Genomic DNA, 57,671 nt, shown 5'->3' on the forward strand with positions numbered 1-57,671 from the left:
TGGATAAGCCGGGTAAACTGACCCACCTTCGCCGGATGAAACTGACCATGGCAAATGGACTGCCCAGATTTGATCTATCCTTGGGTTAAACTTAGTTTTTATTTTTCAATTTTCTTCTCATTGATTCTCCTTTTATATCTATTCTGTGGGCTGTATGCACCAAACGGTCGAGGATGGCATCGGCCAGTGTTTTCTCCCCGATAATGTCGTGCCACTTTGATACGGGCAATTGTGATGCTATTATAGTGGATTTTTTGCCGTGCCTGTCCTCGATGATCTCCATAAGTGCATGCCTATTGATGTTGTCCAATGGTTTAAGGCCGAAGTCATCCAAGATGAGCAAGTCCTGTTTTTCAAGTTTGTTTATCTGTTTTGGATAGGAACCGTCTGCCTTTGATGTCTTGAGCAGGGTAAAGAGCTTCGCAGTATTGAAGTACATCGTTTTTGACCCCATGGAACAGGCCTGGTGGCCGATGGCCGATGCCAGGTAACTTTTGCCCACGCCGGTACTACCGGTAATAAGTATGTTCTCCCTTTTTTGGATGAACCCGCAGGAACCGAGCCGCCGGACCAGGTTCTTGTCCAGTTGGCGCGACGGTCGGTAGTCTATAGCTTCCATGACGGCCGTATACCTGAACCTTGCGGACTTGGTCAATCGCTCTATCCTACGGTTGTGACGGTCGTCCCATTCGCTCTGGACGAGATAGGCGATCAGTTCATCGTTGGTGTAACCGGTGGACGGACCGCCGGTTTCCATTGTTGTGGTGAAGGCCCTGTGCATTCCATAGAGCCTCATTTCTTTCATCGATTGCATTGTTTTTTCGTTCATATGTTCTGTTTTTAAGTATTGTTCCTATTCGTAGTATTTTCCTCCCCTTATGTTGTTGTGCTCGGGCATTTCCATGTCCCCGTCGATACCTTCATCGATCTGGTCCCACCCCTTTTTCAGGATGCGCTCGACCATATTGTAATTGTACGCACCATATTCCGCGGCACGCCTACAGGCACCGTCAAGACGTTCCCTTCCGTACTTTTTGGCAAGGTGGAGCACGCCCAGACAGGACTTATAGGATTGTTCCGGGTGTTGCTTCTTCTCCAGGATGGCAATGATGTACCCTTTACAGTGTCCGCCGATATCGCTTGCCCAATCGATGAACTTTTCACTGCTCCACTCGCTTATGAAACGATGGTGCGAGGGCATATGGTCGGCCAAGGTGGTATAGCCGTATTTCTTCCTGTTCCTTGTATGTACGGCGAACCTTTCGTGCTTATGGTAGATCTCGACGATACTGTCGGTATAGACCAGCTTGACCTGTTTGCCTATATGCCTGTAGGGCACGCTGTAATAATGCTTGTCCTTCCCAAAATAAACATGGCTGTTCTTGTGTACGGTGGCCTGGGCATAGCGTTTTACCTCATAGCGTTTCGCCGGTAACGGCATCAGTTCGTCCTTCTCGATCTCCATAAAAAGCGAACACCTGGAATATTCCCTTCCCCTGAACGACATTGCGTTGTGTTTTTCCAACAGTTCCCTTATCGCGATGTTGATATCGGTCATGCTATGGAAGACCTGGTTCCGTAAAGGGGCGAACACCCTGGTGTAGATTATCTTCACGGCGTTCTCCACTATGGCCTTGTCCCTTGGCCTATAGGTACGTGTGGGCAGTACTGCCGTTTCGTAGTGTTCGGCAAAGTCGGCGAACACCTCGTTGACCTTGGGCTCGTAACGGCTGCTCTTGGTAACCGCCGACTTAAGGTTGTCCGGCACCAAGGCCTTTGGTACGCCGCCGTAGAACCATAGTGCGTTCTCGGTGCAGCGGATGAAGTCCTCCAGTTTTTGGCTTGCACAGGCCTCTACATAAGTGTATTGGCTGCTACCGAGTATACACACGAACACCTCCAGTTCCTTCAGTTCACCGGTGTCCCTGTCAACAATATGGAGTTTCTTTCCCGTGAAGTCTATAAAGAGCTTGTCGCCGGCCTTGTGCTCCATGTGCATTACCGGAGAGGTCTCCTTGCGCCATTCGGCGTACCAATACTTGAACTGTGAGAGCTTGAAGCCATCGGGGTGCTTGGCATAATATTCTTCCCATAACAATTGTCTGGTCACCCCGGTCTTGCGAAGCTCTTTGTCAAAATAGGGAAAGTACTGCCTTAAGGTCAGCAAACGTTGGCTCTTGCGCTTTTGCCCGTCCTTAAAAAGGTTGTGGAGTTCCTCTAGGGTCATCTTCTCCACTTCGTAGGCGGTAAAACGGTACCGCCTGAAGAATTCGATGTACTTCCTGACCGTGACACGGGATATGCCCAATTGTTGGCTTATCCCACGCTTGCTCGTACCGGAGGTGTACAGTTTGTAAATCAGTTTTGTTTTTCGCATGTCTATCTGCTTGTTCGCCATGGTGCTTTTTAACAAAAAAAGCACTTAGACTTTTTACAGATAGATCTAATCTAAAGGTGGGTCACTTTGGCCCGGCGGGGGTGGGTCACTTTCGTCCGGCCAGCTATGGTCACTTTAACCCGGCGAGGGTGGTATACTATGTCCGGCGTTTCCAATAAAGAAAGACTTTAGCCCCAAACGATAACAGATAAATGTACCACTTGATACCTATTCAAAACTTACTTTAAGAAGATTAATTAATCCCTTTTTTGAACTTTTATGTAAGATGTTTCGGAAAATCCATTGGACCTCTTTAAACGCTAACTTTGGACATTTGATTCTCTATTAAATAATAAAAGATTACGTAGTAACATTTTATTTTTTATAACAACATATCTTCTACCAATTATTTAAGGAAAATGGTTTTTTTCGTTTCTGCACTTTTTTTAGCTGCATCTAGTATTTCCACAACTAGCATATTGTTTTCAAGCGAGTTTAGATCAAATTCATTCAGTGTAATTTCTTCTCTTATAACTGCTGCCAGTAGTGAAAAAGGGTCATCATAAGGCGCTTTTCTTTCTTCTAGTTTCATCACCTCTTCTTGGTAACCATCGTAACCTTCAGAAATTCTCAAGCGCAGGTCATGCCTATTATCTGCATATACCGCTCCAACCGTTCCATAAATCTCCATGTCTTTTCTTCCGATAGGCCAATTCCAAGAGCCTTGTATTACCGCTACCGCATCATCATACTGTAACAGTATAATAGATTCATCATTTACTTTGGGGTTATTTTCGGGTTGCAGTTGTTGAGAGATAGCGGTTACGCTATTAGGCCGTTTACCGTCCATAAACCACGATAAAATATTAACCCCATAACAACCAAAATCCACTTCTGCACCACCACCATTTTGAATGGGATCTGTTAACCAATCTAAAAATTCCTCGTTAACACCAATCTTTTTTGGTCCTTTATGACCGTCATGAACCATTATCTTTCTAATAGCACCAATTTTATTTTTGTTCTTAACTATTTCATATGCTTTATGAGTTGTAGGATACCAAGTTGTTTCATAATTGGTTAAAAGGTGAATTTTGTATTCTTCTGCCAAGGCCTTCATTTTTGTAGCGTGATCTACACTAACCGCTAGTGGTTTCTCTACCATTACATGGATGCCTCTTGGCGCAGCCGCCTCAACCACCTGTAAATGTTCGTAAATAGTACCAAATGCGGTTACCGCTTCTGGTTTTACTTTATCCAGCATTTCGTCTAAAGAAGTATACACCAAATCCATTGAAAAATTATGTTCATCCGCGTAACGTTGAGCAAGCTCCTTATTGGACTCTACTATACCGACAATTTCAATGTCGCCACGCGGCTCACTACCAAAAATCCAATGCACGTGGGTATGTGTTAAGCCTATGATGCCCACCCTTAAAGCTTGATCAGTATTTTGACCATAAAGGATTGTATTTAATAGAAATAAGCTTATTAAGAATACTATTTTTTTCCTCATTTATGTCTTTTTTATAGTTTCTGATGATGATAAGTTAGTGGTACCCAAACCGTGAAAAGATACAAGCCTTTAAGTTTGCCCTGAGTAGCACTGCTAGAATTTAAATCAAATTAAAACTTTCGGAAAAATAAATTTAAAGATTTAATGGACTATCTAAATACACTAACTAATATGATACTTTACCTTAAACCATTCATTCTACGCACTGATTATTATAACTGAATAAAAAATGAAAACAATAGTAATGGATAGTCCATAATAAGTTAGAATTGGCAGAAAATCCTTTTTATGAACTTTCAACGGTTAGTGTAAATGGCGTAGTGGCGTTTAGCCACTATGAACATTTTACACATTGTTCTCAGCTGTGTTCTTTTTGAATACCATATTTACTCGCTCTTTCTTTGATATGACTTAATTGATGTTTCGTGCATTCATTTATCAAAATCGGGTATATCTGTTCTAATTTATCTTTCATTCCCAATTCACCATACATCACAAATTTCACATAGGTTGAATTATAATTCTGATATTCAGTTTCTATGAATTTTATGAGGCTTTCATTACTTTTTATCTTCTCGAAATATGGTAAAATTTTGTTTTCAAGCGTTTCAGTCAACTCTGATTTAATGTTTCCAACATTTGCTCTTTCATCTAAATCCCACCATTTGTCTTTTCCATCTATAAACCTTCCAATTCGAGTCCTAATTATTGAAACTGGTTCAGTTGGGTATGCTGGAGGTTCAGGGTCTACTTTAAAATTATATTCGGAATCCCAATAGATTGGAGAGAATATACCAATATTAGCTGTAAATGAAATATTTTCTTTAGACCGAAACATACTCTTTTGAATGTTAATTATTTGTCCAATTTCGCCTAAGTCACGATAGAAGTTGTTTGCCTTTTTTTTGAACTTCAAAGGTTTTAATCTTTCGTGAAAACAAGATTTTACTATTTCATTAAATTTTATTTCTGCTTTGGTCTTCATTTTTCATTCATTGCTGAGAACAATTTGATATCCGTAATAACGAATATCTCTCTTGTATAAAACTACTAAATCTTAGACGGGCAGAAAATCCTTTTTTTGAACTTTCAACGGTTGGGCTATGATTTCGTTGCGGAAAAATCCGGCAGGATTTGTCCGGGAGAAATCGGGCCCTGTTAATGGTTATTGGGTTTAAATTTAGCGAAAATGCAGCAATGAATTATAGCCGGTATTGTAAGCAGTTTTTATTTAATTCGTTTTTTAATGAGTATTATTTGTCCGAGATGATAATATGAGTGTTCAATCATAGCGTCAATATTCCGGCAATAATTCCCATATTGTTTATCTACAAAGTCCGACAATATTTTTTCTTCTGACATATTTTCAACAAGTTCGATAAATTCATCTGCGTCAAGACAAAACTTACTCACTAAATTTTGCCAATCTTGTTCAGATTTTATGGGTGAGTAATCAAAACTATATTTGTCTCGTATATCGAGTGTTCCGCCTTTTAGAACTTTTTTCACGCCAGCTATATGGTAATCAATGTGAAAAGTCAAATCAGCAATAGTGTTAAAGTCATCTATTTTTTGAGTTGCTTGTTTCCAATCAAGGTCAATTATTTGTTCTTTGAAATTTGTACCTAAAACCCATTTTCCTTCAGTAAAAATTTCCTTTAGTCGGTTAGCTAAGTATTCGTTTAATTTCATTTTATCTTAACACCTTTATATTTTAGGCGGTTTTCTCAAATTGCTTACAACAATTGGATATCCGTAATAACGAATATCTCTCTTGTATAAAACTACTAAATCTTAGACGGGCAGAAAATCCTTTTTTTGAACTTTAATGATATGGCAAGGAATCAATCACACTTCCACAGGTTAACATAGCATCACCATAATAGGGATTACGGATTTCTTCTTCTAAACTTAGCCATACTGCACCCTCATTGTCATTGGCCATTGGACATTTTTGAACGTAAAGAGTATCATCCAAACCTTCGAGGTTCATTACTATTGCGACCAAGTTTTCATTGAGTATAACGAAATGACTACGTTGGTTTTCCAAATCGGAATTACTTGCTATGGCATCCAACATTTCTATACTTTTGGATAGATGGGATTTAAGCATCTTGTCTAGGTTTGTTTGAGTTATCGCCTTCATTTTTTCGGAAGTTGCTTTCGCGAAAGCGGAAACTTTTTCAGCATCACTGGCTACCAACGCATCTTTGAGTTCAAGGTATGAGGGCAAAGCTTTCACAAACTGTTCTTGAAAAGAAGTTGAAAGTGATAGTTCCATTGCCATCATTTTTTTATTTTCTTCAGCACTTTGATTCATCATTGATTTCTTACCCTGTAGTTGAGCGGCAGCGTCCACGGAAAACGTACCATTGGTAACAATCTCATCACCATTTTTCAAACCAGAGGTAACTGTAAACACATCACCATTTCGATTGCTCAGGGTTACTTCCCTCATTTCAAAAACAGGCTCGTTGGGATTGGTCTTGATGTACACCAAAGACCGTTCACCCGTCCACATTACTGCACTTGCGGGTATGGTCAGGTGTGATTTTATATTTGCCGTTTTTCCTTCAACTTTACCCGTAACAAACATTCCCGGTTTTAGCAAACCACTGCTATTTTTGAGATTGGCCCTCACCGTTACGGTTCGTGTTTGGGTATTTAACATAGGGGCTATGAATGAAATTATTGCGTCAAATTCCTTATTCGGATAGGCATTGGTCGTTACCTCTATTTTTTGTCCTTTTTTAAAATCTGAAATCTGGTTCTCGTAAGCATCAAATTCCGCCCATACCGAATTCAGGTTACTCACCTTTACAATAGGTTGCCCCTGTTTTACATAGTCGCCTTCGGCAGCCATCTTATCTGAAACCGTGCCCGATACAGTTGCGTAAATCGGAAAGTTCTCTTTGACTTTTCCTGATTCCTCAATACTATTAATTTGGGATTCCGAAAGTTTCCAAAGTTTCAGTTTGTTGCGTACGGCATTGTATAGCGAGGGTTGCGATTCTTTGAGCGATGCCGCTGTAATCAATTCTTGCTGTGCCGCGATAAGACTGGGCGCGTAGATGGTAGCGAGCAATTGCCCTTTTCGTACTTCCTGACCTTCAAAGTTGACGTTGAGGCGTTCAATCCTACCATCGAAATAACTGGCCTGGACTGCATTCTCTTCCTCGTTCATCTTGATTTTTCCCGAAAGGGAAATTATATTCTCATCTTCTATAGAAGCGGTTCTCACAATGGATGTTTGGATGTTAGCCAATGCCATTGCATTCTTGGTCATCTTAATCTCGTTCATTGCCAGTCCGTCAGCACCCGATTCCGCAGGAATTAAATCCATCCCGCAAATAGGGCAGTCGCCCGGTTCGGGTTGCATAATCTGAGGATGCATAGAGCAGGTCCACATCTGACCTTCCGCTTCTGTGGAATGGTCGTGTTTATCTGTCATAGATTCTTCTGACGAGCCACCGAAAATGAGCCAACCACCAAGCAGTCCGACAACGACAGCAATAGCGATATATATGATATTCTTATTCATCTGTTTATTTCTTATTGTTTTTCATAGGTCAGATGTAATTCGCCATTAATAATCTCAGTAAAAATCAAGATTTGTTATGGCTCATTTCATAGATTGTTATTTTTCGTTCTGTAATCGTTCAATCATTTCTTTCATTTCGGCAATTTCCCTACGCTGGGCACTAATGATTTCTTCGGCTAGTTTTTTAACCTCTGGATCTTTGATATTCGCACGTTCACTGGTCAAAATTGCTATAGAATGGTGGGGTATCATCGCTTTCATCCATAGAACATCGCCTACAGTAGATTTTTGGTCGCGAACCAAAAACAATGCTCCCAAAAATAGAATCAAACTACCCAATAAAATGGCCATGTTTTTTTTCTTGTCTGTATACATTTTGCGCATAAAGAACCACATAATCACAGCCATTGTAGAAATACCTAAACAAACCATATAAAAACGCGTTAAACTGAACCGTACGTGGTCGAATTCATAGGTGTTGAGATACATCGTGATGTACATTGCTACAAATGAGCAACCGAGCATAATGAAGAAGGTTTTGTAGTTTCCTTTGTTTTCGTGTTCTTTAGAATTTTCCATTTTTTTGAATTTTCAGTGTTATTTGATTCTCTTTTTTATTTTTCCGATTGTGGGTGAGCTGATGTACCATAGCGAAAATCCGCTCAATACGGTTATCAATCCCAGTAGGGAAAAGGCACGTAGAACAATAGTGTTGAAATCGTCCCGACTTTCATAGTCCATCGTATGGGTCATCCACAGAAAATCGAACCAGCGCCAATCCCGATGGCGTAGCGTTTGAAACGCCCCATCTTTTTCCGAAACATAGGCCTTGATATTTTCAGGCGTTTCATAACTTATGACATAGGCCGGAAGCGGTCTGCCACGATACTCACTATGGCTACCCACTTGCTCGATGCGTTCTATGCCTTTCACTTGAAGTTCTGGTAGCATATTCCGTTCAGCGATTTTAAGGGCTTCATTTTCTGAAATCGCTTTCTTTTCTTTGCCTATCTTGGCATCAAAAAGCTTTTTGTCATTAATCCAGTAGAACGGCTTACCATCAATTTCCCTAAGTTCTACTGAAACTATCGCTTCTTCAAGATTTACCTCGGATGGACTTATCAAACTTGTAAAAGCAGATGCCTCTATCGGGTCTTGCCGAAACTGGTCACCGTGTATTTCGTCAATGTCCGTCCAACTGAAATACATACCGCTTATCGTCCACATCAAGAACTGGATGCCCAAGAAGATGCCCAGGTAGCGGTGTGCCTTTCTAATTTTAATCGCTGTTTTCCTTTTTACCATATCATTTAATCAATGTTTGAACTTTTAAGCCTAAGGGAATTGGCTATGACCGAAACCGAACTGAAGCTCATCGCCAAGGCAGCTATCATTGGGGAAAGTAAAATCCCGAAAAATGGATATAGCAATCCCGCAGCAATGGGTATTCCCAAGGTGTTGTAAATCATCGCAAAAAATAGGTTCTGCTTAATGTTTCGCATTACCACATCGCTAAGGTTTCGCGCTTTAACGATACCGTGCAAATCGCCCTTTACCAAGGTAATGGATGCACTTTCTATGGCTACATCGGTACCCGTTCCCATTGCGATACCCACATCGCTTTTTGCCAAAGCCGGTGCATCGTTGATACCGTCACCCGCCATAGCAACGACTTTTCCGTTTTCTTGTAGTTTTTCAACTTCCTGCAGCTTGTTTTCGGGAAGCATTCCCGCCTGAAAGTCCGCAAGATTGAGTTCGTTCGCCACGGCCTTTGCCGTATCGTAGTTGTCGCCCGTGAGCATAATCACATCGATTCCCTTGTCCTGTAATTCCTTGATGGCCTTGGCACTCGTTTTCTTAATTTTATCACCAATTACTACATAACCGACAAGGTTTCCATCAATCGCGAGATAGGAAACGGTTTTGCCCTGCTTTTGGAAGAATTGGGCTTTTTCTTCCATTTCTTTGGAAAGCGTCGCCTTTGCATATTCCATCATTTTGGCATTTCCTAAAGCCACCTTTTTACCGTTTACATTACCTTCAACACCTTTACCGGTTACGGCATTGAACCCGTCGGCTTTTAAGAAATCAGCTTTTTGTTCTTTGCCGTATTTGATGGTGGCTTCCGCAAGGGGATGCTCACTTTGATTATTCAGGGAAACAATGTATTGCAGTACTTCGCTATCGCTGAAACCCTTATCAAAAGACCCCATTTTTTCCACCGTGGGTTTTCCTTCGGTAATCGTTCCCGTTTTATCCACGATAAGGGTATCTACCTTATCCATTTTTTCAAGTGCCTCTGCATTCTTGATGAGCACCCCATTTTGTGCACCCTTACCCACACCGACCATCACGGACATCGGTGTTGCCAATCCCAATGCACAGGGACAGGCGATAATCAAAACGGCAATGGCATTGACCAAGGCGTACACATAAGCTGGTTCTGGTCCCCAAATTGCCCAAATCCCAAAAGTGATTACGGCGATGATGACCACGATGGACACAAAGTAACCTGAAACGGTATCGGCCAGTTTTTGGATAGGCGCACGGCTACGACTGGCATCATTGACCATTTGGATGATTTGTGAAAGCAAAGTGTCGGAACCTACCTTTTCCGCTTTCATAAGGAAAGACTGGTTGCCGTTGATAGTTCCGCTACTGACTTTATCATCGGTTGACTTGTTGACTGGAATGGGTTCGCCCGTTATCATCGATTCATCGATGGATGTTTCGCCTTCGGTGATAACACCATCAACGGGAATTTTATCGCCCGGTTTTACCCGAAGAATATCGCCCAATTCAATTTGGTCGATGGCCACTTCCTGTTCCTCACCATCCACGACTTTAACTGCCTTATTTGGCGCCAGTTTTAAAAGTTCCTTGACCGCGGAATTTGTCTTGCTATGGGCTTGGGCTTCCAATAGTTGGCCAAGTAAAACTAACGTGAGAATGACCGTGGCCGCTTCAAAATACACGTGTACGGTGCCCGCTTCGGTCTTGAACTGGTCTGGGAAAAAGTCCGGCATCAGCATCCCGAATACACTAAACAACCAAGCTACACCAGCACCGATGCCAATGAGCGTGAACATATTGAGGTTCCACGTTTTTATGCTTCGATAAGCACGCTCGAAGAACATCCAAGTGGCATAGAACACCACGGGTAGGGAAAGTGCAAACTGAATCCAGTTCCAGTATTTCAGTTCCAAAATATCGTATAGCGGATTGTTGCTGACCATTTCGGACATCGCAATGATGAAAATAGGCAGTGTAAAGGCCGTGGCTATCCAGAACTTTTTGAGCAGTTTTTTATAGGTTTTTTCCTCTGCGGACAAATCTGGCTTCATCGGTACCAAGTCCATCCCACAAATGGGGCAGCTTCCCGGTTCATCCTTTACAATTTCAGGATGCATTGGGCACGTCCATTGTTCGCTGCGGGAACTGGCGGAAAAGCTTTGCTCTTCCACCAAATCCATTCCACAGACAGGGCAATCGCCTGGCTTGTCATAAGTTTTATCGCCTTCACAGTGCATCGGGCAGTAGAACGTTCCGGTTCCCTTGCCTTTTGGTTTTTGCTTTTTCGCTTTCGTACTTCGACTATGCTCAGTATTAACTTTAGCCGAATCATCCTTGTGATGATGTTTGCCCGGTTTGTGAATGCTATACGAACCACCATCTTGCTTTAGAGCTTCCTGAAATGATTCGATAGGAATATGCGATTCCATTTCAATGACCGCTTCAGATTTTTCCAAATCGACCAATACATCAATTACACCGTCCACTTTAGAGAGCGTTTTCTCGACGTGGGTTCTGCAACCGTTACAGGTCATTCCGTGTATGTGATAGGTGTGTTTCATTACTTTACTAATTTGTGTCTGTTACGGAAAGGGTTACTACGAACCATCATACTACCCTTCCCGCAGCAGGACTTTATTCCAAGCTATCTTTTAGTTTATTTATATAGTCAATTACTGCTGTTTTGTTCGCCTCAGAAAAAATTGCATCCCGATGAATTAGCGTGTAACTGTCCAAAGGCATTTCCCCATCCTCAATCTGGTTTATGATAGACCGTAATTTGCTATTTTTCCTTCGGTCGGAAAGGTTGCCCCATTCGTTGAAATTCAGCTCTGCCTTTCCTTCTTTGATATGATGTTCCAAGTACCAAGAAGAGGGTTGTACCTTGCTGTACCAAGGATAATCGGTATTATTGCTATGGCAATCATAGCAGGAAACCTGCAACGATTGTTCTACCGTTGCAGGTACATTGTTCACGAGCATAAAATCGGTTTGTGGTACGGTTTCACTCTGGTTATAGTCCACAGGAAAAAACTGGATGACCACAAAGGCAACCAATGCTATCCACGCTATGATTTTTACTATTTTCACTTAGTTGATTTCACGTTGCACCTTACCACATTTTAGCATTTGGGCACCGAAATAGGGGTTTCTGATTTCTTCATTCATACTTAGCCAAGCACCGCCTTTATTGTTATCGTACATTGGGCAGTACTGCTCATAAATGGTCATTGAAGTTCCCGTTATCGCCACCATATCGGTCATATCCTTGCTAAGCGTTTTAAAATGCTCGCGTTGGTGGGCTATATTGCTCTCGCCAATATGCTCGGCGTGTTCGGTGGCATCCTCAATGATATCGTTTAGTTCGTTCTGCTCGCTGTCCGAGTAGCTCGATGCATCAAAGGATTTTAGCGATTGTGCCAAGGTGTTGCCCAGTTCCTTTGCTTTGGAATTGTCATCGTTGACCAAAGCGTCCTTCAAGTTGAAATAGTCCTTCAATATCGCTTCTGCCTTGGCATCTTGGCTGTTATCCATAGCCATATCTTCCTTATCATCCATCTTTTCTTGATGTATTTCATTGCTCATTGGCTTGGCGGGTTCGTTCTTATTTCCGTCCTTGCAGGAAACTGTTACCATCACTACGGTAGCAAGTGCCATTGTACCTATCGTTCTCTTTACTGTTTTCATTTTGTGTTTGTTTTAAATTGTTACTTTGTTAAAATCGGGCTAAAAGACCGCCACCCCAGCCATATCGGTTATTGTAATTTGCTTGTATTGAAAAATTTCGGGATAGGATATAAGAGGTTCCCACCAACCATTGCGTTTCGCCCTGATAGGATGTATCGCCTATATCGTTCACCCAACCAAAGTCTGCCCGGTATTCGTATTCACCTTCCAGAAAAATTCTCGGAAAAATCAAGAATTCCCGGTCCAGACGAATTCTTGGCCTTAGTTGGTGGTCCATACTCACATCTACATTGAAGCGGTACGGAGTAAAGTATTTTAAACCCACCAAACCTACTGTATTAAAGGTGTCATACGAGTCGGGTGTAGAAGTTTCGGTATTTACTCCTACATAGAGGCGCACCCAATCATTGAGATACCTATTATAGTTTACTTCGGCTTCAAGGTTTTTGTTATAATCGAACTCTGCTCTTAAACCAAATTCATTCCGAATATTGCTTGACATCAGAAATAGTTCATTAAAGTTTGAGCCTGCACGCAACAATCCCCAAGAATAGTAATGGTCTGTTTCGTCAATCAGTTTTTGAAAGGGAAAGTTTTTCATCCTTTCATCCCTTGGGGTATCATAGCTGAATACGCGAGCCATACCGCCCATCATATGGTACAGGATGTGGCAGTGAAAGAACCAATCGCCATACTCCTCGTTATAGAACTCGATAACCACTTTCTGCATCGGTGGCACATTGACGGTGTGTTTCAACGGCGAGCGCTCACCATTTTCATTGATTACCCTAAAATAATGCCCGTGAAGGTGCATCGGGTGGTGCATCATCGTTAGGTTGTTAAGGGTAATGCGGGTTACTTCACCACCCCTGATTTTAATCTTATCCGTTTCTGAAAGTGGCACACCGTTAATACTCCACACATAGCGTTGCATATTTCCGGTCAGGTTTAATAGAATGTCGTTTACGGGCAAATCAGCCTTGTAGGTGGTATTTTCCTTCGCTTTTAAGAAATCATAGTTGAAATAGGTTTTACGGGTATCGTAATCAAAAGAGGAAGTGTCTTTTTGCATCATAGGCATATCGTGCCCCATATGGCCTCCCATCATATGCGAAGGTTCGGTAGATTTCATTGGCATTGAATCTTTTTTCATTCCTGCCATACCGTCCATCTTTTTATCCATCTTCATTTGCTTATGGTCGTCCATCTTCATATTGTCGCCCATTTCGCCTTTATTCATTGACATTTTGTCTTGCATTCCCATATTCATCTGGCCATCTTTCATATCCATTTTCATCCCGTAATTTTCCTTCAAAAACTCGGGTGTTTTTTTCTTTTTGTTACCCACCATTGCAGGGGCGCCCATCTTCATATCCATTTTGGCCATTTGTTTCATCATTGCAACCTTGTCCGGTCTCTCAATTCTTTTTGCTGGATACAGGCTTCCCTGTCCCAAGCGCAACGAGGTGCTACCAGAACCGTCTTGAGCGGTGGCGGTAACTTCCAAAGTACCTTCAGGGATGGTTACGATAACATCATAGGTTTCGGCAATACCAAAAAGGAAACGGCTTTTAGGTACAGGTTCCACATCAATACCATCGCACGCAACGACCATAGGGTTGCCACCGCCAAAATCCATCCAGTAATAGGTAGAGGCGGATGCATTGATAAAGCGAAGCCGTACTTTTTCGCCTGTTTTGAATTCGGGATACTCGGCCAATGATTTTCCATTGGTCAGAAATGCCGGATAATAGATGTCGGCTATATCTGCTCCTTCCATACGGTCTCTCCAAAATTTCAGTTGTGCACCAAATGCGCCTTCCTTGATAACCCTGCCCAAAGGAACCGCCGTACCTTTTTTGACCTGATACCACTCATTCCCGCGCTTAAGGTTTCGCAGTACGTTCATTGGTTTTTCGTTGGTCCAGTCAGAGAGTACCACAACCAAATCCTTGTCATATTCCAGAGTTTTTTCTTTTGGGTGAATAATAATAGACCCATAAACACCGCTTTGCTCCTGTAGCATCGTGTGGGAATGGTACCAGTAGGTGCCTGATTGGTTGATTGGGATTCTGTATTGAAAAGTTGTTCCTGGTTTAATAGGTGGCGTGGTCAAATAGGGAACGCCATCGTAAAAATTGGGTAATATCAACCCGTGCCAATGTACAGAGGTTTCCACATCCATTTTATTGGTAACATTGATAATGGCGAGGTCGCCCTCGGTGAATTCCAAGACTGGTCCAGGAATACTACCATTGATGGTCATTCCTTTTGCTGTTACACCAGCGAGCGTCATTTCATTTTCTTCAATGGTTAAGTTATACTCCTTGACAGGTCTACCTTCTTCATTTCTGTCCGCACCGTTTGTGCCTACTTGAGCAAATACAGTAGAAGAAAACAGCAATAGGGTGGTGATTTGTAATATTTTCATTTTTAATTTATTAAATAGTTTAAAAGTGCTGATTGCACGTAATACATCTTTATGGATTCGATTTGGTTCATCTGAAATTTCAGTTGCAATTCCTGAATGTCCAGCACATCGTTAAAATCGATGGTTCCCGTTTCATAATTCTTTATTAATATTTCCTCGGCATCGTTAGCCTGCATTAAACTCTTTTCTTGGGTATTGAACTGAATACGGGCTTGATTGCGCTGTGATTTTGCTTTCGCGAAAGCGGTTTCAAGTACATTCAAACGCTCTGTTTTTTGTGATTCGATTTCCAGTTGTCTCAGTTCGTTCTGTTTGGAAACCGATGAATAGCGGTTGTTGAAAATAGGTATGGACAGCGATACCATTGGCATCACGATATCCTTGCCGTTGTCGCTAAAGGTCATATCGGGACGTTCGGAAACGGGTACATAGTCCAATCCAAAACCGATGTTCGGGGCACTTTCCTTTTGGTTCAGCAATTCGGATTGTTCAATGGACTCGTAAAGTCTATCATATTTGAGCAGTTCGGGATTAAGCGCCAATCCTTCATCGCTGTATATCGGGTCTTCCGTTGGGATGGTCATTTCTGGGACGATTTCAACGGCAATGCTTTCCTTTCGGTTCAAAAGATTGTTGAAGCTGACCTGTTCCGCCAAATACTCCTCCTGCAAGACCTCTTTTTGTTGTTGCAGTTCGTTCTGGCGAATCTGCAACCGTAGAACATCAACTGCGGAAGCCTTGCCCACTTCCACAGAGGTCAATGCCAACCGTTCGTAAGTTTGTAGTAGTTGGATGTTTTCGTCCAGTACATCCTGTTTCGCATTGATGGCATATAGTTGATAGTAGGATTGGGCGACCGAAAGTGCCAGTTTTCGTTTGGCAATGGCAATTTCAACAAACTCGGTTTCCGCCATTGAGCTGGCATAGTTTTCCCGTGCCGTTATCGTACCGAACCACGGCAACATCTGCGAAATCGAAAATCGTGCCCGTTGCGCACCCGTTCGGGTTTCGGGTTCGCTTACAAAGTATCCTGCGCTTACCACAGTATTAGGTAGCGTATTGACTTCGTTCACTTTTTCTTCGGCGATATTGTACCGCAGCTCGTAAGCCTGAATATCTGGATTGTTCGCTTCTGCTTCCTGTATATAAGATTGAAGCTCTTGCGCTTCCGCGTAAAAAGAAACAAGCAATAATCCGATGATGATTTTTACATTTTTCATTTGCTCGCTCGTTTAAGTTGGTATTCTTCCCGCCAGCTATATAGTACGGGCAACAGGAAATATGAGGTTACATCAATGAGCATCCCACCCACAATGGGAATGGCCATTGGAATCATTATATCGCTTCCCTTTCCGGTGGATGTTAGCACTGGCAACAAGGCAAGAACGGTCGTTACGGTCGTCATCAAACAGGGACGGATACGCTTGCCTGCCGCTTCACGGGTAGCTTGACGAATGCCCGGTTTGTCATTCGGTTTTTCCTTATCGAAAGATTGGTCGAGATAGGTTGCCATCACCACACCGTCATCGGTAGCAATACCAAAGAGTGCGATGAATCCGACCCAGACCGCAACGCTCAGGTTGATAGTTTTGATATTGAACAACTCGCGAAGGTTCTCACCGAACAAATTGAAATTGAGAAACCAGTCTTGTCCATAGAGCCAAATCATCACAAAGCCACCTGCAAATGCTACGGCAATGGCGGTAAATACCATCAATGAGGTGGTGACCGATTTAAACTGAAAGTATAGAATGAGAAATATGATAATCAAGCATAGCGGAACCACGATGGACAGGGTTTTCTCTGCACGCAACTGGTTTTCATAGGTGCCCGTAAACTTGTAGCTGATGCCTTTGGGTACGGTCAGTTCGCCGCTGTCTATCTTTTCTTGAATCAAGGCCTGGGCATTTTCCACCACATCCACTTCGGCAAAGCCGTCCAGCTTGTCAAATAAAACATAGCCGACCAAAAAGGTGTCCTCACTTTTGATGACCTGCGGACCTTGCTCATACCGGATGTCCACGAGTTCGCCAAGGGGAACGGGGCTTCCTTTTTCCACGGGAACGTAGATATTCTTTAGGTCGGTCGGATTATCACGCAGCTCTCGTGGGTAGCGTACCCTAACGGCGTAGCGTTCCCTACCTTCGACTGTTTGGGTCAGGGGCATCCCACCTACGGCTACTTGCAGGATTTCCTGTACGTCCATAATCGAAACCCCGTAACGCGCCAACTGTTCCCGTTTGATATCCACCAACAGATAGGGTTTGCCCACGATACGGTCGGCAAATACGGCCTGTTCTTTTACACCTTCGGCCTGTTTCAATATTTCTTCAAGTTCCAAGCCGAAAGCTTCGATTTCCCGTAAGTCCTGCCCCTTGACCTTAATGCCCATTGGCGCGCGCATACCCGTTTGCAGCATCACCAATCGGGTTTCGATAGGCTGTAACTTAGGGGCGGAAGTAATACCGGGCAGTTTAGTGACCCTGACGATTTCGTTCCAGATATCATCCGGGCTCTGGATTTCAGGTCGCCAGTTTCGGTAGTACTCGCCATCATCATCGGGAATCAATTCGTTTCTTGTGATGGTAGTTTGCAATTGGGATGCTTCATAACTGGCATCGTTTTCTACTTCGTTGTTCGGATTAATATGGAACCTATCATTTTTCAATACAAAAAGTCCGTCGTCGTTTACCCGATAGCGTTGCCGTTCCCCTGAAGCGTTGCGCATATATTCCGACTTGTACTGAATCACGTTCTCGTACATCGAAAGCGGTGCCGGGTCAAGCGCGGATTCGGTGCGGCCTGCCTTTCCGACCACGGTCTCGATTTCAGGGATGGTGGCCACCGCCATATCCAATTGTTGCAAGACCCGTTTATTTTCGGCTACACCTGAGTGCGGTAGCGAGGTAGGCATCAGCAGGAACGAACCCTCGTTGAGAGCTGGCATAAATTCCTTGCCCGTGTTGCGCATAATGAAGAAACCGAGAACAAGCAGCGTAGTAGGAATCACAAGAAACAACAACCTGTTTTGCAATGCCCATTTCAAGATACGGTCGTAGTATTTCCTGAGCAACGAAAAGATGCCCAGAACCCCAAAACAGCTTACAGCCACAAAAATTAGGTTCATTGTCAGGCTACGGTCAAACCCGAGGGGTCGCCAGTATTCCGCCAATAGGAATACAACTGCGATTGTGGCAATAGCCGTATTGATGAGATTTTTTTGCTTTACCGCTACGCTCTCCCTTTGGTCGTGAATCTCGCCAGCTCGATTTCGCGAAAGCGTAACACGCATTGATAGAAAGGCTACTGCACCAAAAGCGACAAGTACCAATCCTATCCAATATCCGAAGACTACGGAAGTGAATCCCAATAGAATCAAAATTCCATTGATGGCATATTTGAGCCGCTCCCGCATTTTCCTTTCCCTAAAAAAAGTTGCCGCAAAAGGTGGTATAAGAAACAGTGCAATAACCAATGCCGCAGCGAGTGCCATTGTTTTGGTAAAAGCAAGGGGTCGGAACAATTTTCCCTCGGCACCTACCATTGTAAACACCGGAAGGAAACTGATTATCGTAGTCATTACCGCTGTAACGATAGCGCCCGAAACTTCGGCGGTGGCATTATAGACGATTTCGTTAGTGGTATAGGCTTTGCCGTTTTCATTTACTCGTAAGCCTTCATCTTCCAGATGGCGGATCATATTCTCGGCAAGGATGACACCCACATCGACCATGGTACCGATGGCAATGGCGATTCCAGAGAGGGCGACGATGTTCGCGTCTACATTAAAAAGTTTCATCGTGATAAATACCATTAATACCGCCACAGGTAGCAGTCCAGAAATCAGGATAGAGGCTCGAAGATTGAAAACCATAATGATAATGACCAAAATAGTAATCAGGATTTCCAAGGTCAGGGCCTCGTTGAGCGTACCCAAAGTTTCCTGAATGAGTTCGGTACGGTCGTAAAAGGGGACTATGGTTACTTGTGAGGTTTTACCGTCTGCCAGTTCCTTTGAGGGAAGTCCCGCACTTAATTCGTTGATCTGTTCCTTTACATTATTGATGACTTCCAAAGGGTTGGCACCGTAGCGAGCGACAACCACACCGCCTACAACTTCGGCACCTTCTTTGTCTAATATCCCACGTCTGGTAGCCGGACCTAAATGGACATTGCCCACATCCTTAATTCTGATGGAGGTGAAATTTTCGGAATCGACTACGGCATTTTCGATATCTGAAATGGATTTTACATAACCCAGACCGCGTACCAGGTATTCGGCCTTGTTCATTTCCAAGGTCTGTGCACCAATATCCTGATTGCTTTCCTTGACCGCCTTTACGATATCGGCCAGACCGATATTATACTGCCGCATCTTTTCGGGGTAAACATCTACCTGATATTCCTGAACATAACCGCCTATGGATGCCACTTCCGATACGCCGCTTGCAGAAGAGAGTGCATATTTTACGTAATAGTCCTGTATGCTGCGAAGTTCCTGCAAATCCCATCCGCCCGTTACATTTCCATCTTTATCACGACCTTCGAGGGTGTACCAGAAAATCTGACCCAATCCCGTAGCATCCGGACCCAAGGCGGGATTCACACCATCGGGCAATAGACCACTTGGAAGAGAATTTAGCTTTTCAAGGATGCGGCTACGCGACCAGTAGAATTCGATATCCTCTTCAAAAATGATATAGATGCTCGAAAACCCGAACATCGAGGAACTGCGGATGGTCTTAACACCCGGAATCCCTAACAGGGATGTGGTAAGCGGATAGGTAATCTGATCCTCGATGTCCTGTGGGGAACGCCCTTGCCATTTGGTAAAAACAATCTGTTGGTTTTCGCCGATATCGGGTATGGCATCCACGGCTACAGGGTCGCTGGGCAATAATCCTGTTTCCCAACTAAATGGTGCGTTGACGATGCCCCAGCCCACAAATAGGGCGAGCATCAAAACTGCAACTAGCTTGTTTTCGATAAGAAATTTTATGCTTTTATTCAGCATATTGGATGATAATTAGACAGTTATACAAAGGGATTGTCTTGCGGCATTCTGAAAATAGAACACAACAAAACGAGCCCAAAACGGAAGTACCGAAGGGCAAATAATTTACTGTCTAAAAATCAAATTAAATATGTCTCGTACAGGGTCTGCACGTCCCGTTCAATAAAGGGGGGTGAGTAATCCTTGAAGGGAACGATGTTTTCATCAAGTCCTTCAAAGAGATTGATATAGGTGTAGAAAAATGTGGCAACGAAAGTCTGTTGCTCGAATGTCAGTTTGTTGAATGAAGTTTTTAGATCGTCTTGTCCTTCCTTGACAATCTGTTGGTCGGTACAACAAGATTTTTCGGTCATCGAAGGATTTTCACAGCTTTTGGCCGGCTGTGCTTTTTCCATCCCACAACCTTCGGCTTTTGTAAAAAGACTAAAATCGACCAGAGAGTCCCCACAATAGTGCATATCCACCGTAAACGACATTGTAGTGAACAACACCACAAATGCCATCAAAACGGATAATATTTTATGGAAAACCTTTTTCATCGATGTAAAATTACAAAATTTTAACAGTTCTTATTGTGATTAACAGAACTTTAATTTCAGGGTTTCTGCATTCTGCGCTATTTCCATTTACCCAAAACAATGAGCAATCGTTTTAATTGTAGCAGTTGATTTTCATTTTTAAAATGTTCGTGAGCCAACATTGTTTTTAGTTGAGCAGTCGCTTTTTCTGAAGGAAATCCTGAAGTCTCGCAAAGTTTGTGAAACTTTTGCATTTCTTCAAGCTTAAACTTTGCTTTTTCAACAAATCGTTCGGCATTGTCATCCTCTTCATAGCTTGATTGAATCTCGAAATGTCTTTCAATCGTTCCCGGCTTGCCAATTATTAATTTTTCCGCATTACTCTGGATAATTGCGTTCGTAGTAAAAACGTAATCCCTATCATGAACCATTCTATTAATTCTTGTCTGACCATCGGCTATATTATTGGGAAAGATTTCCAGATAATATTTTGTGTCCAAAGGCAAGGTTATTACCGAATCGGGATTGAACAGACCTTCGAATCGTGTTGAATTCATGCCACGTATCGAAAGGGGATTATCGCAAGTAATCAATGGCGCATTGGCATCATTTATTTGATGTACATTTATGGTGCAATCATATTTGAAGTCCACAAATTCTTTCCATCTTTCCAGATGATTGACTATGAATTTTAGTCTATTGCGCTCTTTGAATTCGTGTCTAACTTTATCAATGTCTTTTTTATTGAATTCGTATTTTTCCTCTTCAAATGAGAACTTTACATCGCCATTAGCATCAGCATAGAGCAACATCCTATCTAAAATCTGGTCAGTGAACGCATTCTGATGATTAAGAACTTTCGGGGTGCGGAAGTAGAGCGATAGGCAAACGTATAATACCTGTCTTTTTTGTTCAGGTGTCAGAACTATTGTCTTTTCATCTACCAGCAGAGCATATATCTTTGGAAATTCTGAATCTACGTGTTCAGCGTAATGAAGTTCCAAAGCATATTTCTTATCGACCTCTGCATTGGGAATAGTATAGAGGTTTTTTTTGAAGCAGATGCTTTTCGTGCTGATGTATTCTAAAAGAAATTCGTCTTCTAGTTTGTAGGCATCCACGAAATAGTTTCCGTTTTTACCCTCAACACCAAAATTTTTAAGGTAGGAGCGAGGGATATAATGCTGTTTTATTGGTTCATTTTTAGGCATAATGGAATATAGTATTTCTTTTATAATATATCATTCCCACTTCTTTTTCTGCAACCGCACCGCATTAAAAATAGCCAGCAATGCAACCCCAACATCTGCAAAAACAGCTTCCCACATTGTTGCTAAACCACCTGCGCCGAGAATAAGAACGATAACTTTCACTCCAAATGCCAAACCAATATTCTGCCAAACAATCTTACGCGTTGAGCGTCCAATTTTAATCGCTCTTGCTATTTTGCTTGGTTGGTCGGTCTGGATGATAACATCTGCTGTTTCTATTGCCACGTCGCTGCCCAAGCCTCCCATTGCGATACCTACATCACTTGCCGCAAGCACCGGTGCATCATTGATGCCGTCGCCAATAAATGCAACTTTGGTATTGGGTTGCTTTTTCAACGTTTCCACTTCGTTAAGCTTATCTTCTGGTAGCAAACCCCCTTTTGCCCAATCGATTTTCAATTCTTTTGCGGTCTTTTGAGTTATGGAATCCTTATCGCCGGAGAGCATAATAATCTTGGAAATACCCGATTCCCTAATTTGCTTTATGGCCTGATGCGCATCTTCCTTCAGTTCATCGGCAATGGTCACGTAGCCTGCAAATTTTCCGTCATTGGCGACCATGACGATAGACTCAACAATACTATCGGTTTCAGAGGGAACGTCTATTCCGTTTGCGGTCATCAGAGCCTTGTTGCCGACCAACACGGTCTTTCCGTTGACCGTACCTTTTAAACCTTTTCCGGCTACTTCTGAAACTTCGGTCGCTTCAAAATCCGCACCGTCTGCCTTGTATTCCAAAATTGCTTTGGCAATCGGATGGGTAGATTGTTCTTCCATGGCCATTAGGTACTGCATAAATTCAGCTTCGGTAAAAGCCGAGCTGTTTACCACTTCCTTAATCTTAAATACCCCCTTGGTTACCGTTCCTGTTTTGTCCATTACAACGGTATTTACCTTGGTCATTGCATCGAGAAAAGATGCTCCTTTGAACAGAATCCCGTTTCGAGATGCCGCACCCAAACCACCGAAATAACCCAATGGAATCGAAATGACCAATGCACAGGGACACGAAATCACGAGAAATATCAATGCTCTATACAGCCAATCCCTAAACACATAATCATCAACAAAAAAGTAGGGCAAGAATGTTAGACCGATAGCTAGGAAAACAACGATAGGTGTATAAATCCGTGCAAACTTTCGGATAAACAATTCTGTCTTTGATTTTCGTGCCGTTGCATTTTGTACCATATCGAGAATACGCGCAATGGAACTGTCCTTGAATTCCTTGGTCGTTTCCACTTCGATAACACCATCGAGGTTGATGCTACCTGCAAAGACCTTTTCATTCTTTGCAATGGTATCGGGTTTGCTTTCTCCGGTCAACGCCGCAGTATTAAACGAGCCTTTTTCCGAAAGTAGGATGCCATCAAGCGGTACTTTCTCGCCGACACGTACCTGAATTTTCTCGCCAATGAAAACAGTTTCCGGATTAACTGAAACAAAGTCACCATCACGATGTACCAGTGCTTCATTGGGGCGTACGTCGAGCAAAGCCTTGATGTTTCCCTTGGCACGGTTGACGGCGGCATTCTGGAACAGTTCGCCTACGGCATAGAACAACATCACGGCCACACCTTCGGGATATTCACCTATGGCAAAAGCCCCCAAAGTGGCAATAGACATCAAGAAAAATTCCGTGAAGAAGTCGCCGTTTTTTATACTTTTCCAGCCTTCAATAATAACGGGAAACCCAACAGGAATATAGGCTACAACATACCAAAGAATACGAATCCAACCCGTGAAAGATGGGAAGGCATCGAAAAAATCGATGGCAATACCCACAATCAGCATTACAAAGCTAAAAATAGCAGGTAGGTAGGTTCTAAATTTTGATGCCTTTTCCGGACTACTGTGGTTATGGCCATCATCGTGGCTGTGTTCGCCAGAATGTTTCCGGGTATCGATATCCCTAAGATTTTGTTTTTTCTTCATCGTGATTTTATTATTCCAGACCTTGATAGGGTTTATATTCTTTGTCCCCAAATTCTTTTTCGATTTGCAGGGTGGTATGCGTTATTTCAAATTTATCGTGCAATTGTTCCCGGATGTCGTATATAAATTGGTCCTCGTGTCCATCGGGAACGACCAGATGGGTAGAAAGTGCCGTTTCCGTGGTACTCATTGCCCAGATATGTAAATCGTGTACTTCTTCGACCCCTTCGATATCCATTAGGAACTTTTCCACTTCATCTTCTGCAATCGAATCGCATTCAAAATAGCCAACATTGCAACACCAACATCTGCGAACACTGCTTCCCACATGGTAGCCAATCCACCTGCACCCAGAATGAGCACGATAATTTCGCATAGTAAGCTATACCTAATATTTACTAGAGTATCACATAGGTAGAAAAGCTACTTAACTATCAGCAATGGGGCCTTGGAGGCATACAGCATTTTTTTTCTTAGCCCCTTTTTGAAAAGTGCCTCAAAAAATCCGTGTTCCCTGTAAAGCAAAACCAATAGGTCTATTGGGGTTTCAGTCAAAAATTCATCGATACCCTCTTCGGGTTTGTCTTCCTGGATAACTGTAAAGAACCATTGCTTAGGTACAAGAAGTTTGCCAAATCTTTCACGAATAAATGCTTTCTCCAGCACCCTTTCCTGTTTGTCCGCTATATGTACAAAGTGCAACTGTGCACTATAGTTTTCCAATAATCTGGACAATATTTCAAAATCTATTTTATAATCCGTACTATCCGTATCCACTGCGACCCCGATACGCCTATACGCAGTATAGCTGGCATCTTCAGGTACGGCCAGTACAGGACAAGGTGCCTTTTGTGTCACCTTTTCGGTAACGGTTCCAATAAAAATTTCATCAAATCCCGAAGCCGTACCCTTGGTACCCATAACGACAAGACTGGTATTCATTTCCTTAGCCAGGCTAGAAATCACATCGACCGTTGCCCCGAAACCGACCATTGCTTGAAATTCCAACTTGTCCAGTTCAGGAAAGCCTCTTAGAAACTTATCCAATTTTTCTTTATTGATTTTTTCTTGTGATGCTGTGGTATCTGTTACATTGTGTGCCATAGTTGCCATCCCGATGGGCGTACCGGATGGATATGCCACTGAATAGGCGTGGACAAAAACCAGTTTTGATTTCAATTTTTGTGCTAGCCCAATTGCGTAGCTCACCGCATTTTTTGAAACCTGTGTAAAATCTACAGGTATTAAAATTCCGTCATCTTTCATATCATTTTGTTTTTATTGATTTGACTCCATTAATCTTTCTTTTTAGGTTTAATTATTCAATTGAAAAGTAGGTAAAAACCATATAGAATTGCATCTAGAAAGGCAATTGTCAGCACCGCAAGGAACATTGCCACAAAAACCAACAGGCAATACCCTTTCTCCTTTCTGGTTCTTACTTTCCTGTTTATTGAATTCCCCTTTTTTTCCTCTAGTCTCCGCTTTCTCCTTTCCCGTGACATATTATACTGTGCTTTACTAAAATCAACGCACCAATGCTATCCCCTAAGGTCATAAAACCATTCTTCTGCACGTTTGATTCCCTCCGTAATGGCCTTCTCACGAGAATACCCATTCTCCTTTACCAATTCTTGTGCAATTTTGAGGGCCTTCTTCCGAACTGACGGCTGTAGGCCATCAAGTTTTGTTTTGAAATCTTCAAATGTCCAGTCCATATTGTATACTTTTTTTAGAGCTTTCGCCCTTCCATCTCTGCTTTTACAATGCCGCGTTCAAGGGCTTCCTCCTTGGAGCATTGGTTTGTCGTATAGTATTCTTCAGCATACTTTACGGCCAATTTGTGGATGTTTTCATCCAGCATATTGAGCCTCATCGAGCAATCTTTAAAAAGTTCGTCTTTCATCTATCAAAAAAGTTTCAACACGTAAAAAACCATGACCAATAAATAAACTATATATGCCGCATCAAATACAAAAATCTGCCAACGAGAGAAACCGTGCAGTTCCTTGCTTTGGTGCACAAATAGTGTGTAAAGCAGCGGCATAAGCCCGACAAAGGCCATGTTGACCCAGAACAGTTCAAAGTCCTCAATGGGGGTGGTTACCAAAGCCAGCGGAAAAAATGCCACCGTCATCGTTACGGCATTGTCTGCAATAACACTGGTGGTGCCCGCTGTCACCTCGCCCCCTTTTACCACGCTCCAGGTCTTGAATATTTCCGGTGCCGTGGTCATTATGCCCGTGATGAAAAGGCCTCCCACGATTTCAGAAATATTTAGGGCAGAAACAATATTTTCGGTCGCCTTCACTATGAAAAAAGCGCCAACTGCTATCGCAAAGGCCCCGGCAATCGATAACCAGACCTGTTTTTTGTTCCATTCTACTTTTTTGCCCTTTTCCTTGCCTTTTATGATTGCGTGGGTCAAGAACGCAGCATAGGCCGCCAGCATAATCCACCCGTCCACATGTTGCAGGCCACGCCAGGGCTTTGGCAGAGTTAAAATGGCCACAAGGGCGATAATGCCCAGATAAGGAAGGGACAGTACGGAAACCGAACGTTTGTTCAACGCCAGAATGTTTTTATCAAGATGTTCTTGATGTTCCTTGTTGTTCTTGAATTGTTTCCTGGAAGCAAAATAAGCTATGGTCACCATCAAGGGAATGGAAATAATATTGGAACCCAATAAGTTGCCCAGGCCAATATCGGAAACGTCCCGTGCCGCACTGGTTACATTGATGGCAACTTCAGGACTGGCCGTTACAAGGGCAAGAAAAGCGGCTCCAGCGGATGCGGTAAGCCCCCATTGCTTGCGGAGCAACTTTAAAGGAGTCAACAATCGGTCCGCACCCCAGTGTGCTGCCCAGGCCGCTAGGCCCAAAACGAGTACCCATAGCCAACTGTTCATAATTCTGTCATTTTAACATTTCTCTCTTTGCTAGGTTCGATATGGATGTGCACGTCAAGTATCTCGGAATATGACCTGAACAATCTCTCCTTTACTTTGTGTGCAATATCATGGCCCTCGGTCACAGTTAATTCCCCATCGATCCAAATATGCATATCGATATGAAAGGCCGTTCCCATCTTTCGGGAATGGCAGCGCTCTACCCTTACCACTTCAGGAACGGCTTCGGCCAGTCGGATAACCTCATTTCGAAATTCGGGCTCAACAGCTTCGTCCAGCAACTCCCTTACCGATGACCTAGCTATTTTATAGGCATTGAACAGAATAATGCCCGCTGCAATGAGTGCCGCGAAATCATCCGCTATCTCAAACCCTTCGCCACCGATCAATGCTATGGAAATCCCTATAAAAGCGGCTATCGACGTAATGGCATCACTCCTATGGTGAAATGCATCGGCCTTGACGGCCGAACTATTGATTTCATTACCTGTTTTCATGACATAGCGATACAACGCCTCTTTCGTGAGGACAACAAATACCAGTATGAAGAGTGTGAAGGGTGCAGGAGTTTTGTGGGGTACCAGAATATGGTTGATGCTGTCCCTTATGATTATACCGCCTGCAATGGTTAAGGCTATGGCAATACCCACCGCCACCAGGGCCTCTATCTTACCGTGTCCGTAGGGATGGTTTTCATCCGGCGGCCTTGACGACCATCTCAACCCGGCCCATAATAGTGCGGATGTCAGCACATCCGCCCCGGATTCGATCGCATCGGCAATAAGGGCATAAGAATGCCCGAACACCCCGCCCAAACCTTTGATCAATGCCAATAATGCACTGATTAAAATACCTACAAGGGTAGTTTTGAGTCCTCTTCGGGATATGCCATTTGGATTCCTTTCCAAAATCTTTCTTTTACTATTTCTTTTCTTCCCAATACGTTATTTGGACAATTTTAAAATTCTAATGGCCCCTCGCATCACAAAGGCGAACACAATACCGCCTATGACCAAATCGGGCCATTTACTGTCCAAAAAATAAACCAGCACCCCTGCCAGGATTACCCCACCGTTCACAATAATGTCGTTTGAGGTAAAGATGGCACTTGCCTGCATATGCGCCTCCTTGCTTTTGGCTTTGTTTATGAGCCATAGGGAAACGAGGTTGCCGATAAGGGCGAAAATGGAAACAATGATCATCCATTGGAACAAAGGGGTTTCGCTACTACTCAAAAACCTTCTCACGACTTCCGAAAATCCCAGCAGGGCCAACGCCATCTGAAAATAGCCACTGAATTTCGCCACTTTCTTTTTTCTGGAAATAGCGCCGCCTACGGCAAAAAGGCTCAATGCATATACAATGGAATCAGCCAACATATCTAACGAATCGGCAATAAGACCCATCGAGGAAGAAATCCAACCCGTGGTCATTTCGATAACGAAAAAACCAAAATTGATGTACAAGACCCACCAGAGTATCTTCTTTTGTTTGGTCTCGTCTTCGGCAATAGGTTTTTCTGCCTTTTCTGTTCCTAAGAGTTTTTCTCCCAGCTTTAATGCACCCAATTCCACGTTTATTTCTTGGGCATTCCCCTGATGGTACACATCCAACTTTCTATTTGGAATGTCAAAGTCCAGATATTTGATTTGAGGATTTGACTCCAGTTTCATCCTTATCATCTGTTCTTCTGAAGGGCAATCCATTTTACTTACCTTAAAAGTGGTTTTGTTTATGGTGGACATTTAAATAATCTGTATTAAATTCTAAGTTTGGTGTTTTAAATGTTTACTTATTATGGGATTCCATATATTTTTCCAAAATCGATTTTAAGCTCTCCAAATAATCGACGAACGAATTATAAGTCGGTTTTGCTTCATCATCTACGGGAATAGTTATGGGATTCTCATCTAAATAGCGATAGAGTTCGGGATATTCTTGTTCTATCCTTACTGTCAATTCGTTGATTTCTTGGGTTAGCTTTTGAATTTTCTTCATCTTAGTTTCTTAATAATTTTATATATGCAACGCCCTGTCTTCGGTAGCAGCCAAGCAGACTTCCTTAAAGGTTTATGAAAATGTAGGGTGTCCGTGGGACATCCGTGCAATATCCTCTGCCGCTGCCCTGAATTCCATTATCGCCAAAACACAAACCAATAATTGTTATATCATATTTTTCTATAGTTGTATTTTTTTGGTTAAATAAGGTGGAAGAACCTTGAACTTGACTCTTAGGCGCAAGGATTCAAAGTTCTGGAACTCCCACTTATTATTTTCCATTACATTTCACGCATATCCCTTTTAATACCAAGTTGACATCGTTTATTTTATAATCATCTGGTAAACTTTCTTCCGGTATTTTATTTGGCAAACAGATTGTTTTCTTACATTCGGTACAATGAAAGTGCAGATGTAAATCTGTACCGTAATCACCTTTGGTGTTTTCAACAGAAATTGCAAATTTTGCTACGCCCGTACCATCATTAATCTGATGAATTAGTCCTTTATCCTCAAAAATCTTGAGGTTGCGATAAAAGGTCGTTCTGTTTGCTGTCTTATTGGTTTCGCTCTTTTCAGCAAAGACCTTTTTTAAATCGGAAAAGGACACGGCACTTTGCTTCCTTCTCAGATACCTGTATATCTTGGACCTCATTTGAGTAGGGCGAATACCGTAATTTGACAATATTTTTTCCGTTTTGTTCATTTTTAACCTTGATTCAAAGGCAATCTCCTTTATTGAATTTATTTTTTGTAGGCGAGCAAACGCAATGCATTAACCACCACTACCAACGTAGAGCCCTCGTGAATGGCGACGGCTATCCCTATACTTGCCCAACTCATAATTGTCGCAGGAATTAAAAGGGCAACAACCCCCAAGCTAACCCATAAGTTTTGCTTGATTATCGCCTTCGCTTTTCTGCTCAACCCGATGGCAAAAGGCAAGGTTTCCAGTTTGTCTGCCATTAGTGCTATATCTGCGGTTTCTAAAGCTACGTCGCTGCCCGCTGCTCCCATTGCAATACCAACAGTACTGTTTGCCATAGCAGGGGCATCATTGACCCCATCACCTATCATTGCCAGTTTATTTTCCTGTTCCGCAAGTTTTTTGATGGCCTCCACTTTTTCTTCGGGAAGCAGACTTCCGCGAGCTTCGGTCAACCCAATTTCCTCGGCTACGGCATCTGCCACTTTCTGGTTGTCGCCGGTAAGCATTATCATTTTCTTGATGCCTATTTCCTTTAGTTGGGCAAGGGTTTCCTTGGCTTTTTCCCGTGGGGTGTCCATCAGCCCCAGCATCCCTATAAATTCATTGCCCCTTTTTATTAGCATCGTGGTCTTTCCTTCCCCTTCAAGCGCTCTTACCTTTTCTGATACATCGTCGGGTACGCCCTTATCAATGTCCTCGAAGAGTTCCAGGTTACCAATGTAAATGGAATTCCCTTGATAGTTTGCCTTTATGCCCTTGCCCTGTACGGCCTCCAAATCATCGGCATCCGGAATCTTGGTGTCCTTCCCGAGCTGTTCCATTCCGTCCCGTACAACTGCCTTTGCCAGGGGATGGTCGCTTAGTTCCTCAACCGCGATCGCGATTTCCAACAGTTCCTTTTTATCTATGCTGCCAAAGCTTTCGACGTCTGTCAGCTTTGGTTTTCCTTCGGTAAGCGTTCCTGTCTTGTCAAAGGCCAATGCGGTAAGCACTCCTAAATCTTCCAATGGACGACCACCCTTTATCAAAACGCCGCCACGTGCAGCTCGTGCCACGCCACTCAATACAGCAGATGGCGTAGAAATGGCGAGCGCGCACGGACTTGCTGCCACAAGTACAGCCAACGAACGATACAGACTTTCGCTCCACGGTTCATCGATGACCAAAAAAGCAAAATTCAGTGCAACGACCAGTATAATGACCGCTGGCACATAGTACCGCTCAAACTTGTCGGTCAACAACTGGGTGGGCGATTTCTGGTCCTGGGCCTCTTGAACCATAGTGACCAAGCGGTTGAGGGTAGAATCTTTTGCCTCTTTGATTACCTTTATTTCAAGGGTATTGTTACCATTGATGGTTCCTGAAAATACACGGTTCTCATTGGGAATATTGCTTTTTGAGGTATACTCTTTGTCCGGATTTTCTATTGGTGTTTTGTCCACCGGAACGCTTTCCCCGGTAATGGGTGCCTGGTCAACACTACTGTTACCTTTTACAATTACACCATCGGCGGATATCTTGCTGTTGGGGCGCACCACGATGATGTCGCCCACCTGTAGTTCTTCAATACCCACTTCAATGGTATCGTCATCTTTCTTTAATAGTGCGGTTTTAGGCGCAAGGTCTGTTAACGCTGCAATGGACTTTTTTGCCTTGCCCATTGCGTAGTTTTCCAGTGCGTGACCCAGACTGAAAAGGAACAGCAGCAAGGCACCTTCTGCCCATTCGCCCAAATAGGCGGCTCCTGCAGCTGCGACCAGCATCAGGAAATCGATTTCAAATTCGCCTTTGGACACTTTGGTAATGGCCTCCTTTAGGGTAAAATAACCTCCAAAAAAGTAGGCCGCAATATAGAGTCCAAAAGGGATGTTAGCTGAAACCCCGGTAAATTTCTCCAATAGGAAACCCGTAATTAGTGTGACCCCGCTTAAAATAGCAAAATAGAGTTCGGTGTTTTTGCCGAAGATGCCGCCGTGGTCGTGATTGTGGCCATCGTCTTTGCTATGTTTTTCCTTGTCTTTCATATTATTAATGGTTTTGTTATTGTTAATTCAGGTTTAATCCGCTTTTGGGCTTGTATTTTGTTAAAGGTTAACACTTTTGCTATTTCCAATTCATTTTTTGCAAACGTATTGCATTGAGAATGGCAACGAACGAAACACCTACATCGGCAAACACAGCCTCCCACAGCGTAGCCAAACCGATGGCACCCAAAATGAGAAAAATCCCTTTTACCCCAAAAGCAAGACCAATATTTTGCCATACGATACGGCGTGTTGAGCGTCCAATTTGGATTCCTCGGGCCATCCTGCTCGGCTGGTCGGTCTGGATGATAACGTCTGCGGTCTCTATGGCCACATCGCTGCCCAAACCACCCATTGCAATACCCACATCACTGCCTGCAAGCACGGGTGCATCGTTGATGCCGTCGCCCATAAATGCTACCGTGGATTCAGGTTGTTCCTTGAGCTTTTCGACCTCGTTGAGCTTATCTTCGGGTAGCAAGCCGCCTTTGGCCCAATCAATATTCAGTTCCTTGGCAACTTGTTGGGTTATGGAATCCTTGTCTCCTGAGAGCATTATGATTTTAGCTATTCCGGCCTCCCGAATCTGTTGAATGGTGTGATGCGCGTCTTCCTTAAGTTCATCGGCAATGGTCACATAGCCTGCGAATTTTCCATCGATGGCGACCATCACTATAGATTCGACTATCACATCGGTTTCAGGGGGAACATCAACACTATTGGAAGTCATCAATGCTTTGTTGCCGACCAAGACCTGCTTATGGTTGACTGTGCCCTTTAATCCCTTACCGGCAACTTCAGAAACTTCGGATGCCTTAAAATCAGTACCGTCCGCCTTGTATTCCAGAATTGCCTTTGCAATGGGGTGAGTAGATTGTTCTTCCATCGCCATCAGGTATTTCATAAATTCCACTTCCGCAAAAGCGGATGTATTTATCACTTCCTTAATCTTAAAGACCCCTTTGGTAACGGTTCCGGTTTTGTCCATCACCACAGTATTCACTTTGGTCATTGCATCGAGAAAGGATGCGCCTTTGAACAGGATTCCGTTGCGCGATGCCGCACCCAGACCGCCGAAATAGCCCAGTGGAATGGAAATGACCAAGGCACAAGGGCAGGAAATCACCAAGAAAATTAAAGCTCGGTATAGCCAATCCCTAAACACATATTCATCGACAAAAAAGTATGGTAACAAAGTGAGTCCGATAGCAAGGAAAACCACGATGGGCGTATAAATCCGTGCAAACTTCCTAATAAATAATTCGGTCTTCGATTTCCGGGCCGTGGCATTCTGTACCATCTCCAGAATACGGGCGATGGAACTGTCCTTGAATTTCTTGGTGGTTTCTACTTCGATGACACCGTCGAGATTGATGCTTCCCGCAAAGACTTTTTCGTTCTGTGTTATGGTGTCGGGTTTGCTTTCGCCAGTAATGGCAGCTGTATTGAGCGATGCTTTGTTTGATAGCAGTTTGCCATCCAATGGGATTTTTTCGCCCACCCGTACCTGTATCTTCTCGCCAATATTGACCGTTTCGGGATTGACGGAAACGAAGTCCCCATTACGATAGACCAATGCCTCGTCCGGTCGTGCATCCAGAAGTGCCCTAATGTTTCCTTTGGCACGGTTTACGGCAGCATTTTGGAACAGTTCGCCCACGGCATAGAACAACATCACGGCAACGCCCTCTGGATATTCGCCTATGGCAAATGCTCCCAAGGTTGCGATGGACATCAGGAAAAATTCTGTAAAGAAATCGCCATTTTTAATACTTTCCCATCCCTCCTTGATGACTGGAAAGCCAACAGGGATGTAAGCCACCGTGTACCACACAATCCTGACCCATCCCTTAAAGAAAGGAAAGGCATCGAAATAGTCAATGGCAATACCAACTATGAGCATCACAAAGCTGAAAATTGCCGGTAAATAGGTTTTGAGCTTTTTTTCGCTTGCTGAAATTACAGTGGACTGTTTCCCTTTTAGCTCCCGTAGCTGTAGTTTTTTCTTTTTCATCCTTTTGTTGAGACCCAGGTCATTGCCTGCTCTTTATTTTTAATATCAAAAAATTTAACTTCAGACTTTATGAAAAAATCAGTTGCCTTCGCGGCCCATTCCTGCCATTTTTTATTGCCCACAAAGGCCATCTTGCCATAATCTCCCAAGTGAGCCGAATCAATCTTTAGGTCTTCCCAAAAGCCTTTAAGGGTATAGCCTTCAAAATCTTCCATTACAAAATAGAAATCCACTTTATGGCCTTTTTCTATGATGTTGTGGATAAGCGGATGCATCTTTTCCATATCCTTTTCCGTAAGTTTCCCGCTGATTTTAGCGGCAATAAGATGTTCTTGTTCCAAGTTTATTATCTGTAACATATTTGTATATCTTTATATTCATCTATTTAAAATATTAGTGCGTTGTATGTGCAAATGATACGCTCTACACGTCACACTAATTTTCTGATTACAATTACACTTTGTTTATTCATTGTTACCCCTTGTTTCTTTCTTTACCGTACTTTGTTTTAAAAAATGGAAAATGATGCGAAACCAGCAATAGTATAATCAATAGTGTACTGGTTATCCCAATTAAGTACATCCCATATCCTATCGCAATGCCAACACCAGCACTGGCCCATATAGTAGCGGCCGTTGTTAACCCTGATATGGTATTTTTTGAACTGTCCCTAAAAATGATACCCGCTCCCAAAAAACCAATTCCAGAAACAATATTGGCGACAATCCTGGTTTGGTCTGCCATCTCAGTATGTGTATTGATGATAGTTAAAAGTGCAGCTCCCAAACAAACGGAAGCATAGGTTCTTATACCTGCATCGTGACCGTGAATTTCACGGTCAAGCCCAATCAAGATGCCCAGTAACAAGGCAACCAATAATCTGGGAATCAGCGTTATTTCAGTTTGTAAATCCATATTATAGAATGTAAAACATTTCAGGTTTCTTTTTCTGTGGGATGTCCTCATCACCTATCATCTCCTTTAGATTAATTTCTATAGTTTGGGCCAAATCGGTCATTGGTGTGTCCATTGGGTTGTTTTCAAAAGGATCCTGCATTAAAATTGATGTTTTCTCAATGGCTATAAAGATGATAGGGATAGCGACGGTAAGCCCAATTTCCACAGAGAGGTAATTATCGGACAAACCAAACGGAAGCATTGTGGCAAATACATAAATGATGAGGTGGATCAACAGGCTATGTGCCTTGGGGAATACCGTGTTTTTAATCCTTTCGCATTTGCCCATTGAATCGCAAAGACGCGCAATAGTACTGTCAATTTGTACCTGTTGGAATTTATTGATCACCTTATCGTTGCGGGCTTCTGATAAGGCTTCAGAATGTTTTAATAGAATAGCATTAGGAACATTTTGGTCATTAATGTCCTGAATTTTTAAATAGCCAGCTACCTTAGGGGAAAAGTCCACTTTCCTTAAAGACTCACCCAGTGCATAGCACCACATAATTTGTCGTAAAACTATTTCTTTAATCCTAAATTCATACTGACTATCCTGCCGGTCATAAAAGGTTATGCCCTGTCGTACCAAAGTACGAGAGTCGTTGACAATGGCGCCCCAAATAATACGGGCTTCCCACCAGCGTTCATAGGCTTGATTGGTCCTGAAACCTAACAGTAGTGCCACAGCAGTCCCGAAAACCCCTGTAACGGCTATAGGTATCGAAATTTTACTTAGAAAACCGAATTGGTCTAAAATACCCATAGTTATGGCATAAAACACAATAAATAAAATGTCATATTTAATATATTTAAGAAAGGACCAGATGGATATCCGTTTATTTAAGAGCATTTTTTATTTGTTAAATTACTGGTTGTCCAATTTTAAAACCATTTGTGCAAACTGCACTTCTATGGTATCATCTATACCTTTTATGATGGAATCCAAGCCTGTATCAGCCACCAAAACCTGTCCTCTGGCACTTATCAAACACGACATACTTACGCCTTGTTCAATATGTGTAATGGTTGCTTTAAATTGTGATTTAAAGGCTTTTCCTTGATAAGTAACATCTATCAGCCAATTAAAGTCGATAGGGTCGTGCCGTTTTGACAAAAAATCAACAGAAGGCACCGTACCGGTAAACCGAAGCATTAAGGGGTCTTCCTCCCCTGCCAGCATAGCTTTGATTTCAGGGTTGTTGGTCGATAGCGTTTTAAGGTCGAGTACCCCACTGACCACTTTGGAATCATAGTCGAGATATAAGGCCAGTTTGTGGCTTTCTGCCTTAAAGGGTACACTATCGACCCTTGCCATCATCTCAACGTGGCCTTCTTCGGTCCTGTAAATTTTTTGGGCGTTCGCATTGAGAATACCAAAAAATAGAATTATCAATATATAGTACTTCATCGGTTGTTATTTATTGATGCGTTCAGTACCGCAATTAGGACAAAATTTTGCTTCGACTGGCACACTCTCGTTACAATTGCTGCAGTTGGACTTGCCTAAAGGTGAACCGCACTTTTTACAAAAGGCTGCATTTTCATCATTTTTCTCACCACAGGCTGTGCAACGAATCATAACCTTTGCATCTGAACTATCTTCCCTATAGCCATAACCGCGTTTATTGTGATGCCCACGGGAATGATGGCCTCCGTTTTGAAAGCCTCGAAATAAATGTTTTAAAAATCCCATATCAATATATCTTTTAGTTTATTCTTTTATTAACCAGCCAATACCTGTCATCAGTCACTTTCAATCCATATTTTGGCTTCCTGTTTTTGGTCTGAACCAAAATATTTGATTTCGGCATTGCAAAATGGTTTCATAAATTGGGTGGCCCACTTTCGCCACTTTTTTTCGCCGACCAATGCTATTTTTTCATACTCCTTTTCGTGGTCAACATCTTTAGAGAAATCTTTCCATAGCCCATCTATATGCCAGCCTTGAAAATCGTTCATCTCAAAATACCACCGAACCTTTAATCCTTTTTCAAGAATACTATGGATAAGCGGATGTATTTTTTCAAAGTCGTACTGGTTGAGTTTACCGCTAGCCTTTGTGGTAACCACATTTTCGCTCTTTATGTCTGTAATCTGTAACATCTTTTAAAATTAATATTATTATTAGTGCATTGTAAGTGCAAATATCCATTGGCTTTACACTTGCTTTTCTTAATTATAAAGCGCCTTCTTTTTTCCTAAGTGCAAGATGGCTTCGGGCAAATCGAGTTCGCGCGTTCCGTTGCCGGTTCTAATATAAAACCGTGACCTCCCGTCTTGACTTAGATAGACCGGTGTTTTGGCCGGGTCTATTTCTATGTAGCACACATCATTTTCTCCATATCTGTAAAAAGATACATTTACAGCCGTACATAAATGGGTGCCCAATTTTAGAGATATCAACTGCATCAGGTATTGTTCAAAACCATCTCTATCTGGTTTTTTCAAGGTTTCAAAATCCTGGTTTAGACCGAGGATGTTGCCGTTATCGTCTACTCCTATAAGCAAATTACCACCGTTGGTGTTCATAAAACCCGCTATGGTCTTGATAATTACAAATTCCAACTGTTTATTCACTTTGGATTGACGTAAATCCCATCGCAGACTTGATTTGAACTCCACCAAATCATTCTCGCCTTTTTTAATGAGTTCCAGCAGGGTTTGCCCATCCATCCGTTTCCTGTTCAGTTGAAAAATCTTTTTTCTGAAAAAGACCATCAAGGCAAGGCTGCTTCCCAATATTCCGAACAACAGGTTTTTAAGGACTTGGTCAACATCGGTAAAACCCCATACGGTTTCAAAAGCCTCGCCAAGATAGCTTGGCCAGTGACCGGAATCGCCCGACCGGTCAAAGAGAAAAAGGGATAGGCCCAAGGGTTGCAGTATAAAGACCCCAAAGGCAAAGCCTGCCAAAAGCCATATCCCTATTTTTCTTCTTTGCATAGATAACGGTGTTATGGTCGTTCGGTCAAAAGCAAAACACTGTTATTTTTTGTCCTTTAACAGGAACGTCTTGCGTTTCTCAAACTCCTCTTCGTCGATTTCGCCGCGGGCGTACCGCTCCCTCAGGGCTTCCATTGCCCTGTCCTTTCTGTTTTTCTGTCCCGGTGTGGGGTAGGGAATCAGGAATATCCAGAAGATGAGGATTATCCATAACCCCCACCATATCCAGTGCATTCCCCCAAAATACCAATCGTCCATCATAATTTTCTAGATTTAAAGATTCATGTTTCAGTTACTATTGCTATTGCTTGTTTGTTCGAGCCAGTTGTTGGCCATGTTTCCATCTTCAGGTCCGAAATATTTTATGTGGGCTTCACTAAACGGCAATAGCGATTCGGTAAACCGTTCTTGCCATGTTTTTTCGCCCACCAAGGCTATTTTCTTAAGCCGTGCTTCTTCGGGAAAGGAAATATCCAACCTCTCACCGCTGCTTTTCTTCACTCCTTTTTTGGGAGGCTCCATTTCCATATACCAAGCGGCCCGTTCATTGCTTTTCAAATGTTCATTCAGGGCCTTGACCAAGGTCGCCCCATCATCGGCATCCAGCTCTTGATCTGCGATGGTATATAAGATTTGGTCTTTTTTATAGATTGCTATCATCGTCGTATTCTTTTGATGTTATTGTCCTTAAAGGTTACTCCAAATTGCCATTGCATTTATTGCATACTCCCGTTACGACCAGGTTGATATCCTCCGCCATATATCCTTGGGGCAGGTTTACCTGCGGGATTTTACGGTCGGTCAAACAAACGGTCTCGTTGCACCGGGTGCAATGAAAATGCAGGTGCAGGTCGTTGCCCACCTCACATTCACAGTCTTCCTCACAGAGCGCATATTTCATAATGCCCGTACCGTCCTCTATTTGATGTACGATGCCTTTTTCCTCAAATGTTTTCATCGTCCGGAAAAGGGTACTCCTTTCCGACTTCTCGAAGAAACTCTCCAATTCGCCCAAACTGATGGCCACCTCGTTTTCCAGTAACTTTTTATAGGTCAACAGACGCATCGGGGTGGGTCGTATTCCCTTGCTCTCCAATTTTTTGACGATTTTTTCCATGTGCGATGGGTCAGAGGTCGTACCGTTTTAAGGATTCCCCCGTTTTGATCTGGAAGGCATCCTCAATATCCGATAAATAGATGATACCGTCCCCTGGGTCGGGCGTTTTACCGTTTTCCGTAATAATATCGATTGCCGATTGTGCTTCTTCATTTTGACATACCAGCTCCACTTTTACCACCGGACTATCGGTTACGTGAAAATCCAATGAGGGCTTCGCGCCTTTTGCTTTGAATGCTCCAGTACCCTCCGCCTGTGAAAGCGTCATACTTTTAAAACCTTTATCGCTAAGGGCTTCGATGACCCTTTGTATCCTGTTCGGTTTAACAAATGCTTTTATTTCTTTCATTTTTAAAATGTTTAAATTTTTAATCGATTTTGAACCGAGCCTGTTCTTTAATTTTTAACTAACTAAATTAAGTCGATAAACAAACTCGGAATCAAAATCCTTGATTTTTAGAGAATTAATGTCCGTGCTCCAATTCGCCTTTCACCATTTCTGAAGAAAGAGTATAGGCCCCATTTGTTACTATTTTGATATTTTCGGGTGTTCCTGCAGGCAGGTTAACTTCTACAAACCCCAGATCGTTGACCCCCGTGCTCACGGGGATGCGTTTATATTTCATTTTATTTTCAACAGGTTCTTCATCCTCATCCATGATGAAGATATAAGACTGTTCACCTTCCTGGACAATAGCTTCCTCGGGAACAGCAAAGCCTGATTTTTCTCCTTGTACAATTCTTCCCTCCACATACATTCCGGGCAAAAGGTCCTTGTCTTTATTCTCGATATCTGCCAATACCTCTATGGCCTTCGGATCGCTCTCAAACGTCTGCCCTATGGAACGCACGGTGGCCTTTAACAATTCATTAGGTTTTGAGGCTGTTGAAAAATAAATCTGTTGTCCCTCCTTGACCTGCTTGATGTCCTTTTCATATACTTTGAAATTGACATAGATTTTCGAATTATCGCTTATCGAGAACATTTTGGATTGTGGGGCCACATAATCGCCCAGGCTTACCATTACTTCGCCCACATAGCCACTAATGGGCGTAATAATGGGGATGGCAGAATAGATCTCCCCTTCGGCCACTTTGGAAGGGTCCAGTCCCAACAAGCGTAGTTTGGACTTTAGGCCGTTTACACTGGAAGTGGTGGAACGAAATTTGGATTGCGCCATTTGGAATTCCTTGCCAGAGGAAACCCCTTTGTCATAGAGGGTCTTTTTGCGCTCAAAATCCTGCTTTAAAAATACCAGTTCGTCATTCTTTTCCTGGTATTCCTGTTGCATGGCGATGATATCCGGGTGTTCTATATAGGCCAACACCTGTCCCTTGCGCACAATGTTGCCCGGTACTACCTTGATCGAGCTAACATTTCCACCAATAAAGGGACTAATGTTTGCCCTGTCCTGTGGGAAGAGTTCGAGTGTTCCTGTTACCTTAATGTTGTTCCCTAAATTACGTTCCTCCAGAGGTTTCGTTTCCAGACCGATGGTTTCGGCCTGTTGTTTTGTAAGTTCAACAACACCTTCTTCCCCTTCTTCCCCTTCGTGGCCACCTTCTTCTTCGTCGTGACCCTCTTCTCCGTGCGCATCTTCTCCAGGTGCTTCGGTTTTTGATACGCCTTCCGTTTCGTTATGCCCAAGCTCGGATTTTGGGGCATCGTTACAGCTCAGAAACATAAGTGTCAATAATACGGTACTAACTAATAGTATATTCTTCATTTTTCTTTCTTTTTAAGATTATAGATTGCCCAATTGATATTGTATCTCAATGGCCTGTTGGTTATATTGGTTGATGAAATCCAAATGGTTTATTTTGATGTTGATGGCACTGTTGAGGATGGTGATATAGCTAATGTAGTCTATCTCACCTTCCTTGTTTGCCAGTTCGGCAGTGGTCAACTGTTCCTCTGCCAGTGGCAGTGCCGCTTCTTCATAGTACCTCAACGACTTCAACGTTTTGTCCTGGGCTTTGTACAGTTGGGAGACCAGGCTCTCGGTGGTCGCCTTTTGTGTCAAATACTGGTTTTCGGCCACCATGGCATCTGCCTTGGCCGCCCTTACCCTATTTTTTTGCGGAAGGAACCACAAAGGGATGCTGATGCCCGCCTGATAGGCATTGAACCCCGTAACATCATTATACTTGAGATTGTCATAGCTCAGGCTGAACTTTGGCAGGAACTGGGATTTTTCGACCTTTACGTTCGCTTTGCCCACTGCTGCGTTCTGAAGGTCGAACTGCAGCAACGGGTTATTGCTTATATCCAAAGTGTCTACAACCGATATTGGGTTTATGATCCCATAAGGCCCATCCATCGTATCAATGGAACCATCGATTCCCAGATATTGCTTCAATGCCCTTTTGGCGATCTCGATATCATCATAGGACTGTTGCTTTAATACCTGTATTTGTTGGTACTCCGAGGTAGCCGAAATATAGGCGAGTTTTCCGGTCTCACCGCTATCGTACCTCAATTTGGCCGCACTTTCAAAATCGGCATAGATGCTGTCCAGCCTTTCGGCGAGTTTCAGGCGGGCCTTATTGTAGGCAATCTCGTAATAGGCCTGCATCACATCCCGTAACAGCTGCTGCTCACTAAGGTCATAGAATTTCTCGCCCAGCTTGGTGCGTTCCTTATAGAACCTGGATTTTGAAAACCCGGAGAGCAGGTCAATGTTGCCCTGTTGTACCCCGAAGGTACGCAGATTTCCCTGATTCAGGCCTTGGTCTTCCCTGCCGGCATATAGAAACGTGCTGCCCAGGTCAAAACTGGTGCCCTTCAAGGCCTGTTCCCTGTCTATGAACGCTTGTCCTTCCTTTAGGGTGGGATAATTTTCCCTTGCCATTACTATAGCTTCATCTAAAGTCAAGGTTTGAGCGATGGGATTGTTTTGGGCCGATAGGTTACCAGATGATAAAAATCCTCCAACCAACAATAAAACTGGAATGATGGCTTGACTTTTTTTGATATAACCCGTATTGTCACCATTATTTCTACGCTCCTTACGGGATTCCAACCAACTATAAAGTACCGGGACTACCACCAATGTTAAAAAGGTTGCCGTAATCAAGCCACCAATAACGACGGTTGCCAATGGTCGCTGCACTTCTGCACCACCGGAAGTAGAAATCGCCATTGGGATAAAGCCCATAATGGCCGCCGTTGCCGTAAGCAATATAGGGCGCAAGCGCTCGTGGGTTGCCTCGTAGATCCTGTCTTTTAAATTTGTCATACCACTTTCTTTTAAATCATTGAATTTGTTGATCAGTACCAATCCGTTCAATACCGCTACCCCAAAGAGCACGATAAACCCAACACCTGCGGAAATACTGAATGGCATTCCCCGTATCCAAAGGGCAAACACGCCACCAATGGCTGCCAGGGGTACTGCCATATAAATCATTACCGACTGTGAGAACGAGCTCAAGGCAAAGTAGAGCAATATGAAAATTAGGAACAGTGCAATAGGCACTACGATCATTAATCGGTCGGTCGCCCTTTGAAGGTTCTCAAAAGAACCGCCATAGGTTATATAATAGCCCGGGGGCAGTTTCAACTGGGCATCGAGCTTTTGCTGAACCTCCTCGACCATGGACTTGACATCCCTGCCCCGAACGTTTACCCCCACATAGATTCGCCGGTAGGTATTGTCCCTGGAAATTTGCATGGGCCCGGGTTTATAGCTGATGTCCGCCAATTCCTTTAGGGGCACTTGGTTACCACTGGGCAGGTCTATGTACAGGTTTTTAAGGTTGTTGATATCCTTTCGATAGGCCTCGGCCAGACGGATGACCACTTCAAAGCGCTTTTCGCCCTCGAATATGACACTTGCCGATTCCCCTGCGAAGGCGGCACTCACATAATCGTTGAGCTTGTCAATGGTAACCCCGTATTGCGCCATCTTTGCCCGGTTATAGACAACGGTCATCTGTGGCAGGCCACTGGTCGCTTCCGCCCGTACATCACCAGCGCCATCTACGGTTTGTATGATTGCCGCCATTTCTTGCGCCTTTTCGGCCAGAACATCCAGGTCCTCACCATAGATCTTGATGGCAACATCTTCCCGGACACCCGTCAACAGTTCATTGAAACGGAGCTCTACGGGTTGGGTAAACACAAAGTTCACACCGGGGATAACCGAAATCTTTTCCTTTATTTTTTCTATGAGTTCTTCCTTGCTCTCCGCACTGGTCCATTTGCTCTTATCCTTTTCAAGGATGATGTAACTATCGGCAATGTCCATGGGCATGGGGTCGGTAGGGATTTCTGCCACCCCGATCCTCGAGATCATGGTCTTCACTTCGGGAAATTCATTTACCAGATTTTGTAGTTTTTTTGAAGCTTCAATGGATTCGGTAAGGCTACTGCCAGGTTTTATCAGGGCCTGCATGGCAATATCGCCTTCATCCAGCTTTGGGATAAACTCCCCGCCCATAGTGCTAAAAATAAATCCTGCGATTGCCAGTAAAGCAACTGCCCCTAAAACAATACCTGCCTTAAAACGCAATGCAAACGAAAGCAATGGCTTATACGCTTTGTTCAACCCTGCCATGATTTTATCACTGAACCTATCGATACTATTTTCAAATTTGGCGAACCAATGGTCCGGGTTTTTTGCAGGTTTCAGGAACAAGGCCGAAACCATAGGTACGTAGGTAAGGCAGAGGATAATCGCCCCAAGTACGGCAAAACCAAAGGTAAATGCCATGGGACGGAACATCTTTCCTTCAACTCCAGTAAGGAAAAGGATCGGTGTAAATACGATAAGGATGATAAGCTGACCGAAAAAGGCAGAGTTCATCATCGTACTTCCAGATTCGTATGCCATTTCATCCATTTCGGCCTGACCTATCGCTGCTTTTGATTTTTTCATCCGTTGATGGATATGCAATACCATACCTTCCACAATGATTACCGCACCATCCACGATGATCCCAAAATCGATGGCACCAAGGGACATTAAATTTGCCCATACGCCGAACTGTTTCATCAGGATAAATGCGAACAGTAATGATAACGGGATTACCGAAGCGGTAATCAATCCGCCACGTAAACTCCCCAAGAGCAGTACAAGCACAAAGATCACAATCAATGAACCTTCAATCAAGTTCTTCTCTACCGTACTTGTGGTCCTGGCTATAAGTTCGGCACGGCTTAAGAACGGTTCAATATAAACGCCCTCGGGAAGCGATTTCTGTATCTCGTCAATTCGTTTTTCTACATTATTGATCACATTACTTGGACTTTCTCCCTTTAACATCAAAATCTGACCTCCCACGGATTCGTGGCCATCTTGGGTAAACGCACCATAACGCACCTGGTTGCCATAGCCCACTTTTTCGGCGATATCCCGTACCAATACGGGAGTTCCGTTTTGGGTGGTAACCACTGTATTTTTCAAATCTTCAAGGCTACGGGCCAACCCCTCGCCACGGATAAAGTTGGCCTGATGGTTTTTTTCAATATAGGCACCGCCCGTGTTGGCGTTGTTTACTTTCAGGGCTTCAAAAACCTGATTCATTGTAATGCCAAAACTTTTTAGTTTATCAGGATTTATGGCAACTTCATATTGTTTCACATAGCCCCCAAAAGCATTGACCTCTACCACTCCAGGGACTAATGCCATTTGGCGTTTGACGATCCAATCCTGAATGGTACGAAGCTCCATGGCATCGTATTTATCTTCGTAACCTTCTTTTACCTTTAGAGTGTATTGGAATATTTCGCCCAGACCCGTAGTAATGGGTGCCATAAAAGGCGTACCAAAACCTTCGGGAATTTCCCCGGCGACTTCGGTCAATTTTTCTTGCACCAATTGCCGGGGAAGATAGGTGCCTGCTTCGTCCTTAAAAACAATGGTAACCACGGACAGCCCAAAACGAGATACCGAACGCAGCTCGATAACGTCAGGAAGGTTGGCCATTGCCAATTCTACAGGATAGGTAACAAATTGTTCAATATCCTCAGTACCTAAATTTGGGGCTACTGTAATAACCTGTACTTGGTTGTTGGTAATATCGGGGACAGAACCCAGATTTATAGTGGCCATAGACCAAATGCCCGTACCTACCAGTGCCACTATGAAGAGCCCAATAATAAACTTGTTATTAATGGAAAATGAAATGATTTTGTTAATCATAGTAAAAGTATTAATTCAGTTTAAACATCGCAATGCAATGAGATACAATGCGTTTATAATGTGATGCTTATTTTGAAAAGCATCACGTAAGGATATAGCTATCCTTAAAAAAACTGAATTATACTTTAGGTGGTTGGAAAAGCGATTCCAAATATCTGGAAGTGAAGTTTACTTTATATAAGTTAAACTGTTCTTTCCCTTCAAACTTTAATAGATTAATTAAAGCCGAATTGTTGTTCGCAATAATTAATACTAAAGGGTGGCAACATTGCTGATGGGAATGGATTGGTGTTTTCTGCTTACCAGAGTCATTATGGTGCCTTTCAGCTTTTGCTACGTTACCAAAGTAATCTTCAACTACATATTCAAGGAAAGAGTCACCATAAACTTTATGGTCTTGGTAATGGATTAGGATGCTTGAAATTTCTTTAATGGGTCCACAAAAGTCCATATCAATACTAATTCCCTGAAAAAAGAATAATAGCGACATTGATATGGAAAAAAGTGTTTTCATAAATTTCAACAAAGGTAAGAATTAATCGATGCACAGGTTGTGCAAAAACTTGAAAGGCTGAAGAATTGGTAGTCTACGCTTTTGCGTCAAAACTTAAGAAATAACCTTTTTACCAATTCCAACTACCCTTGGGATACATCATGTTTCAATTCAGGATATTTCAATTCAGGATATCAGGATATAGGGTATTTAGCAATGGTCTTCTCAATTGGAAAAGTCTAATCCCTTTCCCATATCCTTATTATTCTTGTTTGATTGAACAATGGCTATATTTTGTGGTTTTACATTTGATTCCTGATGTCGGACATTTCCTTTATGTAGATTTTTATTTAGTTCGTTAGAGTATTGCATCATTCCTGCTTGCATAGCATTCATGTGATCGTCGGTTGACGCAACGTTTTTGAACATCGGAGTTGTTAGATTTAACTCTTTCGCCAATTCATAGCCAAGATTAAATGCTTTTTTATACTCCTCATCAATTTTAATATTTTCTTCCATGGCTAAAAAGTTTCACGAACGTGCGCCTCAATATATTCATTAATAGAATCCCTATCATATAGAATTACTTTCTTTTGAGGTTGGGAAAATCTGATTTTACCTTCGTCCCTAAGCTTTTGCAAAGTAGTGGTAGACTTTATTTTTAGATGGAACATTGCCTCTTCCCCATCGATCCATTTGTCAGGTTTATCTTTTCTTTTGGATTCTACATGTTCGATTACCTTATCAAATAAGGCATAGAAAGCTTCTTCTTGTAGGCAAACTACTTGCATTGTATTAATTCTTTGCCAAAATGGATTACCCCATTTTTTGGGTCTATTATCCCCGTAATTTAAAGATTTTCCGAAATCTGTTCCCCGTAAAGAAGTCCATCGGTCGATTTATTGGTTGTATGGAACTTTAGCGATTTAGAAATTGATGACTTTTTCCAAAGCGTCATCAGTTTCTTTGTGCATAAAATTCGATTGATAATTAACCGTAGTTGTAATCGAAGAATGGCGATACAATTTTTGGAGCATTTGAATAGGTATTTTATCACCGGAAATATTTCCAAAACTATGCCGCGCAATATGCATAGATATCTTCTTCTCAATACCAAGCTTTTCGCCGACAATTTCCAATCGACGGTTTAGATTACGGGTAATGGTCTTAACTCTGGTTGCCACCCTTTTCTCATCTTTCAAATCGGTACCTTTTAAAAAAGGAAAAACTAAATCATCCTTTCCTGTCTTCTGAGCAGCAAAATATGCTAGTATTTCTTTGGCCTTATCTGGAACGACCAATGAGACAAGTTTTCTGTTCTTCCCCATACGATAATATAAACGACCATCTTTAAAATCTTTCCATTTTAGCTTTATGAGATCGGCGACACGAACACCTGCAAAGTAAAAACTAGTTAGCCAAGCGTAGACGGCATGAAGTTGTGCTTTTGTTAAATTATTAGCCGTTTCAAGCAATAGAACCTCTTCCCTATTCAATCCAATCTTTTCGCTTTCGGGAAATTTGATCTGTATTTTACCTTTACCAAATGGATAATTGCCATCATCTACATGATATTCCTTTCTGGCAAAATTATAGATGGTTCGAATAAGCATTAGGTAATTTATCGCAGTCCTTTCAGCAACCTTTCTATCATACAAGAGATATGCTTTGAAATCCTTTAACAGAGTAACGTCCAGATCCGTAAAAAAAAGTTTTTTACGCCCTAAAAATGTTTTGAAAATGTCTAGTCTTTTTTCTTGATTGTAGTGCTGATTGAATTTCTTTCGTTTTAAGAGATTGGACAAAAACAGCTTACTAGCTTCAAAAAAATCCATTTTGGTTTTTCCAATAATCTTTTTCTTTATTTTTTTTGCGGATTGGGAATTGTTTTGATTTTCATTGTCAATTAATCTGTCGTTTGCTTCTGCTATCTTCTTTGCGACTAAACTATTTAGACGTTTTGAATTGGGATGAGATTTTTTAACGCGTTTAAATTTATCATCCCAAAATTTGCTTTCAATATACTGTCCAGTGAATAAATATGACGACCTTCTATCTTTGGTAATTCGAATAGCGATTGGAAAAAGGCCAGCGCTATTTGGTTTTTTCATTAAAAATGATTGTATAGTAGCCATAAACCCCAATTTTATTACCTAAAGATACAAATTTTAGGTAAAACATAGGTAAAACATTTGGTGGTTTTTCTTGAATTTTTATGGCTTTATTGAGCAAATAGAAATAGTCAAATAACTCATAAACAATTGATTATCAATTCATATTAGACCAAATGGGTTCAAATGTCTCAGGATTCATAACCCGGAGGCCGGGGGTTCAAGTCCCCCTCTCGCTACAGAAAAAGACCATCAAATTGATGGTCTTTTTTTATTGTTCCTAGTCCAACCAACAGGTTTTACCCCTAAATTTAGGGTACCATGAAAAATACCATTTCTGAACGCGTAGCGGACTTCCTAAAAAACTACCCTCCCTTCAATGCATTGGATCCTAAGCAATTGGACCTGCTTTCCCTCCAGGTGACCATTATCCATAAGGAAAGTAACAGCGTGGTCTTTACTGAAAAGGAAGAGCCCCATGCCTATTTTTATGTGGTGAACAAAGGCGCCATAGCGCTTACCAAAAAGGGTTCAAGCCAAATTCTAGACATTTGTGATGAAGGGGATGTTTTTGGGCTGCGCCCCCTACTGGCCCAGGAAAGCTATAAATTGGAAGCCAAAGCCTATGAAGAGACCATTCTTTACGCGGTGCCTATCAAGGATTTTAAACCCTTGGCCTTGGAGAACAAGAGGGTCGGGAATTTTTTGATCGAAAGCTTTGCTTCCAATACCCGAAACCCCTATTCCATAAAACACCGGGGCAAACTTTATGGGGTGACGGCCAATACTAGCGATAACAATCCTAGTACTAAAATATTGGACCTTCAACCGGTTCGGTACTCCACTGATTTGGTTACCTGTACCGAAGGGACCAAGATCAAGACCGTGGCAACGACCATGGCCAAGCATAACGTGAGTAGCATTTTAGTAATGAATGGCGATTTACCCTTGGGAATCATCACGGATAAAGACCTTAGACAAAAAGTGGCGACGGGGAATTTTCCCATTACCGGAAGTGCCAAATCCATCATGTCGTCTCCCGTCATTACTTATCCCAAGGAGTTGACCGTGGCCCAAGCACAAATGGCCATGATGAAAAGTAACATCAGCCATCTAGTCCTTACCGAAGACGGCACTACCGATGCCAAAGCTGTTGGCATCCTCTCCAAACACGATGTGATGTTGGCCTTGGGCAACAACCCTGCTGTATTGCTTCGCGCCATCAAAAGAGCTACGGACTCCAAAAGGCTGCGCAGTATCAGGCATGGCATCATGACATTGTTACAAGGATATTTGGAACAGAATATCCCCATTGGCCTGGTGTCCAAGATCATTTCCGAACTCAATGATGCCTCTACCAAGCGCATAATTGAAATCACTTTGGATTCCATGGAAAAAAAGCCTCCTGTGGATTTTACCTGGCTTACCATGGGAAGTCAAGGTCGAGGGGAACAACTGTTGAATACCGATCAGGACAATGCCATTCTTTTTGAGGATGTCCCAGAAGAAAATCTAGAGGAGACACGAGCTTATTTTTTACAATTGGGCTCTCAAATTTCCAAGGAGTTGAATACCGTTGGTTTTGAGTACTGCCCTGCGGAGATGATGGCTTCCAACCCTTCGTGGTGCCATAGTCTCAGTGAGTGGAAACATGTTACCTCACATTGGATCAACAATCCCGGCCCGGAGGAAATTCTGCTTTCTTCTATCTTTTTTGACTATAATGTGACCTACGGCAGCAAAGCCTTGGCCGATGAACTGTCCCATAGCATTTTTGACCATGCCAACCACTATCCACAATTTTTGACGCACTTGGCCAGTGGTGCCATGCAAAACCCATCGCCATCAGGGTTCTTTAGGGATTTTTTGGTGGAACAGGATGGGGAGCACAAGGATTTTTTCGACCTAAAACTTCGGGCCTTGATGCCCATTATTGATGCGGCAAGGGTTCTTATCCTCTCCCACTCCATAAAGTCCATCAACAATACGGCAGAGCGGTACGAGAAATTGGCTGAATTGGAACCCAATAACCGTGAACTCTTTTTGGCGTGTTCGTATGCCAGTAAGGCCTTATTGAAATTTAGGACCCGCCAAGGGCTGCTGCACAACGATTCGGGGAGGTTCATAGCTTTGGACCAATTGAACAAGGAAGAAAAAATAAAACTGAAGCGGACCTTCAAAACCATTAAGGAAATCCAATCCCTTATTGAAGTTCGGTTCCAAGTTAAAAACCTGCTGCGCTGATGTGGTTTTTCTCCAAAAAGAAACAACTGGGGTTTCCTGATTTTTGGTGGGCCTACGAGGAGCACTTCAAACATCCGTTGCCTGAGCTGATCAAGGACAATACCTTCATCGTATTCGATACGGAAACCACTGGTTTTAATTTGACCCGAGATCGAATGCTTTGCATTGGGGCCTTAAAACTAAAGGACAACAATATTGTGGTAAAAGACAGTTTTGAGGTCTACATAGAACAAGAACATTACGATGTGGAAAGTGCCGAGATACATGGCATTTTAAAAAAGAGTAAAAGGGAACGGATATCCGAATTGGATGCACTCAAGCAGTTTTTGGTCTATGTTGAAAACCATGTGTTGGTGGGGCACCATGTCATGTTCGATGTGAACATGATCAATGCCGCTTTGAAAAGAAACGGCCTTCCCAAATTGAAAAACGAAAATTTGGATACCGAATCCCTGTACGAGCGAACTTTATTGATTTCTACCGTTGTTCAAAAGAAGGATCGCTATACGCTGGATGATCTGGCCAAAAAATTCAGCATCTCCAGGAAGGATCGGCATACCGCCTTGGGAGATGCATTTATCACCGCTATTGCTTTTCTAAGAACCGTTGAAAAATTGAAGCCCAAAAAATTAAAGGACCTTATCCGAAAACAAGGCCCTTTACGATTTGGTCTATAAAATTGGATTTACAGACTTTCCTTCATGATCTGTTCCACCACTTCTGGATTCAACAAGGTTGATGTATCCCCTAAATTACTGGTATCCTTGGAGGCAATTTTCCTAAGAATACGTCGCATGATCTTACCGCTCCGGGTTTTGGGCAATCCGGGAACAAACTGGATTTTATCCAGTTTGGCAATCGGGCCGATATGCTCGGTTATCAATTGATTGATCTCCTTGGCCAAGTTTTCCCTATTACGGTATTCTCCGGTTTCCTTCAAAATAATGTAGCCATACAAGGCATTTCCTTTGATATCATGTGGGAAACCAACAATGGCAGATTCCGCAACGGCTGGGTGTTCGTTGATGGCATCCTCAATAGGTGCGGTTCCAAGATTGTGTCCGGAAACAATGATCACGTCATCTACCCTACCGGTAATTCGATAATAGCCCACTTCGTCCCTTAAGGCACCATCACCAGTAAAATATTTTCCTTCAATAGCTGAAAAATAGGTGTCCTTGTAGCGCTCATGATTGCCCCAAATGGTTCTTGCTATGGAAGGCCATGGAAATTTGATACACAATCGTCCATCCACTTGGTTGCCTTTGATCTCTTTTCCGTTTTCGTCCATCAACGCTGGCTGGATGCCCGGCATGGGCAAGGTAGCATAAGTGGGTTTGGTCGGTGTGGAATATGGTATGGGTGAAATCAAGATGCCTCCGGTTTCCGTTTGCCACCATGTATCTACGATAGGACATTTTTTATCCCCAACGTGGTCGTTGTACCAGTGCCAAGCTTCTTCGTTAATGGGTTCCCCAACGGTACCCAATACCTTCAAACTGGAAAGGTCGTACTTGGTCACAAAATCCAAATTTTCTTTTGCCAAGGCCCTAATAGCCGTTGGTGCCGTATAGAATTGGGTCACTTTATGTTTTTGGACCACATCCCAGAACCTTCCAAAATCTGGATAGGAAGGCACTCCTTCGAACATCACCGTTGTGGCCCCATTTGCCAATGGTCCATACACGATATAGGAATGTCCGGTAATCCAACCGATATCGGCAGTACACCAATAAATGTCCTCTTCCTTATACTGGAACACATTTTTAAAGGTATAGGCTGTGTATACCATGTATCCTCCAGTGGTGTGTACCATCCCTTTTGGGCGACCCGTTGATCCCGAAGTGTACAAAATGAACAAAGGATCCTCGGAATCCATGACCACAGGCGAGCAATCGGCATAAGCCTTGTCCAAAAGAGGTTGAACCCATTGGTCCCGACCTTCTTTCATGTTGATCTCACTTCCAGTTCTTTTGGAAACCAAGACCGATTTCACATCCGGACATTGTTTCAAAGCTTCATCCACAATTCCTTTAAGATCGATGGCTTTGCTTCCGCGATAAGACCCATCAGAGGTCAATACCATTTTTGCGCCACAGTCGTTGATCCTCGTGGCCAAGGCCGTGGATGAGAATCCAGCAAAAACCACTGAGTGGACCGCGCCAATTCGGGCACAGGCCAATACCGCAATGGCCAGATCCGGAATCATGGGTAAATAGATGACGACCCTATCCCCTTTCTCCACACCTTGGTCCTTCAACACGTTGGCATACCGGCAAACCCTTTCATGCAATTGATGATAGGTGATATGCTCGGCAGGTTCGTTGGGGTCGTTGGGCTCAAAAAGAATGGCGGTCTTATCGCCCCGAATGCTCAAATGCCTATCAATACAGTTTTCGGTGATGTTCAGTTTCGCCCCATCGAACCATTTGATCTCTGGTTTGCTAAAATCCCATTCCAATACCGAATTCCATTTCTTTCTCCAGAGAAAATGTTCTTCCGCAACCTCTTCCCAAAAACCTTCTGGATTTCTGACCGATTTACGGTACACCTGAAAATATTCCTCCAGATGTTTGATATGATAATTACTCATCTAATGATATGTTTAGTTAATATTAGTTTCGTTATAAGTTTGATGATAGGAGTTATGTTATGTGATCATTTCCTCCACATCACTGATGATTTTTTTTATGGAAAAGGGCTTGGTCATATATCCATCCGCACCCATTTTCAATCCTTTTTCAATGTCCTTTTCCTTGCTCTTTGCGGAGAGAAACACCACTTTGGTGTGTCCTAAATTTTCGCTTTCGCGAATTCTCTTCAAGGTTTCATAACCATCCATCTTTGGCATCATGATATCCAAAAGAATCAAATCCGGTTTCTCCCGCTCCGCAATCTCCATGGCCTCTGTTCCGTCCCGGGCAATGAATACCTCAAAATCCTTCTTTTTAAAAGCATATTCCAAGGACATTACAATGTTGGGCTCATCATCCACGATCAAAATTTTCTTCATGTTCAATTCTTGCTTTTGGGCAGTTCAAAAACCAAACGTGCCCCTTTCTTAAATCCTTTGTCCACCCAAATGGAACCCTTATGGCCCTCCATGATTTTTTTACAAATGGCAAGGCCCAACCCACTACCCTGTGGCTTTTTGGTGTTCTGGTTCTTAGATTGATAAAACTTATCGAAAATGTAGGCTTGATCCTCTGCCGGAATGCCACGTCCGTTATCCTCAACGGATACTCTCAAAGCTTTATCCCCATCCTCCAAATGGATTTTGATGGTTCCTGTATGTGGTTCCGTAAATTTAAGGGAATTGGACAGCAAATTCGTCAAAACCTGCAATATTCGGTCCTCATCAAAGGGTACTTCCACAATTTCCTGTTCAGTGAACTCGATGCCCACTTGTTTTTTAGCGGCAATTTGTTCTACGCCCTTGATTGCTTTTTTTATGGTCTTGTTGATCTTACGTTTTTTAATATCGAGTTCTGTTCTGTTGTCCGACAACTTTTCAAGATCAAGGATGTTGTGGATCAACGTATCCAACCTATCCGTATCGCGACTGATGTTCTCCAGGAATTGTTTGCGCAGTTCTGGTGGCATGTCATCGTCTTCCAATACTTCGGAAGCGGCCTTAATGGAAGTTATCGGGGTTTTTAACTCGTGCGCCACGGTATCCAGGAACTCATCTTTTTGTCTATCCTGTAACAGCAACTCTTCATTGGCTTCCTTGAGTTGATGGGCCATGGCGGTGAGCTGTTCGGATTTTTCAAAGAGGAGTTTGTTGTTGGCTTTGGTCTCTTTGCTTTCTTCCAAAATATTGAGCACTTCTACCAAACTAATCGGTGTTTCCTTGGATACCGAAGACAACAAAATCTTGGCAGAAGCACTACCGATACTTCCGGTCAACAACTTTTCCGAAAAGTTGATCAAACGGGCATCCGCTTTTTCCTCGGTATCAGAAATGTTGTGTTTTTTATTGAATACCCGCAGTGCTCGATTGGTCCTTGTCTCTCCCAAAAACCTGCTCAACAATCTTTTGATATCTGCCACATAGGCCTCTCCTTTCCACACGAAGGCACCTTCCTGTAAATTTTCGTAATTGGACTGGTTCACAAACATTTCGGCATAGTTCCGCTCCCTATAATTACCTTTGGTGCGGAGTGAAAAGCCGACAAATGACAAGGTATTGAACGACATGCTCCACAAAAAGGCATTACTTTCCGGTGTCAAATAATCCAGTCCAAAAAGTTGTGCCGGTTTAAGCCAAGAATAACCAAAAAGACCTTCTTCCACAAACTTGACATTGGGCATGATTACCTGACTGATAATCGGTAACAAAAGCGTATAAAACACAACTGCCAATCCCATTAAAATACCTATTTCAGCTCCCCGTGCCGTTCCCCTCCTCCAGGTCAACCCAAGAAAAAAGGAAGGGGCCAATTGGGCAATGAGCACAAAAGAAATCAACCCGATTGAAAAGAGTGAAAGTTGGGCTGAGAAATTCACATAGAAGAAATAAGCGATAACGATCAAGAAAAAAATAGCTACACGACGTATATTCTTGATTCTTTTGGTGTTTTCCTCTGGATTGCCTTCCACCAATTTTTTGATAAAACCGTAGGGAATCACAATATTGTTGCTCACCATGGTGGACAGTGCCAAGGTAGAGACCACGATCATGGAAATCACAGCGGTAAAACCACCAATGAACACCATCAATACTAGACCTTGGTTGTTTTGTTGTAAGGGTAGTAAAAGCGAATAATAATCATGGTTGACCACATCAGGAAGACGAATGTTCCCCGCCCATGCAATGAAAATCACAAAAAGATTGAAGAGCAAAAGATACAAGGGAAACAGCCAAATGGCCTTTTTCAAATAATTTTCATTGTCGTTTTCTACCACAGCCACATGAAACTGCCTGGGCAATAGAAAAATGGCGAAAAAAGACAGACAAATGGTAAACAACCAATTGAAGCCATTTTCCAACCCTCCAAGGGAAGTAAGCTGATGAAAATTGTCTCTCAAGGAAGCCTGTTCATACAAATCGGTGGTCCCATCAAAAAGATAGTACGTTACATAAATACCAATGGCCAGAAAGAACACCAATTTTAAAACGGATTCGAACGCCACAGTAGCAATAATACCCTTTTTGTGTTGAGAAGTATCCGTGGAACGGGTACCGTAAAAAGCGACAAAAACCGCAATGAGCAATGCAATATAAAAAGTGGAATCGTCCAGAAACCCAGTGGAAACATAACTGTTTTCTGTTGAAATCAGAGAAAATGTTTCCGAAACGGCCTTCAATTGTAGGGAAATGTAGGGAATGATGGCCAACAAGCAGGTGATGGTCACCAAGGCTCCCAAAAATCTGTTGTTTCCATACCGCATCGATATAAAATCTGCAATACTTGATATTTTATGCTGCTTGGAAATGCGAATGACCTTTTTCATCACTACGATCCATAGCGGAAAAGAAATCACAGGACCCAAATAAATGGCCAAAAAGCTGATACCCGACCGAGATGCAATGCCCACACTCCCATAATAGGTCCATGCCGTACAATACACCGCTAAGGAAAGGGTATACACGTATGGATTGTTGGTCCACTTGCCTCGGGGGTTCTTCTCAGCAAAATAGGCCAATACAAAAAGCATGGCCAAATACATCACAATTATAAGTCCTACCACGTAATTACTCATAGAACTTCCTTAAAATGATATAGGCAAAAATGATGGACAGCAACCAACTCAAAAAAATGGCGACATATAGAATGGGAAAACCAAAAACATGTCCGTCCACATCAAAAATGGCCACAAAGGGAACGTTCCATAAAAAGAATAGGACTATGGAAATGAGTATCAATTTTTGCTGATGCCTTTTCTTCATTTTCTATTGCTCGTCGGCTTACTAAAATTACAAAAAACGGTGCGGTATCAAATCACCGCACCGTTTATCACAACCAACTAAATTAATGTGCCGATGCTTCACCTGCACCGCTAGGTATTCTAATGTGTTCCACAATTTCTTGGACTTCTTCTGGAGGCTCTGCGGTAAATTGGTTCACCGTAAGTGCCACAATAAAGTTGACGATCATGGCAATGGTTCCAAAACCTTCAGGCGAAATACCGAACCACCAATCACTTTGCAATCCAGCAACCGCTTCTTTTCCTCCATCGAACAAACCAAACTTGAATTTAAGCATGTAGAAAAGCATGAGGGAGATACCCACGATCATTCCGGAAATAGCCCCTTTGCTGTTCATTTTCTTATAGAAAATACCCAAGATGATAGCAGGGAAGAACGATGCTGCCGCTAACCCGAAGGCTAGGGCGACCACTGCCGCTACAAATCCGGGTGGGTTAATTCCGAAGTACCCTGCAATCACTACGGCAACCGCTGCAGAAATCCTTGCGGCCCAAAGCTCTCCTTTTTCTGATAGTTTTGGATTGAATACATTTTTGATCAAGTCATGGGAAATGGAGGATGAAATCACCAATAGTAATCCGGCTGCAGTGGAAAGGGCAGCTGCCAAACCTCCTGCGGCAACCAAGGCAATGACCCAAGCAGGCAAGTTCGCGATCTCAGGATTTGCCAATACCATGATATCCCTATCCACAGTCAATTCATTTTTATCGGCAGCACCTACATATTGGATCTTGCCATCACCGTTCTTGTCATCATATTTCAATAAACCGGTTTCTTCCCAGTTCTTGAACCACTGTGGCATAGAAGCATATTCCTTTTCACTAGCCGTCTCGATCAAATTGGTCCTTGCGAACACGGCAACCGCAGGGGCTGTGGTATACAGGATGGCAATGAGCAACAAGGCCCATCCAGCTGATTTTCTGGCATCCTTAACACGTTTTACAGTGAAGAAACGAACAATTACGTGTGGTAAACCAGCAGTACCCACCATTAAGGCTAGGGTAATGGCAAAAACATCCACCAAACTTTTAGAACCATCCGTATATTCTGCAAAGCCCAATTCGGTGGTAAGTCCATCCAATTTATCCAATAGATAAGTTCCGTCCGCTACTGTTCCACCCATCCCCAATTGTGGAATTGGGTTTCCTGTCATTTGGAAGGAAATGAAAATAGCGGGCACCATAAAGGCAAAAATCAATACGCAATATTGGGCCACTTGGGTATAGGTGATTCCCTTCATTCCACCAAGCACGGCATAGAACAAAACGATGACCATACCGATGATTACCCCTGTGTTGATGTCCACTTCCAAGAATCTGGAGAAAACAATACCCACGCCACGCATTTGCCCAGCCACATAGGTAAAGGAAACGATCAAGGCGCATATCACGGCCACGATCCGTGCTGTTCTGGAATAATAACGCTCCCCGATAAAATCAGGCACCGTAAACTTCCCGAATTTTCTTAGGTAAGGCGCCAGCAACAAGGCCAGAAGCACGTAGCCTCCTGTCCAACCCATTAAATAAACGGCACCATCATACCCGGCAAAGGCGATAATCCCTGCCATGGAAATAAAGGAAGCTGCCGACATCCAGTCCGCTGCCGTGGCCATTCCGTTGGCCAATGGGGAAACACCCCCGCCAGCAACATAATATTCTTTAGTAGATCCGGCCCTGGACCAAATGGCTATGCCGATATATAGGGCGAAAGAAATGCCCACCAATAGATATGTCCATACTTGTACACTCATAATTCTAGTTTTTGTTGGTTAGTTAATCTTCGTCGTAGCCGTATTTTTTGTCCAGTTTGTTCATCAATCGAACGTAGACAAAAATGAGGATGACAAATACATAAATCGACCCTTGTTGTGCGAACCAGAATCCAAGTTTGAATCCGCCCAAGCGAATGTTGTTCAAAGCATCCTTGAACATGATGCCGGCCCCGTAGGAGACCAAGAACCAAATGGTTAAAAGAATAACCAGATACCTCAGGTTTTCTTTCCAATAAGCTGTTGCCTTTTTCTGTTTTTCTGACATAATTTGTTGGTTTAGTGATTATAAATAGATATGTGCTTGCAGTGTTAAAACCCCGGAACTATTACCGTTTCCAACTTTGGAATTGGCATATTCCAGTGTGAGTTTGGAATGGTGCCCTGTCATGAACAGGTTGGCCCCAATCCCGAATCGGGTCGCATTGTCATCAATCGCATCAATGCTCCTGGTCTGATAAGACAAATAAGGTTGTACCCTTGACTTATTCGCCGCTCCAGGAATCAAATAGCCTACATGTCCGTAAATCATGTTACCTGTACCATAAGGTCCCAAGACAAAATTGCGTCCGTAATCATTGCTTTGGAAAACCCCGTATGCCGTGATGGCCGAACCGTCATCAGCCAAGGGAGCGTCATAAAAAGCATCCACAGCGAAAATATTCACGTCCTCTCCTTCCAAATTTCCTGTTCCATCCATCACCACAACTCCATTTCGATGGTT

General features: G+C 42.9%; 54 protein-coding genes (1 of these 54 running past the window's edge). 2 read left to right on the forward strand and 52 right to left on the reverse strand.

The features are described from left to right. Window positions 1-91: 91 nt before the first annotated feature. The 45 genes from istB to D2U88_RS00255 form a co-directional block, all read right to left on the reverse strand. Window positions 92-829 carry an IS21-like element helper ATPase IstB gene (istB, locus tag D2U88_RS00040; protein WP_116186018.1) on the reverse strand — a complete coding sequence of 246 codons (738 nt, stop codon included), beginning with the start codon at window positions 827-829 and terminating at the stop codon, window positions 92-94. 24 nt (window positions 830-853) lie between these two features. Beyond that, window positions 854-2,398: an IS21 family transposase gene (gene istA, locus D2U88_RS00045; protein ID WP_119638271.1), complete on the reverse strand. Its 1,545-nt coding sequence runs from the start codon at window positions 2,396-2,398 to the stop codon at window positions 854-856. Between the two features lie 385 nt (window positions 2,399-2,783). Continuing rightward, complete coding sequence (locus tag D2U88_RS00050; protein WP_119638272.1) at window positions 2,784-3,893, reverse strand: Gfo/Idh/MocA family protein; 1,110 nt, start codon at window positions 3,891-3,893, stop codon at window positions 2,784-2,786. Between the two features lie 358 nt (window positions 3,894-4,251). Next, window positions 4,252-4,878: a DUF4304 domain-containing protein gene (locus D2U88_RS00055; RefSeq protein ID WP_119638273.1), complete on the reverse strand. Its 627-nt coding sequence runs from the start codon at window positions 4,876-4,878 to the stop codon at window positions 4,252-4,254. Window positions 4,879-5,120: 242 nt separating this feature from the next. Continuing rightward, window positions 5,121-5,585, reverse strand: coding sequence for a DUF1572 domain-containing protein (locus D2U88_RS00060; protein ID WP_119638274.1), 465 nt, complete (start codon window positions 5,583-5,585; stop codon window positions 5,121-5,123). 133 nt (window positions 5,586-5,718) lie between these two features. Then, a complete protein-coding gene (locus D2U88_RS00065; RefSeq protein WP_119638275.1) occupies window positions 5,719-7,434 on the reverse strand; it encodes an efflux RND transporter periplasmic adaptor subunit in 1,716 nt (571 codons plus the stop codon). A 96-nt stretch (window positions 7,435-7,530) separates the two neighbouring features. Beyond that, complete coding sequence (locus D2U88_RS00070; protein ID WP_119638276.1) at window positions 7,531-8,013, reverse strand: DUF305 domain-containing protein; 483 nt, start codon at window positions 8,011-8,013, stop codon at window positions 7,531-7,533. Between the two features lie 18 nt (window positions 8,014-8,031). Continuing rightward, window positions 8,032-8,739 carry a PepSY domain-containing protein gene (locus tag D2U88_RS00075; RefSeq protein ID WP_119638277.1) on the reverse strand — a complete coding sequence of 236 codons (708 nt, stop codon included), beginning with the start codon at window positions 8,737-8,739 and terminating at the stop codon, window positions 8,032-8,034. Window positions 8,740-8,744: 5 nt separating this feature from the next. Further along, the gene (locus tag D2U88_RS00080) at window positions 8,745-11,288 is read right to left on the reverse strand and encodes a heavy metal translocating P-type ATPase (protein WP_119638278.1); all 2,544 of its coding nucleotides are present in this window, start codon (window positions 11,286-11,288) and stop codon (window positions 8,745-8,747) included. Window positions 11,289-11,361: 73 nt separating this feature from the next. Beyond that, window positions 11,362-11,817: a heme-binding domain-containing protein gene (locus tag D2U88_RS00085; RefSeq protein WP_119638279.1), complete on the reverse strand. Its 456-nt coding sequence runs from the start codon at window positions 11,815-11,817 to the stop codon at window positions 11,362-11,364. Then, window positions 11,818-12,414: a DUF3347 domain-containing protein gene (locus tag D2U88_RS00090; protein WP_119638280.1), complete on the reverse strand. Its 597-nt coding sequence runs from the start codon at window positions 12,412-12,414 to the stop codon at window positions 11,818-11,820. A 28-nt stretch (window positions 12,415-12,442) separates the two neighbouring features. Continuing rightward, the gene (locus D2U88_RS00095; protein WP_119638281.1) at window positions 12,443-14,845 is read right to left on the reverse strand and encodes a multicopper oxidase domain-containing protein; all 2,403 of its coding nucleotides are present in this window, start codon (window positions 14,843-14,845) and stop codon (window positions 12,443-12,445) included. Between the two features lie 2 nt (window positions 14,846-14,847). Continuing rightward, the gene (locus D2U88_RS00100) at window positions 14,848-16,065 is read right to left on the reverse strand and encodes a TolC family protein (RefSeq protein ID WP_119638282.1); all 1,218 of its coding nucleotides are present in this window, start codon (window positions 16,063-16,065) and stop codon (window positions 14,848-14,850) included. Beyond that, on the reverse strand, window positions 16,062-19,859 hold the full coding sequence (locus D2U88_RS00105) for an efflux RND transporter permease subunit (protein ID WP_119638283.1): 3,798 nt from the start codon (window positions 19,857-19,859) through the stop codon (window positions 16,062-16,064). Before D2U88_RS00105 ends, D2U88_RS00100 begins: the two co-directional genes overlap by 4 nt. A 119-nt stretch (window positions 19,860-19,978) precedes the next feature. Next, complete coding sequence (locus D2U88_RS00110; RefSeq protein WP_094998942.1) at window positions 19,979-20,398, reverse strand: HYC_CC_PP family protein; 420 nt, start codon at window positions 20,396-20,398, stop codon at window positions 19,979-19,981. Window positions 20,399-20,475: 77 nt separating this feature from the next. Then, window positions 20,476-21,588, reverse strand: a complete 1,113-nt coding sequence (locus D2U88_RS00115; RefSeq protein WP_094998943.1) for a DUF4238 domain-containing protein — start codon at window positions 21,586-21,588, stop codon at window positions 20,476-20,478. Window positions 21,589-21,618: 30 nt separating this feature from the next. Next, window positions 21,619-23,583 (reverse strand): heavy metal translocating P-type ATPase, encoded by a 1,965-nt coding sequence (locus D2U88_RS00120; protein WP_094998944.1) that lies wholly within the window; start codon window positions 23,581-23,583, stop codon window positions 21,619-21,621. A gap of 10 nt (window positions 23,584-23,593) precedes the next feature. Continuing rightward, window positions 23,594-23,836, reverse strand: a complete 243-nt coding sequence (locus tag D2U88_RS00125) for a cation transporter dimerization domain-containing protein (RefSeq protein WP_220473467.1) — start codon at window positions 23,834-23,836, stop codon at window positions 23,594-23,596. A 170-nt stretch (window positions 23,837-24,006) separates the two neighbouring features. After that, complete coding sequence (locus tag D2U88_RS00130) at window positions 24,007-24,849, reverse strand: universal stress protein (RefSeq protein WP_094998945.1); 843 nt, start codon at window positions 24,847-24,849, stop codon at window positions 24,007-24,009. 275 nt (window positions 24,850-25,124) lie between these two features. Beyond that, window positions 25,125-25,301: a hypothetical protein gene (locus tag D2U88_RS19445; RefSeq protein WP_162987829.1), complete on the reverse strand. Its 177-nt coding sequence runs from the start codon at window positions 25,299-25,301 to the stop codon at window positions 25,125-25,127. A 14-nt stretch (window positions 25,302-25,315) separates the two neighbouring features. Then, entirely contained in the window at window positions 25,316-25,489 is a 174-nt protein-coding gene (locus D2U88_RS19450; protein WP_182859067.1) for a hypothetical protein, read from the reverse strand. A 3-nt stretch (window positions 25,490-25,492) separates the two neighbouring features. After that, window positions 25,493-26,491, reverse strand: coding sequence for a sodium:calcium antiporter (locus D2U88_RS00140; protein ID WP_119638284.1), 999 nt, complete (start codon window positions 26,489-26,491; stop codon window positions 25,493-25,495). Beyond that, the gene (locus D2U88_RS00145; RefSeq protein ID WP_182859068.1) at window positions 26,488-27,399 is read right to left on the reverse strand and encodes a cation diffusion facilitator family transporter; all 912 of its coding nucleotides are present in this window, start codon (window positions 27,397-27,399) and stop codon (window positions 26,488-26,490) included. The genes D2U88_RS00140 and D2U88_RS00145 overlap by 4 nt, the downstream gene beginning before the upstream one ends. A gap of 36 nt (window positions 27,400-27,435) precedes the next feature. After that, window positions 27,436-28,236, reverse strand: a complete 801-nt coding sequence (locus D2U88_RS00150; protein ID WP_119638286.1) for a cation efflux transmembrane domain-containing protein — start codon at window positions 28,234-28,236, stop codon at window positions 27,436-27,438. A gap of 43 nt (window positions 28,237-28,279) precedes the next feature. After that, on the reverse strand, window positions 28,280-28,489 hold the full coding sequence (locus D2U88_RS00155) for a hypothetical protein (RefSeq protein ID WP_119638287.1): 210 nt from the start codon (window positions 28,487-28,489) through the stop codon (window positions 28,280-28,282). Between the two features lie 271 nt (window positions 28,490-28,760). Beyond that, window positions 28,761-29,195 (reverse strand): Fur family transcriptional regulator, encoded by a 435-nt coding sequence (locus D2U88_RS00160; protein ID WP_119638288.1) that lies wholly within the window; start codon window positions 29,193-29,195, stop codon window positions 28,761-28,763. 38 nt (window positions 29,196-29,233) lie between these two features. Next, window positions 29,234-31,222: a heavy metal translocating P-type ATPase gene (locus D2U88_RS00165; protein ID WP_119638289.1), complete on the reverse strand. Its 1,989-nt coding sequence runs from the start codon at window positions 31,220-31,222 to the stop codon at window positions 29,234-29,236. Window positions 31,223-31,301: 79 nt separating this feature from the next. Next, window positions 31,302-33,236 carry a heavy metal translocating P-type ATPase gene (locus D2U88_RS00170; RefSeq protein ID WP_119638290.1) on the reverse strand — a complete coding sequence of 645 codons (1,935 nt, stop codon included), beginning with the start codon at window positions 33,234-33,236 and terminating at the stop codon, window positions 31,302-31,304. Next, the gene (locus D2U88_RS00175; protein WP_119638291.1) at window positions 33,233-33,595 is read right to left on the reverse strand and encodes a SpoIIAA family protein; all 363 of its coding nucleotides are present in this window, start codon (window positions 33,593-33,595) and stop codon (window positions 33,233-33,235) included. Before D2U88_RS00175 ends, D2U88_RS00170 begins: the two co-directional genes overlap by 4 nt. A gap of 115 nt (window positions 33,596-33,710) precedes the next feature. Next, entirely contained in the window at window positions 33,711-34,151 is a 441-nt protein-coding gene (locus D2U88_RS00180; RefSeq protein WP_119638292.1) for an MgtC/SapB family protein, read from the reverse strand. Between the two features lies 1 nt (window position 34,152). Next, on the reverse strand, window positions 34,153-35,043 hold the full coding sequence (locus tag D2U88_RS00185; protein ID WP_119638293.1) for a bestrophin family protein: 891 nt from the start codon (window positions 35,041-35,043) through the stop codon (window positions 34,153-34,155). A gap of 15 nt (window positions 35,044-35,058) precedes the next feature. Then, complete coding sequence (locus D2U88_RS00190; RefSeq protein ID WP_094998954.1) at window positions 35,059-35,601, reverse strand: hypothetical protein; 543 nt, start codon at window positions 35,599-35,601, stop codon at window positions 35,059-35,061. A gap of 6 nt (window positions 35,602-35,607) precedes the next feature. Further along, window positions 35,608-35,886, reverse strand: coding sequence for a zinc-ribbon domain-containing protein (locus tag D2U88_RS00195; RefSeq protein WP_094998955.1), 279 nt, complete (start codon window positions 35,884-35,886; stop codon window positions 35,608-35,610). Window positions 35,887-35,936: 50 nt separating this feature from the next. Beyond that, window positions 35,937-36,296 (reverse strand): SpoIIAA family protein, encoded by a 360-nt coding sequence (locus tag D2U88_RS00200; protein WP_094998956.1) that lies wholly within the window; start codon window positions 36,294-36,296, stop codon window positions 35,937-35,939. Window positions 36,297-36,365: 69 nt separating this feature from the next. Continuing rightward, the gene (locus D2U88_RS00205; protein WP_099542502.1) at window positions 36,366-37,136 is read right to left on the reverse strand and encodes an AlbA family DNA-binding domain-containing protein; all 771 of its coding nucleotides are present in this window, start codon (window positions 37,134-37,136) and stop codon (window positions 36,366-36,368) included. Between the two features lie 42 nt (window positions 37,137-37,178). After that, complete coding sequence (locus D2U88_RS00210) at window positions 37,179-37,397, reverse strand: SHOCT domain-containing protein (RefSeq protein WP_036383466.1); 219 nt, start codon at window positions 37,395-37,397, stop codon at window positions 37,179-37,181. A gap of 27 nt (window positions 37,398-37,424) precedes the next feature. Further along, entirely contained in the window at window positions 37,425-37,796 is a 372-nt protein-coding gene (locus D2U88_RS00215; RefSeq protein ID WP_099542505.1) for a SpoIIAA family protein, read from the reverse strand. Window positions 37,797-37,830: 34 nt separating this feature from the next. Then, on the reverse strand, window positions 37,831-38,253 hold the full coding sequence (locus D2U88_RS00220) for a Fur family transcriptional regulator (protein ID WP_036383462.1): 423 nt from the start codon (window positions 38,251-38,253) through the stop codon (window positions 37,831-37,833). A gap of 10 nt (window positions 38,254-38,263) precedes the next feature. Continuing rightward, window positions 38,264-38,602, reverse strand: coding sequence for a P-II family nitrogen regulator (locus D2U88_RS00225; RefSeq protein WP_036383461.1), 339 nt, complete (start codon window positions 38,600-38,602; stop codon window positions 38,264-38,266). Window positions 38,603-38,717: 115 nt separating this feature from the next. Next, window positions 38,718-39,980: an efflux RND transporter periplasmic adaptor subunit gene (locus tag D2U88_RS00230; protein WP_036383460.1), complete on the reverse strand. Its 1,263-nt coding sequence runs from the start codon at window positions 39,978-39,980 to the stop codon at window positions 38,718-38,720. A gap of 18 nt (window positions 39,981-39,998) precedes the next feature. After that, window positions 39,999-44,399, reverse strand: coding sequence for a CusA/CzcA family heavy metal efflux RND transporter (locus D2U88_RS00235; RefSeq protein WP_119638294.1), 4,401 nt, complete (start codon window positions 44,397-44,399; stop codon window positions 39,999-40,001). Between the two features lie 118 nt (window positions 44,400-44,517). Further along, window positions 44,518-44,913: a hypothetical protein gene (locus D2U88_RS00240; RefSeq protein ID WP_225604828.1), complete on the reverse strand. Its 396-nt coding sequence runs from the start codon at window positions 44,911-44,913 to the stop codon at window positions 44,518-44,520. 204 nt (window positions 44,914-45,117) lie between these two features. Further along, window positions 45,118-45,411 carry a hypothetical protein gene (locus D2U88_RS00245; protein ID WP_094998963.1) on the reverse strand — a complete coding sequence of 98 codons (294 nt, stop codon included), beginning with the start codon at window positions 45,409-45,411 and terminating at the stop codon, window positions 45,118-45,120. A gap of 2 nt (window positions 45,412-45,413) precedes the next feature. Then, a complete protein-coding gene (locus D2U88_RS00250; protein WP_094998964.1) occupies window positions 45,414-45,683 on the reverse strand; it encodes a helix-turn-helix domain-containing protein in 270 nt (89 codons plus the stop codon). Window positions 45,684-45,818: 135 nt separating this feature from the next. Then, window positions 45,819-47,027, reverse strand: coding sequence for a site-specific integrase (locus D2U88_RS00255; RefSeq protein ID WP_094998965.1), 1,209 nt, complete (start codon window positions 47,025-47,027; stop codon window positions 45,819-45,821). A 297-nt stretch (window positions 47,028-47,324) separates the two neighbouring features. On the opposite strand from D2U88_RS00255, the gene D2U88_RS00260 reads away from it, so the two are divergent. Both D2U88_RS00260 and D2U88_RS00265 read left to right on the forward strand, forming a co-directional pair. Then, window positions 47,325-49,247 (forward strand): DUF294 nucleotidyltransferase-like domain-containing protein, encoded by a 1,923-nt coding sequence (locus tag D2U88_RS00260; protein WP_119638295.1) that lies wholly within the window; start codon window positions 47,325-47,327, stop codon window positions 49,245-49,247. Beyond that, window positions 49,247-49,924 carry a 3'-5' exonuclease gene (locus D2U88_RS00265; protein WP_119638296.1) on the forward strand — a complete coding sequence of 226 codons (678 nt, stop codon included), beginning with the start codon at window positions 49,247-49,249 and terminating at the stop codon, window positions 49,922-49,924. Before D2U88_RS00260 ends, D2U88_RS00265 begins: the two co-directional genes overlap by 1 nt. 8 nt (window positions 49,925-49,932) lie before the next feature. Here D2U88_RS00265 and acs read toward each other — a convergent pair whose 3' ends face one another. From acs to D2U88_RS00300, 7 genes are all read right to left on the reverse strand, one after another. Further along, window positions 49,933-51,840: an acetate--CoA ligase gene (acs, locus tag D2U88_RS00270; RefSeq protein ID WP_119638297.1), complete on the reverse strand. Its 1,908-nt coding sequence runs from the start codon at window positions 51,838-51,840 to the stop codon at window positions 49,933-49,935. 57 nt (window positions 51,841-51,897) lie between these two features. After that, a complete protein-coding gene (locus D2U88_RS00275) occupies window positions 51,898-52,260 on the reverse strand; it encodes a response regulator transcription factor (protein ID WP_119638298.1) in 363 nt (120 codons plus the stop codon). 2 nt (window positions 52,261-52,262) lie between these two features. Then, complete coding sequence (locus D2U88_RS00280) at window positions 52,263-54,953, reverse strand: sodium:solute symporter family transporter (protein WP_119638299.1); 2,691 nt, start codon at window positions 54,951-54,953, stop codon at window positions 52,263-52,265. After that, a complete protein-coding gene (locus D2U88_RS00285; RefSeq protein ID WP_119638300.1) occupies window positions 54,946-55,140 on the reverse strand; it encodes a hypothetical protein in 195 nt (64 codons plus the stop codon). Before D2U88_RS00285 ends, D2U88_RS00280 begins: the two co-directional genes overlap by 8 nt. Before the next feature lie 82 nt (window positions 55,141-55,222). Continuing rightward, window positions 55,223-56,929 (reverse strand): sodium:solute symporter family protein, encoded by a 1,707-nt coding sequence (locus D2U88_RS00290; protein WP_119638301.1) that lies wholly within the window; start codon window positions 56,927-56,929, stop codon window positions 55,223-55,225. Between the two features lie 22 nt (window positions 56,930-56,951). After that, window positions 56,952-57,215: a DUF4212 domain-containing protein gene (locus D2U88_RS00295; protein WP_119638302.1), complete on the reverse strand. Its 264-nt coding sequence runs from the start codon at window positions 57,213-57,215 to the stop codon at window positions 56,952-56,954. An 18-nt stretch (window positions 57,216-57,233) separates the two neighbouring features. After that, window positions 57,234-57,671 carry the 3' end of a hypothetical protein gene (locus tag D2U88_RS00300; protein WP_119638303.1) on the reverse strand. The gene runs 789 nt beyond the window's last position, so only the last 438 of its 1,227 coding nucleotides appear in the window; its start codon lies off the right edge, out of view; the stop codon is at window positions 57,234-57,236.

It is taken from the genome of Flagellimonas aequoris, assembly GCF_003584165.1.
GTDB lineage: Bacteria > Bacteroidota > Bacteroidia > Flavobacteriales > Flavobacteriaceae > Flagellimonas > Flagellimonas aequoris.

Coding starts and splice junctions, on each gene's coding strand:
- D2U88_RS00120 (WP_094998944.1), bottom strand. CDS start 23,583: ATGAAGAAAAAACAAAATCTTAGGGATATCGATACCCGGAAACATTCT.
- D2U88_RS00240 (WP_225604828.1), bottom strand. CDS start 44,913: ATGAAAACACTTTTTTCCATATCAATGTCGCTATTATTCTTTTTTCAG.
- D2U88_RS00080 (WP_119638278.1), bottom strand. CDS start 11,288: ATGAAACACACCTATCACATACACGGAATGACCTGTAACGGTTGCAGA.
- D2U88_RS19450 (WP_182859067.1), bottom strand. CDS start 25,489: ATGAAAGACGAACTTTTTAAAGATTGCTCGATGAGGCTCAATATGCTG.
- D2U88_RS00100 (WP_119638282.1), bottom strand. CDS start 16,065: ATGAAAAATGTAAAAATCATCATCGGATTATTGCTTGTTTCTTTTTAC.
- D2U88_RS00055 (WP_119638273.1), bottom strand. CDS start 4,878: ATGAAGACCAAAGCAGAAATAAAATTTAATGAAATAGTAAAATCTTGT.
- D2U88_RS00060 (WP_119638274.1), bottom strand. CDS start 5,585: ATGAAATTAAACGAATACTTAGCTAACCGACTAAAGGAAATTTTTACT.
- D2U88_RS00210 (WP_036383466.1), bottom strand. CDS start 37,397: ATGATGGACGATTGGTATTTTGGGGGAATGCACTGGATATGGTGGGGG.
- istA (WP_119638271.1), bottom strand. CDS start 2,398: ATGGCGAACAAGCAGATAGACATGCGAAAAACAAAACTGATTTACAAA.
- D2U88_RS00160 (WP_119638288.1), bottom strand. CDS start 29,195: ATGAACAAAACGGAAAAAATATTGTCAAATTACGGTATTCGCCCTACT.
- D2U88_RS00265 (WP_119638296.1), top strand. CDS start 49,247: ATGTGGTTTTTCTCCAAAAAGAAACAACTGGGGTTTCCTGATTTTTGG.
- acs (WP_119638297.1), bottom strand. CDS start 51,840: ATGAGTAATTATCATATCAAACATCTGGAGGAATATTTTCAGGTGTAC.
- D2U88_RS00275 (WP_119638298.1), bottom strand. CDS start 52,260: ATGAAGAAAATTTTGATCGTGGATGATGAGCCCAACATTGTAATGTCC.
- D2U88_RS00225 (WP_036383461.1), bottom strand. CDS start 38,602: ATGAAAGAAATAAAAGCATTTGTTAAACCGAACAGGATACAAAGGGTC.
- D2U88_RS00245 (WP_094998963.1), bottom strand. CDS start 45,411: ATGGAAGAAAATATTAAAATTGATGAGGAGTATAAAAAAGCATTTAAT.
- D2U88_RS00190 (WP_094998954.1), bottom strand. CDS start 35,601: ATGAAGTACTATATATTGATAATTCTATTTTTTGGTATTCTCAATGCG.
- D2U88_RS00165 (WP_119638289.1), bottom strand. CDS start 31,222: ATGAAAGACAAGGAAAAACATAGCAAAGACGATGGCCACAATCACGAC.
- D2U88_RS00255 (WP_094998965.1), bottom strand. CDS start 47,027: ATGGCTACTATACAATCATTTTTAATGAAAAAACCAAATAGCGCTGGC.
- D2U88_RS00065 (WP_119638275.1), bottom strand. CDS start 7,434: ATGAATAAGAATATCATATATATCGCTATTGCTGTCGTTGTCGGACTG.
- D2U88_RS00110 (WP_094998942.1), bottom strand. CDS start 20,398: ATGAAAAAGGTTTTCCATAAAATATTATCCGTTTTGATGGCATTTGTG.
- D2U88_RS00285 (WP_119638300.1), bottom strand. CDS start 55,140: ATGAAGAAAAGGCATCAGCAAAAATTGATACTCATTTCCATAGTCCTA.
- D2U88_RS00155 (WP_119638287.1), bottom strand. CDS start 28,489: ATGAAGAAAATTCAAAAGCTAACCCAAGAAATCAACGAATTGACAGTA.
- D2U88_RS00295 (WP_119638302.1), bottom strand. CDS start 57,215: ATGTCAGAAAAACAGAAAAAGGCAACAGCTTATTGGAAAGAAAACCTG.
- D2U88_RS00180 (WP_119638292.1), bottom strand. CDS start 34,151: ATGGATTTACAAACTGAAATAACGCTGATTCCCAGATTATTGGTTGCC.
- D2U88_RS00215 (WP_099542505.1), bottom strand. CDS start 37,796: ATGATAGCAATCTATAAAAAAGACCAAATCTTATATACCATCGCAGAT.
- D2U88_RS00280 (WP_119638299.1), bottom strand. CDS start 54,953: ATGAGTAATTACGTGGTAGGACTTATAATTGTGATGTATTTGGCCATG.
- D2U88_RS00140 (WP_119638284.1), bottom strand. CDS start 26,491: ATGAACAGTTGGCTATGGGTACTCGTTTTGGGCCTAGCGGCCTGGGCA.
- D2U88_RS00230 (WP_036383460.1), bottom strand. CDS start 39,980: ATGAAGAATATACTATTAGTTAGTACCGTATTATTGACACTTATGTTT.
- D2U88_RS00260 (WP_119638295.1), top strand. CDS start 47,325: ATGAAAAATACCATTTCTGAACGCGTAGCGGACTTCCTAAAAAACTAC.
- D2U88_RS00290 (WP_119638301.1), bottom strand. CDS start 56,929: ATGAGTGTACAAGTATGGACATATCTATTGGTGGGCATTTCTTTCGCC.
- D2U88_RS00185 (WP_119638293.1), bottom strand. CDS start 35,043: ATGCTCTTAAATAAACGGATATCCATCTGGTCCTTTCTTAAATATATT.
- D2U88_RS00075 (WP_119638277.1), bottom strand. CDS start 8,739: ATGGTAAAAAGGAAAACAGCGATTAAAATTAGAAAGGCACACCGCTAC.
- D2U88_RS00170 (WP_119638290.1), bottom strand. CDS start 33,236: ATGAAAAAGAAAAAACTACAGCTACGGGAGCTAAAAGGGAAACAGTCC.
- D2U88_RS00050 (WP_119638272.1), bottom strand. CDS start 3,893: ATGAGGAAAAAAATAGTATTCTTAATAAGCTTATTTCTATTAAATACA.
- D2U88_RS00220 (WP_036383462.1), bottom strand. CDS start 38,253: ATGGAAAAAATCGTCAAAAAATTGGAGAGCAAGGGAATACGACCCACC.
- D2U88_RS00095 (WP_119638281.1), bottom strand. CDS start 14,845: ATGAAAATATTACAAATCACCACCCTATTGCTGTTTTCTTCTACTGTA.
- D2U88_RS00115 (WP_094998943.1), bottom strand. CDS start 21,588: ATGCCTAAAAATGAACCAATAAAACAGCATTATATCCCTCGCTCCTAC.
- D2U88_RS00175 (WP_119638291.1), bottom strand. CDS start 33,595: ATGTTACAGATAATAAACTTGGAACAAGAACATCTTATTGCCGCTAAA.
- istB (WP_116186018.1), bottom strand. CDS start 829: ATGAACGAAAAAACAATGCAATCGATGAAAGAAATGAGGCTCTATGGA.
- D2U88_RS00070 (WP_119638276.1), bottom strand. CDS start 8,013: ATGGAAAATTCTAAAGAACACGAAAACAAAGGAAACTACAAAACCTTC.
- D2U88_RS00195 (WP_094998955.1), bottom strand. CDS start 35,886: ATGGGATTTTTAAAACATTTATTTCGAGGCTTTCAAAACGGAGGCCAT.
- D2U88_RS19445 (WP_162987829.1), bottom strand. CDS start 25,301: ATGGACTGGACATTTGAAGATTTCAAAACAAAACTTGATGGCCTACAG.
- D2U88_RS00235 (WP_119638294.1), bottom strand. CDS start 44,399: ATGATTAACAAAATCATTTCATTTTCCATTAATAACAAGTTTATTATT.
- D2U88_RS00150 (WP_119638286.1), bottom strand. CDS start 28,236: ATGTCCACCATAAACAAAACCACTTTTAAGGTAAGTAAAATGGATTGC.
- D2U88_RS00105 (WP_119638283.1), bottom strand. CDS start 19,859: ATGCTGAATAAAAGCATAAAATTTCTTATCGAAAACAAGCTAGTTGCA.
- D2U88_RS00250 (WP_094998964.1), bottom strand. CDS start 45,683: ATGCAAGTAGTTTGCCTACAAGAAGAAGCTTTCTATGCCTTATTTGAT.
- D2U88_RS00090 (WP_119638280.1), bottom strand. CDS start 12,414: ATGAAAACAGTAAAGAGAACGATAGGTACAATGGCACTTGCTACCGTA.
- D2U88_RS00130 (WP_094998945.1), bottom strand. CDS start 24,849: ATGAAAGATGACGGAATTTTAATACCTGTAGATTTTACACAGGTTTCA.
- D2U88_RS00205 (WP_099542502.1), bottom strand. CDS start 37,136: ATGCAAAGAAGAAAAATAGGGATATGGCTTTTGGCAGGCTTTGCCTTT.
- D2U88_RS00200 (WP_094998956.1), bottom strand. CDS start 36,296: ATGTTACAGATTACAGACATAAAGAGCGAAAATGTGGTTACCACAAAG.